The following is a 57,671-nucleotide window of genomic DNA, read 5'->3' as shown; positions in this document are numbered from 1 at the left end:
GCATTTAGAAATTAAAAAAGAGAATTTTTCTACAGTTGATTTATCTTCGGCTGTTTTGAAAATCTATTTTGGAAATGAGGCATTTACAACTGAAAAGCTCTTCTTTTTTAAGAAACCAAAAGATTTAAAATTATCAAAGCCAACACTCAGCATAAAGAAAATATCTCCAACCGAAATTGAGGTCTCAACGGATGTTCTGGCAAAAGACGTTTATCTAACCGGAGATGCGAATTTTAGTGATAACTTTTTTGATATGCTCCCCAAAACATCAAAAAAAATCAATATTTCCAGACCATTGGAAAAAGTTGAAGTAATGAGTCTCTGGGATGTAGTGGAGAACTAGTCATAATAAAAGAAAGCTACCTGTGAAGGTAGCTTTCGTCGATAGTGAGGAGAAAATTTAAACAATTGTTTTCATATCTTAGTTTTCAATCAGCCAGTTTTCTACGGCTTTTGAAAAATCAGCCAGATCAATCGGGTGTCTGCTTGTAATAAGATTTCCATCTGCTACAACCGGCACATCAGATACGATACCTCCTGCATTTTTCAAATCAATCTGAATATTCCAGTATCCGGTAAGTCTTTTACCCTTAATGATTTCAGCGTTGATCAATACAACGGTTGCATGACAAATTGCAGATACCAATTTACCTGAAGCACTGAATTCTTTCACAAATTTTACTACTTCTTTGTCGTGACGAAGGTTATCCGGATTCCATGCCCCTCCGGGAATGAAGATTGCATCATAATCTTCAACTTTGATTTGATCTATCGTACGGTCTACTTTTATCCAGCCTACAGGTTGCAGATATTGGATCGCCATTATGTGGGTTTTAGACATTTCTTCCGGCATACTCAATCCAAAGTTGGCGGGAGCTGGAGCATATTTAGGGGCAATGATATCAACCTGTGCTCCCAATTGACGGAAGTACCAGGCTGGCCCTGTTAATTCAATTTCTTCAAAACCATCCGATGAAATGATGGCAATTCTTTTTCCTTCAAGTGTTTTTTCTGTTACAGGTGTGAAAAAGAAGTCTCTTACCTTTTCATTTCCCGGCGCGTTCAAAAACTGAGCAAGAGGAAAACTTCCCACAGCCGTTTTTGATGATAATTGGCTTAATATTTCTAAATGATTTGCTACTGTTTGCGAATTTGCTCCTTGTTGAGCATTTACATTTGTTTCCATTTTTAAATTATTTAAATGTTAATTTGATTGTGTTGCATGATAAGTTTCCCAGTCAAGATATCCTTCCATTGTTAATCCGTAATGAAGTTCTCTTTTGGGAGGAGTAAGAGGCCAGTTGTTTTCCAGACGGCTGACAAGATCCGGGTTTGAGATAAACGCTTCACCAAAGGCGGCAATATCAATAATACCTTCATTGATCATTTTTTCAGATTTTTCTCTGTCCATTCCGCCGGCAAGGATGATCACACCGTTGTACCAGGTACGGAAACGCTTCATGAAGCCTTCAGGCAATGCAAAGCTTCCCCTGGATTTCTGATCCATGATGTGGATGTAGACAATATTTCTTTTGGAAAGTTCTTTTGCCAGATATTCGTATGTGGCTTCTATTTCATCATAATAAGGCATTTCATACAAGCCTCCGTAGGGAGTTAAACGAATAGCCACTTTATCGGCACCAATTGCTGCAATGACAGAATCCACGGTTTCCAGTAAAAAACGGGAACGGCTTTCGATGCTTCCGCCATATTCATCCAGGCGATTATTGACAAACGGGTTCAGGAACTGTTCAATAAGATAACCATTCGCTCCGTGAAGCTCAATTCCGTCAAATCCGGCTTTCACAGCATTTATAGCAGCCTGAGTAAAGTCCTGAATGATTTGTTTTACCTCTTCAGTTGCTAATGCTCTTGGTTTCGAGTTAATGACAAAACCCTCTTTTCCGTTCTCATCATATCCCCACGCGTGGGTTTCTCCTGCCTGAATGTCTGAAGAAGATACCGGAGCCTGTCCGTCCGGTTGATTGGTAACGTGAGAAACACGACCCACATGCCATAGTTGGGTGAAAATTTTGCTTCCTTTTTGATGAACGGCATCCGTAACCATTTTCCATCCTTCTACCTGCTCATCGGTATATAAACCGGGAATGTGAAGTACTCCTTTTGAGGTGGAGGAAATAGCGGTTCCTTCTGTAATGATAAGCCCCGTATCAGAACGTTGTGCATAATATTCTGCGTTAAAAGCTTTCGGAATTCCGTCTTCATTTCTTGCTCTGGTCATAGGAGCCATAGCGATTCTGTTTTTAAGGTTCAGAGAACCTATGCTTGCTTCTTTAAAAATATTAATATTCATAGTTTGAAATTTTATGTATTAAAAAAATAATATAAATACTATTGTTTTATAACTTTACAGATATGTTAGGTTCTGAATAATCTGTTGTTATTAATTAACGATACAAATTTCTGTTATAATTTTATATTATAAAAATTATTTAAAATATAGTTTATTATCATAAAAATAATAGTTATGAAATTTTCAGTAATAAGAAAAATTGTCAATTATTACATCAAGGAGGAAGCTCAAAGGATAGATATGAATGATTTTTAAACCTTATGAGTTCTACGTATTCAAGGAATTTGAATTCAATAATAATGAGAAGCATAGAAATTCTACTCAAAAAAAGATGAATTTTACCCTTTCAACCAAAAAATCAGCCGTAAATTTGCATCATATTCTTTTCAATTATGGTAAATTTTGTTTTGATCGTGGTATGCATTATTGCAGGAATGGTTTTCAAAGCAACAAAATCTATCCATCCCGATGCCCACAAGGGGATCAATACCTGGATTCTTTATCTTGCTCTGCCTGCAGTATCATTTAAATATCTGCCAAAAGTACACTGGACAACGGAAATGCTTTTTCCTATCGTCGCCACTTTTCTGGTCTCTGTGTTCTGCTTCTTTTACGTAATGTTTTACAGCAGAAGCAAAGGATATTCAAGACGTTCACGAAGTACTTTAGAACTGGCAAGTGGTTACAGCAATACTTCTTTCATTGGTTTTCCTTTGATCAGTGCATTTTATGGAGAAGGCCTTTTGAGTATTGCCATTATCTGTGATCAGACGATGTTTTTTGCCCTTTCTACATTAGGAATCATTGCTGCGGTAAAAGGAGGAAGCAGATCAGGGAAAGTGAGTGCAGCCTTTATTCTGAAACGACTGGTTACCTTTCCTCCGCTCATTGGCTGTATTTCTGCTTTGGTATTATCACAATTTATAGACTTTTCCCCTGCAGAGCCGTTCTTTGATAAATTAGCCGCTACGGTAAGCCCTTTAGCCTTATTTTCCGTGGGATTACAGCTTAAATTTAACGGCTGGAGAAAATTGATCCCGCAAATGTCGGCGTCAATGCTGTATAAACTGATTTTAGCACCTGCCATAGTGTTGGGACTTGCTTTACTTTTAGGAATAAAAGGTGATATAGCTAAAATTACAATTTTCGAAGCAGCAATGCCTACTTTGGTGACTTCCAGTATTATTGCGGAGCAGTTCAGGCTGAATACGAAACTGACGAACCTTATCATCGGGGTCAGTATTATTGTAGGATTTTTTACCTCGGCATTTTGGTATGAGATGACCCAGTTTTTCTTTTAAACAAGTGGAGTATAAAAGATTTACATAGCACCGAAACATGTACAAAAGTTGCAGTTCTCTGAAGAAACATCTAATTTTACATTTTAAATATTTCCCTTGCAGTACGCTCAAATTGTTTTACCATTAAAATTAAAAGGATCTTTCACTTACAGGGTTCCGGAAGAACTTGCCGCTGATATCCAGCCAGGAATGCGCGTTTTAGTTCCGTTCGGAGGCAAAAAGATTTATACAGGAATCGTTTTTGAACTTCATGACAATACTCCGGAAAATTTTGTGGCAAAAGAAGTGATCAGCCTTTTGGATGATAAACCTATTCTTCCCGAAGAACAGATCCGTTTCTGGAACTGGCTTTCAGGGTATTATTTATGTGGTCTGGGCGAAATTTACCGCTTTGCATTTCCTTCCTCTTTAAAACTGGAAAGTGAAACCTATTTAAAATTAAAACCTGGAGTAACGGTTGATTTTGAAAATCTGGATGTGAATGAAATGTACATGATTCAGGCCCTAGAAGTACGCCAGCTCATTAATTTGACGGATATTGAAGCGTTCATTCCGAAAAAAGATATTATTAAAACCATCAATTCACTGATTGATCTTCAGTATATAGAAATTGATGAAAAAATAGCTGAAAAGTACAAAGCAAAAGAGGTCGCTTACGCCAGAATCAATAATGATGTTTTAGGCAATCAAAATCTTACAGAGATCCTGTTGAAGCTTAACAAGGCACCGAAACAAAAAGACCTGTTCCTTGCTATTCTGGAGAAACAAACGGAAGATCCGGAAGGGCATATTAAAAAGTCTGACCTTTTTGAAGATGGCTATTTTGGAAGCTCACATTTCAAAGCACTGACAGATAAAGGCCTTGTGGAGGAGTATTACATGCAGAAAGACAGGATTGAAAGTTATGAAGGTGAAATAGAAGAACTGGAAGAACTTTCTGACAAACAGAAAGCAGCGAAGTCCGAGATTGATGAAGCTTTTAAGGAAGGTAAAAATGTGCTCCTTCACGGAGTGACCTCTTCAGGGAAAACTCATATTTATTTAGAGAAAATTGAAGATTGTATCAGAGAAGGTAAAAATGTACTGTTTTTACTTCCGGAAATTTCTTTAACAAAGCAGATCACCCAACGGTTAGAAAAAAAATATGGCAGGCAGCTCGGCTTCTATCATCAAAAACTGACCGATTTTGAAAGGGTCGAGTTGTGGAGAAGAATTAGGCAGGATGATATCCGGATTCTTATCGGAACACGGAATGCTTTGTTTCTACCTTTCCGGAGTTTAGGGTTAATCGTAGTGGATGAGGAGCATGATTCAGCGTACAGACCAAGAGAGGTTAGTCCTTATTTCAATGCTAAAGATGCAGCGTTGGTGCTGGGAAGTTCTTATGGTGCAGGAGTGATTCTGGGATCTGCAACTCCTTCTGTGGAAAGTTATTATCGGGCCAGAAAAGATAAAATGAAATATGTTTTCCTGAATGAAAGATTCGGAAATGTGAATCTGCCTGAATATGAGCTGATAAATTTTAAAGAAGCACAGGATTCTAAAAAAGTGTCCGGAAACTTTTCTTTGAGACTCATTGAAGAGATCAAAAAAACTCTGGGTGAAAAGAATCAGGCTATAGTTCTTCACAACAGACGCGGGTATGCCAATGTCATAGAATGCGAAAGCTGCGGATATGTGAATTATTGCTCGAATTGTGATGTGGTAATGACGTACCATAAAGCAGCCAATGAAATGAAGTGCCATTACTGTGGCCAACGCGCTTCAAAACCGAAGACCTGCCCGAAATGCTACTCTGAAAACCTGAACGAAAGAGGAGTAGGAGTAGAGCAGATCCATGAAGAGGTTACTAAATTGTTTCCCGATCATGAAGTGGATAGGATGGATGTAGACTCTATGCGTAAGAAATTCGCTTATGAAAAACTCTACGAAAAGATTGAAGAGGGAGAAACAGATATCGTCGTGGGGACCCAGATGATTTCCAAAGGGCTTGATTTTGATCATATTGAGCTGGTTGTCATTCCGAAAGCTGATTCTATGCTGTATGTACAGGATTTCAGAGCTGAGGAGAGAGCCTATCAACTGATTACACAGGTATCCGGGCGGGCGGGACGAGTTTCAGGAAAAGGAAAGATTCTGATACAGACCTTTAATCCTGATCATTCCGTTTTTCAGCTCATCAAGCTGAATAATCCGGCAAAAATCTATAAGTATATCCTTACCGAGCGTCAAAAATTTCATTATCCGCCGTTTACCAAGCTGATTATGATCGAACTGAAGCATATAAAAGATGATAAAGTAGACCGTGCCTCACAATTCTTAGGTTCTGTATTAAGAAAATACCTGCCGGAAGACTGTATTTTAGGCCCTGAAAGAGCACAGATTGCAAGGCTGAATAACTTATATCAATTCCAGATTCTGCTTAAATTACCTCGTGGAAAAAACTATGAGAAGTTCAAGAATATGGTTTTGTTAAGTTTGAAAGAATTTGACGAAATTACTGCTTATCAAAGCATTAAAAAAGATGTTTTTGTTGATTTTTAACAAAATTTAACAAATTTTACACTCTTTTATAAGAGCCCCATAACCCTTTTTCTCACAATAATTTCTACTTTTGGACGTTGATTAAGTGTTTGACCGTTATATTGAATGATTTAACTTATCGTTTTTTATAGCCTCAAACTATAGAACAAAAAAAGGATAGATGGTAAATTACAGAAAATATATTTCAAGTGCGGCGGTATTGGCTTCTGGTTTTTTCCTGGCTCAATCTACCGTTTCTACCGTTCTTTATTCTCAAAATTATGACAATCAGAAAAACAGTTTAAACCTCCCTTCACCCGTTAGCTCGGTAGCGGAGAGAGCTGTATTGTCGGCTAAAGAACTCGTAGATATTAATGTAAACACAATGATGGCGGATCCTGTGCTGAAAAATGCAACATGGGGATTTGTAGTGTATGATCCAAAAACGAAGAAAGTGATCTCTTCGTACAATGAAAGCACTCCGTTGGTGCCTGCTTCTACCACGAAGCTGCTTACCACAGAAACGGCGATGAATCTTTTAGGGGAAAACTACCGTTGGATCACCCAGCTGGAATATTCCGGTACAGTGGACGAAAACGGTACATTAAATGGAAATCTGTATGTTGTAGGCAGTGGAGACCCGTCTTTAGGAACCAATAAAGCAGGGGCATGGTCATACAGAGACATTATTTCAGATTTTATAGGAGGACTTTCGCGTGAAGGAATCAGAAAGGTAAATGGTGATATTATCATTCAGACAGCGCTTTTCAAAGGCAATATTTCAATGCTTCCGGAAAATGTTGTATGGTTGGAAAATAATAATTATTATCTGCCGGCAGGTACAACACAAGGAATCAATCCGGCCAACGAAAAACTGATCGTAAAAAAAGCAAGCTTCTCACCGGAAAAGAAATTCTTCTACGTTTCACCTTACGCCCATCAGATGGTGTACGCAGAGAAGTATGACGGTGAAGGTATTCTTACAACAAAACTTCCTGATGCTCCGGCTTATCTGGCCAATTCTTTCAGAACTACATTGGTGAAAAGCGGAATTCCCGTTACAGGAAAAGTAAGCCCGAAAATGACTGATGCGACTCCTGAGAACAGAAAAATGATTTCAGCATACAAGTCTCCTACTTTGGGTGATATTATATATTACACCAACCAGCATAGTGATAATTCACTGGCTGAAGCTCTGTTGAAAACGGTTGGGTTCCAGAAGTTGGGTGACCAGACTTCAGAATCAGGAAGAACAGTAGTAACAGGACATCTAAGAGAAGTTGGTTTTGATATGGATGGGTTGAATTATATGGATGGAAGCGGCCTTTCAAGAGGGAATAACGTGACACCGATTTCTCAGGTGAAGTTTTTAACTTCTTTGATGGATGAGAAATATTATAAGTCTTACCTTACGTCATTACCTGTTGGCGGACAATCGGGAACTTTAAAAAGAATGTTTAACGGAGAAGGAAACGGGCAGATTTTTGCTAAAACAGGAACTTTAAATAAAGTAAAGACTTTAGCAGGGTATCTTAAAACCAATTCCGGAAAAACGTTGGTCTTTTCCCTGATGGTAAATAATTATACCGGATCAGTAGATATGGTGAAGAAAAGAATGGAGAAAATTCTTGAACCTGCATTGAATCTTTAGAAATATTATTATTTTATATATTATAAGAGCCTTTTAATTATTGATTAAAAGGTTTTTTTTATATTTGAATTATAATTTTTAAAATGAAAAAAATATACTTTCTGATGTTGGGATGGCTAATGTTTCAACAGGCTTACGGACAGAAAAACGAGCTTAATATTGAAATGAAAGGGATACGGGAAAAAGAAATGAAGTCTTTTACGAATAAAATGGCAGCAGGCAATACCAATCCCAATACACTTACCTATGATTTGCAGTACCAGAGGATGGATGTCACATTGAATCCTGCTGTTAACAGTATTTCAGGATCAGTTACCTCACATTTTAAACCTAATCAGGCTATCGGAAGTATTTATTTTGACCTGAATAATACCCTGACGGTTTCTCAGGTACAATACCACGGAGGTAATCTTGCTTTTCAGCAGCTTGCGACAAAAGAGATTAAAATTGATTTTCCGTCATCTGTTCCTGCCAATATTTCAGATTCGCTGACAATCACGTATTCCGGAGTTCCGTCTCCAACCTACGGTGCTTTTTTAGCAGGAAATCAGGGGGGAACGCCTATCATTTCGACCTTAAGTGAACCTTATGGAGCCCAGGACTGGTTCCCGACCAAGCAAAGTTTGAATGATAAGATCGAAAAGTTTGATTTTAAAATTACAACCCCTCAGCAATATAGCGTGGCAGCCAATGGGAAATTGATGTCTGAAACCATTCAGAACGGGCAGAAACTTACTTTCTGGAGAACTATGTATCCTACACCGGCTTATCTGATCGCTTTAGCGGTTACTAATTTTGTGAAGTCCACCGATACCATTGGAAATCCTCCGTTTCCTTTTGTAAACTATATTTTCCCGTCTACCAATAATGATAATACGAGTCTGGCCAATATTCAATGGACCAAACAGATCATGAATACTTTTGAAAATTATTTTGGTGCGTATCCGTTCCGAAATGAAAAATATGGCCATATGGAATACATTAACGGGGGAGGAATGGAGCATCAGACGATGTCATCCATGGGAGGATGGAGTAAGACACTTATTGCCCATGAGCTTGCCCATCAGTGGTTTGGTGATAAGGTAACCTGTGGTGCCTGGAACGATATATGGCTGAATGAAGGTTTTGCTACCTTTGGAGAACATGTTGCCTATGAAAAACTAATCATGACCAATGCTGAATTTATGAGTTATTTAGCCGGTCAGATTGATTACATAACAGGTAGTGTCGGAGGAAGTACATATGTTCCTGATGCCAGTCTTACCAATGTCAACAGAATATTTGACAGCAGATTAAGCTATGCAAAAGGAGGCTATGTGTTGCGAATGATGAAATGGATATTGGGTGATGATGTTTTTTATCAGGCCCTTAAAGACTATCATGCCAGACCTGCGTTAGCCTATAATTATGTGCGGACTTCAGATTTAAATGCATCTTTTCTTCAATCTACAGGAAAAGATTTTACTGAATTTTTTAATGACTGGATTTATGGTCAGGGATATCCTACCTATACTATTAAATGGAAGCAGACAGGAAATCAGATTCTGCTAAATGTTTCCCAAACGCAAAGCCATTCATCGGTGAGCTTTTTTGAAATGCCTTTACCGGTAAAAGTGAATGGAACAGGAGGGCAAACCGCTTATTTGGTTTTAAATAATAATTCAAATAATCAAAATTTTGTAGAAGCTGTACCTTTCCCGATCGCGAGTGTTCAGTTCAATTATGACTATCAGCTGTTAGAAAAAAACTCTACCGTTACTCAGGATAATACGTTGAGTGTTTCTTCCGTACAGAAAGATGAATTTGCTTTATATCCGAATCCTGCGAAAAACGAATTATATCTGAAAGGAGTTAAAAAGGAGACGAAATTCTCTATTCATGCGATCGATGGGAGATTGGTGAGAGAAGGTATTTATCAGCCCGGAAAAACAATCGGAGTTTCAGATCTTGAGCCCGGAGCTTATGTCTTTACAATTAGAGAGAAAAATAGTAAATTTATTAAACAGTAAAAAAACAAAGAAGCTTTCAGATTTGAAAGCTTCTTTGTTTTTTTGAGGCTCTTGTTCCCCGTGATTTGGCTATTTTTATTTTATATTGAAACCATTTTTCTTTAAAAAGCCGACGCATTACCGTGTCAAAGTTTTTGGTGAATATCAGATTTTTAAAACCACGCCACTTTTCAATAAGTGCTGTGGGAAGTGCTCTGACTGATACCGAATATCCTTCTGTTTCATACTGTATATAATGCCACCATCCGGAGGGAATATAAAGTGTTTCACCGGGATGTAATACTGCCTCGTACCCATTTAAATAGAGCAATCCCGGAAATTCCCGGTAATCAGGATTTTTGATATTAGGTAAACTGTGGAAATTATAAGGCAGCTTATACATGAGATCAGACTGTTCCCAGGGAAAGAGCCAGACCCTTTTGATGCCCTTAAACTGAGTCATAAAAACATGGGACATGTCTATATCGATATGGTTCCTGGTAATTGAGCCCTGGCCGCCAAAAAACATGAAAGGAAGCCACTTTAAAATTTTACCGTTGGTAAGGTCATTATAAAGAATATCTTTCTTGAGTTCAGGTTTAATGGTAAGCAGGTTAAATAAAAATAACCTGTGTTCCGTGGGGGCCGTACTGATCTCATTCAAATAATCAGAAAAAGTTGTCTGTGCAATAGGATCACTGGCAACCCTGTCTATAGATTCCAGCTCGCTCCCGTAAATATTGACTTTATGATCTCCGGCTATCTTTTTGAAATAATCATAATTCCACTTTTCAAATGCCGGACTTTCCGAACTGACAAAGTCTTCAATAATAAGGGGAAGTCTTGGCTTCATATAATTGTTGATGAAATTTTTCGAATTCAACTTCTTTGCTTTTTGTACCGGCTCTAATCTCATGTTCTCAAATTTTAAACAAATATAATTATTATCCTACTATTTTTGTAGACTAATAATGTTAAAACTGAGTTTGAAATGACATTTTTAGAATTAAGCTTATAAAAGGTTTTATTTTACGGCCTTTTTAGTAAATTAGCACATCTAAAAAATTACTAAAAATGATCTCTGAAAAATATCTTCAACATTTACAGAATGAACTTCAAAATATTGAGAATGACGGACTTTACAAAAGAGAAAGAATCATCACTTCTCAGCAAAGCGCAGAAATTGAGGCGAACGGAAAAAAGCTTTTAAACTTCTGTGCCAATAATTACCTGGGATTATCAAACAATCCGGAAGTGATGAAAGCTTCTCAGGATATGATTGAATCTCACGGATACGGAATGTCTTCCGTACGTTTTATCTGTGGAACACAGGATATTCATAAAGAACTGGAGAAAAAAATTGCCGACTTCCTTGGTCTTGAAGATACAATCCTTTATGCTGCGGCTTTTGATGCCAACGGAGGAGTTTTTGAACCTTTATTTACCGAAGAGGATGCGATTATTTCAGATGAACTGAATCATGCTTCTATTATCGATGGCGTGCGTCTTTGTAAAGCGGCAAGATACAGATATAAAAACAATAATATGGCTGACCTGGAAGCTCAGTTAATTGCAGCTTCTGAAAAGAATCACCGTTTTAAAATTATTGTAACAGACGGAGTGTTCTCAATGGATGGTATTGTGGCAGACTTAAAAGGAGTTTGTGACCTTGCTGATAAATATGATGCTTTGGTAATGGTAGATGATTCTCATGCTACAGGTTTCATCGGGAAAACAGGTCGTGGAACTCATGAAGCGAATGAGGTGATGGGCAGAGTGGATATTATCACTTCTACATTAGGAAAAGCTCTGGGAGGTGCTTTAGGAGGGTTTACTTCCGGAAAGAAAGAGATCATCGATATGTTGAGACAGCGTTCGCGTCCTTATTTATTCTCTAATTCATTAGCTCCCGGAATTGTAGGGGCAGCTTTGAAAGTATTGGATATGATCTCGGATGATACTACACTTCGTGATAAAGTAATGGAGAATGCAGACTATTTCAGAACAGAAATGAAAGCAAAAGGTTTTGATATTCCTGATGGTGATGCTGCCATTGTTCCGGTGATGTTATATGATGCTCCGCTTTCCCAGAAAATGGCTGAAAAGCTGATGGATGAAGGAATCTATGTAATCGGATTCTTTTATCCGGTGGTGCCGAAAGGAAAAGCAAGAATCAGGGTACAGTTATCTGCTGCCCATACAAAAGAACATTTGGACAAGGCTATTGCTGCTTTTGAAAAAGTAGGGAAGGAACTTGGAGTGATCGCTTAGCAGTACGACCTGATCCGAACAATAAAAATATACTCTTCGGCTCGGCAGCTTCGCTGCCCGAGCCGAAGTATTTTTTATATAATTCTGTTTTACTTATATCTTCCTGATCAAAAGAAAATTATTTTTAACAATTACATAATAAGCTTATCTTTGCTTTTAATTTTTTCTGAATGCTTTATACAATAATCAAAGCGCTGCACATTATTTTTATGGTAAGCTATTTTGCGGGAATTTTTTATCTCGTGAGGATTTTCGTGTACTATAAAGATACCGATGAATTTCCGGAAGAAAAGAAGAAAATTCTCAGAGAGCAGTATACGTTTATGGCCAGAAGGTTGTGGAATATCATTACGGTTCCTGCAGGAGTTATTATGGCTGTATGTGGTGTTGTGATGATCTTTTTAAATCCGGGGCTTATGAAAATGGGATGGTTTCACTTAAAACTCACATTCCTGATCGGACTCGCTGCCTATCATTACTGGTGCTGGAAAAAAGTTCTTCAATTAAAAGAACTGAACGGGAATATCCTGGGAATCCCTAATATTAAACTGAGACAGGCTAATGAGATCGCCACCTTCATTTTATTTCTCGTCGTATTTACTGTCATCTTAAAATCAATGGTAATTGAATACTGGTGGCAATTAATTGCAGGATTTTTCGTTCTTGTATTTCTGATTATGATGACTGTTAAACTTGTTAATAAAAATAAAAAAAACAAATAATTGTGGAATAGGGGAATCTCTTAATATATTCGCCCCTTGACACGGTACTAAAAAAAACTATGATTGCAATTTTAAAGAAAGAACTTTGGAGTTACTTTGGAAACTGGAGCGCATGGGTGATTATTGCTGCTTTCAGTCTGATCGCAACCCTATTCCTGTTCTTTTTCGACAACGATTCTAATATTTTTGAGATCGGAATGGCTTCCCTGCAAAGCTATTTTGTATTGGTTCCATGGTTGCTGATGTTTATCATTCCGGCACTTTCAATGAAAACTTTTGCAGAAGAGCAGCAGACAGGAACGTTAAACTGGCTCTTTTCACAACCTTTAAAAGTTTCTGATCTTGTGACCGGAAAATTCCTTTCCGTATGGATTGTGGGTATTTTATGCCTTATCCCTTCACTCATTTATCTTTACACCGTTTACGTTTTAGGAGTTCCGGCAGGAAATATTGACCTGGGAATGACTTTCGGAAGCTATATCGGACTGATCCTGCTGATTGCAGCATTTGCCGGAGTTGGAATTCTGGCATCATCACTTTCTCAGAATCAGATCATGGCTTACCTGTTGGGTGTTTTTATGTGCTTTATCATGTATTTTGGAATCGAACAGCTGGCGAGCTATAAATTGTTGGGCGGAGCAGATTTTATTCTCCAGAATATTGGGTTCTACCAACATTTCTTAGGTTTCACCAGAGGTCTCATCGATTCTAAAGATATTGCTTATTTTATCCTGGTCATCGGTGCGTCATTAGTATTGTCCAATCATTTTATTAACAAAAAGAAGTAGAAGCATGAAGAAGATCAATGCTAAATCTCCACTGGGAATATTCTTATTTGTCATTATTCCTTTGGTTGTTATTCTTGTGTATTCCGGAATCAGATTAGACTTAACAAAAGAAAAAAGATACACCCTTTCTGACAATACAGTGAAAGTATTGGAATCCGTTAAAAAGCCATTGACCGTTGAGGTGTACCTTGAAGGAGATTTCCCGGCCAGCTTTAAGCAGCTTCAGAGTGAAACCAAGTTTATGCTCGAAGAATTCAGAAAGATAAATCCGAAGATTGATTTTAAATTCATCGATCCGATTAAAACCAAAATGTCTCAGGATACTCTGATGGCGATGGGAATGCAACCTTCCATTCTGCCGGATGTAAAAGACGGAAAGATTTCTCAGATTACCCTTTTTCCTTATGCTGTTATCAAATATGCAAATGACGGGGTTTCTATCCCTCTCGTTGTACAGCAGGCCGGTATTGATGCTGATCAGCAATTGACAAGATCAATCGAAGGCCTTGAATATAGCCTAGTTTCTAACATTAAAAATATAGCAGCTGCTAAGAAGAAAAAAATAGGTATCCTGGTCAATCACGATGAATTGAGCCCCGATGAATTTCAGGGATTCATGCATCTTGCACTCGAAAACTATGACGCCGGTCCTGTTATTCCTAAAAATCAGACAGAATTGAGCATTGCTGATGTCCCTCTCTTAAAGCAGATGAGTGCATTGGTTATAGCAAAACCTAGAAAAGCTTTTACCGATAATGAAAAAGTAATTCTCGATCAATACATCATGAATGGTGGGAAAACGCTTTGGATGATTGATGCGGTAAATGCTGAAATGGATACGCTGACAAGATCGAAAAAGGTAATGCCTTTCCCTATAGATGTGAATATGACCGATTTCTTTTTCAATTATGGATTAAGAATCAATCCGGCACTGGTAAAGGATCTTAAGAAATTTGCTTTATTAAGGCTGGTAACGGGAGAGGTAAGCGGCAACCCACAATATACGAGCTTGCCGTGGCCATATTATCCGCTCGGAATAGCTGAAGATAATAATCCTGTTACTAAAAATATCAATCCTGTAAAATTTGAATTCCCAACTTCTATTGATACCCTGGGAGGAAGAAAAAATATCAAAACAAAAGTTCTTTTCGAATCAAGTGAGAGAACATTGCTGAAGCAGGTTCCCAATTATGTGGATTTAAAAGAAATTGCAACGGTAGACAGCCTTGGTCAAATGGAAAAACCAAGTACCCCGAAGATATTTGCCGTGGCATTGGAAGGAAAGTTTAATTCCGCATATGCATCAAGGATAGAAAGAAAATCTTATCCGGGTTTCAAAGCCGTAAGTCCGGAAAATAAGATGATCGTGATTGCAGACGGGGATGTAGGCAGAAATAAGGTAATCAAAGGAAAACCTCTTCCTTTAGGAGTAGATTTACTCACCAACGAGCAGTTTGGAAACGAACAGTTTCTGAGAAATGCTTTAGACTATCTTTTGGACGACAGCAATTTGATGGAATTAAGAAACAGAAACATCGAAGAACGACTTCTGGACAGACAGAGAATTACCGAAGAAAAAACCAACTGGCAGTGGCTGAACTTATTGCTTCCACTGGCTATCATCGGTCTTATCGGAGGATTATTCTTCTGGCTGAGGAAAAAGAAGTTTGGATAAAAAATAGAAAAAGAGAAGCTGGAAGGCTTCTCTTTTTATTTCTAATCTCTAATAAACTTAGCTTAATTCCTTTTTTTATAATAATAAAGTTCGCGGTTTAACCTTTCAACGTTTATAATGATGACTTTTTCTAACCCGGGATTTCAAGTAATAAAAAAAGAGAAACGCGATGTTTCTCTTCTTATTTTTTTAAAGTATAAACTAGTTTTAATATCGGAATAAGATCTTTCCAATGTTTTGCGCATCCAACGCATTCTTTAAATCTCCGGGCAGCTGTTTCAAGGTGCACCGCGGTTTGAATAAGGGTGTGTAGCAGTCTGACTATGCGTGAGAAGCTTCTTTAGACAGTAAAATAGCTGTTTTGTAATAGCTCATGTCTGTTCCGATCTGATTTTGAAGATCCTCAAAGGTATCATAATCATAATGTGACCAGTTTTCCTCATTTTCAGGGTCGGACGTCTTGTCAATCGCTAGTTCAAGCTTTCCGTCTTCCTGATAGCTACATTCTATCGCCGCATACTTTTCACCATTTTTATCGGTGGTATACCAGCATTTGACTGTTTTTTCAAGTTGAGGTTCTCCGGTTTCATTATCAATAACCTGAGAACAGATGAAATTTTCCGGATCATCTATTTTGAAAACAGTTTTGGAAACGAGAGGGAGATCATCAACAGATAAAGAATACAGCTTGTTGGTAGAGATAATAAACCCGTCTGCCATTTCTTTCTTTTCAATGTCGAAGAAGTCAGATTTTTCCTTCAGATAATTCAAAACTTCATCCTCATTTTCTCCTTCACTAAGGAAATAGTTAATGTTATACACACTATCCTCGTTGATGAATTCAATTTCCTTAAGGAAGTTTGTTCCTTCCTCATAATAATGCAGATGATACTCGTCGAGTTTCACAGCATTACTTTTGGAGATAACTTCTCCAAAAATGTTTTTGTACACTTTTTTCATTTTTAGTCATGTTATTTAGTTTCATCTATTAGTTTAAGTGGGTAGGACAAATATAAGTTTCTTTTTTATCTTAATGAGACATTGAAATCAGTATTTATTTCATAATTATTTCATATGTCCTTTATAAAATCCTCATATTCGTAGTAAAAACGTTCGAATCCGTTCATTTTGTCTACAAAGAATTCAAAAATTTCTTGCCATGTATTTTTGTTAAAAATAGATACCCCACTTTTTTCTACCCAGATTCTGCTGATCACCTTTCCGTTTTCAAGGGTGTAATATTCCTCTTTATAGAACTCTCCAATCTCCTCTTTCAGCATGTCTTCCAGGGACCAGATCTTGTCGTAATAGGCATTCCGGAAGATTTCATCCTTCATCTCAATATCCAGAGATACTTCGGCTTTTTTATTATCTGCGCTGAATTTAAATGCCATATCCTTTACTTTAGTATCGTACAGGATCCATTTTCTTGGAAAAGATTTTCCAAAAGCTGTCCAAAATTCTTTTTTTAACTGCTGAGCTTCTTGTTTACTGAACATATGACAAACATAATGATTTAATGGCAAAAAGACAAGGTTGACAACGGGTAAAAGGGCAAAATAACCGGATAGGCAATTGGCCATTTTATTTTTCATTTAAACATTTGAAACAATTTTCTTATTTTTGTACTAATGCTTTCAAAAAAATCTCAATATGCGTTTAAGGCACTTTCATATCTTGTAGAAAAAAGGAATGAAGGCCCGGTTCTTATTTCCGAAATTGCGGAACACAAAAAGATTCCTTTAAAGTTTTTAGAAAATATACTGCTTGAACTTAAAAAAGCAGAAATCCTGGATAGTAAAAAAGGAAAAGGAGGAGGGTATTTTCTCAGAGAAAATCCTGAAGATGTAAAATTAGCCAAGATTATCCGTCTTGTGAATGGTCCTATTGCCATGCTTCCCTGTGTAAGTCTTAATTTTTATGAAAAGTGTGAAGACTGTAATGAAGATCACTGCGGACTTCACGATGTGCTGATCGAGGTTCGCGATGCCTCACTCAATATTCTTGAGAAGAAAACTTTAATGGATCTGGTCGACTAACCTGATCCTTTTTTTTGAATTATTAGTCTACTTCTTTGGTAGGATAATTATTTTGTCAGATATTTGCAGAACTTCAAATGAGCTCATAACTCAGGAGAAATGACAAATACACTGAAACAAGATATATGGTAATTTCAAGAAAGATTCAGATCAGACTTAATGTACTTTTTGTGACTCTGGCAGCCCTCGGAATTGTAGGTTTTTCTATGTACGAGCTTGGTTATATGGATGAACTCATTACGATTTTAGCGAAAGATAATTATATTTTTTACTGGATGCTTCTCGTAGGTGTATTTGCCGAGATCGTTGCCGGATCCATGGGAATGGGGTATGGAGTGATCTGTACAACAACGCTGATGTTCCTGAACATTCCGCCTCACATTGTAAGCGCAAGTATACATTCTGCAGAAAGCTTTACTACTGCTGCCGGAAGTATCAGTCATGTTAAACTGAAAAATGTAAGCAAAAGTCTGGTGAAGAAATTGGCAATTCCTGCAGTGATCGGAGCAATTATCGGAGCAATATGCCTCACTTATCTGGGGGAATATTACGCGAAGATCACCAAAACAATTATTGCCTTTTATACGCTTTATCTGGGTTTTCAGATCTTGTCCAATGCTTTTAAGGAAAAACAAAATAAAGCGATGAAAAGAAAAACCAATCTCACAAGATTAGGCGTGATAGGCGGCTTCATAGATTCTTTTGCCGGAGGTGGATGGGGCCCGTTGGTGACTGGAACATTGATAAAGAATGCTTTTACTCCCAGGTTTGCAGTAGGCAGCTCTACGGTAGCCAAGTTTATTCTGACAATTACTGCTGCCGTTACCTTTTTCTTTACACTCGGAATCCAGCACTGGAACATCATTTTAGGGCTTCTGATCGGCGGAATTATTACAGCTCCTTTTTCTGCAATGCTGACCGCAAAGCTTCCTGTGAAAAAAATGTTTTTTGTCATAGGATTATTGGTAATCATCATGAGCTCCATAACTATTTATAAATCAATATTAAATTAAAAAATACTGAAGTGAAGTGAAAATAAAGGCCCGAAAAAACACATTCGGTTTCGAAAATATTTTACTTTTACATCACTAAATAATAAAAAATGAATTTACATATCATTGCACTTTTTAAGTTTAATGAAAATTATCTGATGGATGCTGTAGAATTGTTCCAGAATCTTGTAAAGGAAACAAGAAAGGAAGAGGGTTGCCTGCAATACGATCTTATTGAAGATAAAGACAACAAAGGCACTTTTTTCCTGATCGAGTTATGGGAAAGTGTAGAGCACCACAACAGACATATCGGGCAGGATCATTTGTTGGATTTCAGAAGAGATGCTTCAAAAATGATGGAAAGCTCAACAGAAGTATATAAAGGTTTTAAAATATATTAAATACCTACATGTAAAAGGCGGTTCCATAAAATGAAACCGCCTTTTTATTAGAAAAAATAGAAAGTATTAAAATAAAAGTTTTATTTTACGATAAGCTTTTTCGTTTCCGAACTGCCACCGTATGTAATTTTCACCATATAATTTCCTGACGGAAGGTGTGATAGATTCATGTCTTGTTTGTAGAAACCTGCCTGATTGGTCAATTCTGCCGCATATACTTTTTTCCCCGTAAGGTCGTATACTTCTACATTACCCTTATTGCCAGATTTTTCTTTAATATCAAAGATAACCGTCACTTTTTTGTCAGCAGGAGCGGGATTGGGATAAATACCGAAAGAAGCTTTCTTGCCCACCTCTGTAATTCCAAGGGTTGCCGTTATTTTTTTATACTTAAAATACATATTTCCGGTACTTGCTCCTCCGTTGGTTACAAAATACATCCTGTAATAGTCGTTTCCTTTTTTAATATAATAAACGACATCAGGCTTAACGGTGCCGATACCTTTCCATGAATGGCCAACCGTGGTAATGTTTCCTGAAAAACTGTTACTAGCCGGAAGTGAATAAGCTGCAGTTTCCTGGCTTTCGGGCTGAACCATTGCTACTTTAATGTTGGGGCTCTGAATAGCCCCGGAAAGCGGGTACATCTGAACACCCATATAGAATGTATAATATTTTGTAAATACCAGATCCCATGCAGATCTTGACGGTTCCAGATCAGGAACTTTTTCTCCTGTATCAAAAGAGAAATAATTGAAGAAGGCATCATCATTTCCGTTTGCTATCGTTTTGGTTTCAGTAGGGCTCCATGAGCTTCCATTCCACTTGGAGTATTTAAAAGTGTATCCTGCAAAAGCATCCAGAATGGCAAATTTCATATAAGTACCATTCGCATATTTTAAAACAAAAATGGCCTTTCCTTCAATATGGTGGGTTACCCCGTTGTAAAGCCCCCATCCCGTAGAAGGAAGATTAGGATTGGGTGATGTAATCGGACCCTGTTCAAAAGCTCCCTGGCTCAGGTCAGTGGTCTGATCCGGGTTGTAAAGAGGTTCTCCCCACGATCCTTCATTGCTGATATTGATAGTATCCCAGTCTGTTAAATTGGTGGAAGCTGTGTACACCTCAATATCTTTAGCATCATTGATTCTTGTTCCTACCTGATAAGCAGAATTTCTGTAGAATGCAACATCCCAGCTTGTGGCAGGCTGAGAAATCATATTACCGTCTGCCAGGTTGACGAATACACGGTTCTGATATCCTGCTCCCATTGTCATATTTACCTGTGTGTATCCTAATGCATCTGTTTGCGCAATAACTGCCTGTTGAACAGTAAGGGCAAGCATCGACGCCAATAATAGTTTTGTTTTCATAAATTATTTTTTAGATCCTTATTTAGAATTGTTCTACAAAAGTATATAATTATTTTTAATGATTCTAAATAAAAACATGATTTTTATCGTGTTTGTCATTTAAAATAGTGGGCAATATCAACAAAAAAGCCGGTAGGATAGGACCCTACCGGCTTTTAATATAAATAACAGTCTGATGAATCTTATTTTTTAATAAATTTCGATTGAACAGTTTTACCATCTGCTGTTTCAATGTTCAAATAATAAACTCCGGTTTGTAAATGACTGATGTCAAATTGTTTTCCGTTTAATTTACCTTCAGAGACTTTTTGTCCTGAAGCAGAGTAAACCAGTATCTTTTTAGGATCTTTCCCTGTAATAAATTCCAGTATTGTATTGCTTGGATTAACAGCGAATCTGATCTCGTTTTCAGATTTTGTTTTTTCAATAACAGCCAGAGTGGCACTATCATACACCACATCATCCATCTGGATAGCGGTATGCATGGCGCTTCCGATCATTTTAAAGGCTATATACTGGTTAGCTGAAGCCGGTACCTGCAAAGAATACTGAGTATTTGCAGGATTTAAATTGATCACACTTCCTATTGGGGTAAATGATGACATATCAGAAGTACTGTTAACCAACCCAACCTCTAAAGTTCCGGTGGCCCCTGATGCAGACCCCGAAGTAAGAGCAGCAGTAAATGAAACTGTCTTGGTTCCGTCCGGAGCTACAATCTGTGGCGAGATGAGATATCCTGCTGTATTGGCAGAACTGAAGCTATAATACTGAATGGTCTTATTAGCTCCCCCTGCTGCATATACCCACGGGCCGTCCGTTGCATTTTGAACTCTATTCCAGTTTTTTTGTGGCCACGCTGCTGCAGGACCCGCCGGACCGGCAACGAATGTATCAAAATTTTCATTGATAGAAGTGAGTTGGGCGTTAGCTGTAACAGCTGTTAGCAATAAAGTTCCTAAGAGTAGTTTTAGCTTCATAATATTTATTTTTATTTAGAATTGTTATACAAAAATATATATTTATTTTTAACTATTCTAAATAAAGCTTTATATTTGTCGAAAATTTTTTGCCTTTATGAAGAAGAAAGTACTTTCCATACTGTCACTGTCATCCATTTTCCTGGTGAATGCGCAGCAACAGGATTCTCTTAAACATAAAAAAATAGAAGAAGTTGTCGTTACCGGACAATATACTCAGCAGTCTATTAATAAATCCATATATAAGGTTGAAGTTATTAATGCTGAACAAATTAAGAATATGGCGGCTACCAGTGTGGCAGATGTTCTTAACCAAAGTTTGAATGTGCTGATTATCTCAGATCGCAGATCAGGAAATTCTACAGCCAACCTGATGGGACTGGGTGGAGAATATACGAAAGTACTGATCGATAATATTCCCGTTGTGGGAGACATAGGCCTTGGAAATAATATAGATCTTACCAAGCTGAATATCAATAATGTTGAAAGAATAGAAGTGGTAAGAGGCTCTATGGGGGTTGATTACGGTAGCAACGCAGTTGCGGGAGTCATCAATATTATTACCAGAAAAAACAGTCAGAAAGCATTGACTCTTAATGCTTCTGTGCAGGAAGAAACAGTAGGAAAAGAGTATGATTTTAAGAAAAAAGGGGAAGGACGGCATATTCAGACTTTGAATGTAGGATACAACATCAACGAAAACTGGTATGTAGGGGCTAATATTAATCGGAATGACTTCCAGGGATTCAAAGGAACGCAGGAAGGATATAAATATTTTGAACAGGACGGAAAAAGAGGATATCTTTGGCAGCCTAAAGATGTCCTGAATGTCGACGGAGTTCTGAGATACAGTAAAAATAAGACATCCATCTTCTATAAATTTGGCTTTGTCAACGAAAAACTCAATTACTATAATCCGACCGTAGGAGAACATTTTTATAGTGTAACCGACAGAACCTACTTTTCAAATGACAGAGATTATCAGACAACACGATATCTACACCAGCTTAATGTACAGACTACACTGGGGGCTGTAAACTATACCGGAGATTTCTCTTATCAGACTCAGGACAGAAAATTCAGAGATTTTAAATACGATATTCCTAATCGAAAAGTAATTGGAAATAAAGATGACTACCAATCTTATAATAAAGCAGATGTCTTCTATTCAAGAGGAGTATTCAGCAACTTTTTAGACAGTAAGAAAATTGATTTCCAGTTAGGGTATGAATTGGATCATACCTCAGGATATGCCGGCAATATAGCAGGCACTTTCAAGGGGACGGATAATGTGAAAAGAAAGATATTTAATTATGCCAATTTTATGTCCATCGAGTGGAATGCCACGGATTGGTTATCACTGCGTCCCGGATATCGTCTTGCTTTGAGCGATAAGTTTGATGCCCAGCATAATTATTCATTGACTGCCAGAGTGAAAGCTACGGAAAATGATAACCTTAGATTAGTAGTAGGAAGCGCCAACCGTTTCCCGAATTTTGATGAACTATATACCTACATGGTAGACAGTAATCACGATATCAGAGGAAATGAAGACCTGACTCCCGAAAAAGGAATGACCGTTTCTGTAAACGGAGAAAAAAGAATCAGTACAGATTCCGGATGGAACCTGGGACTGGGAGCAAGCGCTACTTATCTTCATGTAAAAGACAGAATAGAATCGGTAACTGTTAGCAGACAGCCTTTGAAATATCAGTATCTCAATCTGAATAAATATGAATCCTTCTTATTTGAAGCCAATTTCAAAGCACAGAAAAAACAGCTTGCTTTAGCGGCTAACGTTGCATATTACGGAATTTCCAAAAAATTAAAAGACGGAGACGCCGTTTCTCCCAATGATTTCTTCTTTACGCTGGAGGCTAATGCTGTGGTGAATTACACCATTCCGAATGTCAATACCACACTTTCTCTATTCTACAAATATACCGGGAAAACCCAGGAGTTCGTATTATCAGGTGACCTCAAAAAGCCGGAATACAGAATCGGAGAACGGGATGATTTTCATATGATGAACTTCATTGTAACGCAACCTTTCTTTAACAACCATCTGGAGCTAAGTCTCGGTATTAAAAATATCTTCGATGTTTCTTCAATAAGAGATACCACACTTCCGGGAAATGCCCATGAAGCAGCAGATCCGAAAATTAACCTTTTCTATGGCAGAAGTTATTTAGCCAGATTAAGCTACAATTTTTAAAATTCTAAAAATGAAAAAAATACTATTTTATCTTTTGCTGGGAGTGTCGTTTGTATCACAATCCTGCGTCAATGATAATGAAGACCCGGTACCCGTAGCTCCTTCCGAAGGAGTATCCGTAAAACCGGATGTAAGAGGTTCAGCACAACCGAATCAGGTGTGGATTGATTTTAGTGATGTAGATCAGAATGGCCAACCAAGGCAAACGGTTAACGTCCGAACAGATTGGGATCTTGCCTTTTATTCCGGGGCTGAATTTAAGGTAGTCCTGAATTCATCTATCATGATGGCAGCCACTAAAATTCCTGGTATTACCAATATAGAAGCTGTAAAAGAATCCGACGTTGCTACTCTGAAAGAAGTGGTACAGGTGGCCAACTTTGATACGGAAAATACCATATATATTGATGATGTAAAAGGAAATTATCCTTCCGGGTATACCGCAATTGGAGAAATCAAAGCCAACGAAGCCGACAATGGAGTATATCTTGTCAATTTAGGTAAAGAACTTTACAAAGGGAGTATTGCCGTGGGATCTACCATCACAGGAGGAGACGAAAGAGGTTGGATAAAAATACAGGTGACAAGACAGGCAGATGGTTACAAAGTACGATACGGCGATATTAATGCCGTTGGAAATGCTATTAAAGAAGTCGTAATCAAGAAAAATAATGCCTACAACTTTGTTTTCTTCAATTCTAAAACAGGAAAAGAAGTACTTGTACAACCTGAGAAGAATAAATGGGATATCAGTTTCTCCGTATTTACCAATATTGTGATGGGAGCGGGAAGCTATGTGAACGCAGACTTCGTCACCATCAACAATATCGCTAATGTGGGGGCTTATGAAGTGAAAATAACCTCGGGATCTGCTGTAGAAGCTTATAATAAGTTTAAAAGAGCAGATGTAAATGATTCAAAACTGGTTTATAATGAACAAAGAGTAATCGGAGGGAACTGGAGAGAAGTAGGACCTTCAGGATCTAAAGTAAAAGGAGATGTTTTCTATATCATTAAAGACTCTTCCGGAGCGTATTACAAGCTAAGATTTGTACAGCTTACCGATGATAAAGGAGAAAGAGGACATCCGATGTTCCAGTATAAAGCATTATAAAAAATCGAATAACCCCATCTTATGAGATCACCCCACGACCGTATATGAGTGCAGTGATTTTCATCAGATCTAAAAATAAATCTGTACTTATGAAAAAATTCATCCTTGCAGCGTCTGTTCTCGCAGCAGTATATTCTTGTAAAAAAGCAGAAGGCTCAACAAAAGAAAATACAACGGAAGCAACTTCCGAAGCTCCTAAGAGCAATAATAAAATCGTAACACTAAATGGTGGTATTACAGAGATTGTAAGTGCCCTGGGCCACGAAAAAGAAATCGTAGGAACTGATGTTACCAGTACATATCCCGCATCCTTAAAAGCTACTGCCAAAGATTTAGGACATGTAAGATCGATCACTATAGAACCGATTATGGCCGTTAATCCTACTTTGATCCTTGCCTCTGATAAAGATATCAATCCTGAATTAATGGGTAAAATTAAATCTTCAGGCATTAAAGCTGAAGTCTTCAAACAAGAGTTTACTGTCGATGGTACTAAGAAGCTTATTGCTGATGTAGCAAAAGCTGTAGGAAACACCGATTATCAGAAGTTAAACGATAAAATCGATGCAGACCTAAAACAGATACAGCCAATGGCTAAAAAGCCTAAAGTATTATTCATCTATGCAAGAGGAAATATGTTGATGGTTTCCGGTAAAAATACTCCGATGGCTTCCCTTATTGAGCTTGCAGGTGGAGAAAATGCCGTTAATGATTTCGAAGATTTCAAACCATTGACTCCCGAAGCGGTTGTGAAGGCTAATCCTGATGTATTGTTCTTCTTTGAAACAGGATTGCAGGGAGCGGGAGGAAATGAAGGTGCCCTTAAAATGCCGGGAGTTTCCCAGACCAATGCCGGGAAAAATAAGAAGATCATCGCAATGGATGGAGGATTAGTGTCAGGTTTCGGACCGAGACTGGGAGAAGCAGCAGTTGGATTAAACAAACTTTTAATTGAAAACACAAAGTAAACTATACTTTTATCTTATTGTAAGTGCAGTGCTGCTTGTTATCATAGCAGTACTGTCACTTAATACAGGAGTTTATGACTTCGGCGCAAACTCTGCTTTTAAAGTATTATGGCAATTTATAAAAGGAGATCCCAATTTATCTTTAAGTGATAAATATGTGGTCTGGGACGTTCGGGCAGCCAGAATTATAATGGCTGTTTTAATAGGAAGTATGCTAGCGGTTTCAGGAACGAGCCTTCAGGGATTGTTCAAGAATCCTTTGGCAACGGGAGATTTAATTGGACTTACCTCGGGAGCAACATTATTGGCAGCAATTGCAATTGTTTTAGGAGGATATTTCAAAGAGTATCTTCCTGAAGCTGTGCAGTTTTCACTGGTAGGAATCTCCGCTTTTATAGGATCTCTTTTATCAATGATGCTGGTGTACAGAATTTCTACAAGCGGAGGAAAAACCAATGTAGTCATGATGCTTCTGACAGGGGTGGCCATTACTGCCGTTGGATTCTCCATCACAGGATTTCTGATCTACATTTCAAAAGATGAGCAACTCAGAGACCTCACCTTTTGGAATTTAGGGAGTCTTGCTGCAGCTACCTGGACGAAGAATATCATTTTAGGAGTTATTTTAATCCTTGCATACATCATTCTGCTTCCGAAAGGAAAGGCTTTCAATGCCATGATGTTAGGCGAAAAAGATGCCCAGCATTTAGGAATCAATGTGGAAAGACTGAAAAAACAGATTATCATTATCGTAGCCTTGATGGTGGGAAGCTGCGTTGCATTTTCCGGAACAATTGGCTTTGTAGGACTTATTGTACCTTATATATTAAGGCTTTTATTCAAATCCAATTATACATTCATTCTGCCACTTTCAGCGGTATGCGGAAGCATATTACTGTTAACGGCAGATACCTTCAGCAGAAGTATTGTAGCACCATCAGAACTGCCGATAGGAATTCTTACCGCATTAATGGGAGGACCTATTTTTATCGCTATATTAGTTAAATTTAAAAAAGCATTGTAATGATCAAGGCACACCAGATTAATTATAAGCATAAAGATTTTCATATTCTGGATGGAGTAGATGTTGCTCTGGAATATGGTGAGTTCCTGGCAATCGTAGGACCGAATGGAGCCGGGAAATCAAGTCTGCTGAGTGTTTTGGCAGATGAGGTGAGAACCGGAAAACAAAAAGTCCTGTTTAAAAACAAACCCATTGCCGAATGGAATGTAAAAGAACTCTCCAGACATAAAGCCAAATTTTCCCAGCACAACAGCAACGATATTCCTCTGGAAGTAAAAGATGTGGTGATGATGGGAAGATATCCTTATTTTGACTCCCAGCCTGCAAAAGAAGACCTTGAAGCGATGAATAATATGATGTATGAAACAGATGTTTTTCACCTTAAAGACAGAGAATACAATACCCTTTCAGGAGGAGAAAAGCAAAGGGTACACCTTTCCCGTGTGATGGCTCAGCTGCAGAATGATATTGCCCATAAACTGATGTTTCTCGATGAACCCCTCAATAATCTTGATATAAAACATCAATACAAAGCATTGGATATCATCAAAAAATTCACGCTGAAAGCCAATAGTGCGATTGTTGTTTTACATGACCTGAATCTTGCGGCACAGTTTGCCGATAAAATTTTATTGATGAAATCAGGGAAAGTTTCAGCTTACGGTACACCACAGGAAGTATTTACAGCAGAAAATATTACTAATGCCTATAACTTCCCTTGTACCATCTGCGATCATCCTATTACCAATAACCCAATGATCATTTTCGGATAACTATGGAAAAAAAAGAATTAAAGATCCTTGCCCAAAACCTTGCTCATCCTCAGGGTGAAAAAGGGATAGAAATCGGTGAAATGATGAATGCCACCAACATCGGAATGACGCTGGAAAGCATCAAAGCACTTATTATAGAAGACAACGAGACAATCCTCGAAATAGGACATGGAAATGGCGGTCATGTAAAAAGTATTTTCAGTCTGGCAAAAAACCTGAAATATACAGGAATTGATATTTCTGAAACCATGTACCATGAAGCCCGGAAATTGAATAAAGATTTTGAAAATCAGGCCAATTTTGTCTTATACGACGGAAATAAGCTTCCCTTTGAAAACAATGTTTTTGATAAAATTTTTACCGTCAACACCGTGTATTTCTGGGAAAATCCGATTGAATTTCTAAATGAAATCTACAGGGTTCTGAAGGATGACGGAATATTTGTCCTCACATTCGGACAAAGAGATTTTATGGAGAAATTACCATTCACAGCCTATAATTTTACCCTCTACAACAATGATGAGATGGAAGAATTAGTATCAAAAAGCCACTTCACAAGGATGAAAACTTCTGAAAAAGAAGAAGAAATAAAAAGCAAAACAGGAGAAGAAACAATACAAAGAATTTATACAGTTTTAACCATTAAAAAGTAAATAATGAGCACATTAGTTAACGATCTAAAAGAAAAATGGGAAGCTTTGAAAGCTGAAAATCCACATCTAAGAATAAGAAATGCAGCAGCGCAATTAGAGGTAAGTGAGGCAGAATTATTGGCTACAAGCCTAGGAGAAGGAGTAACGATTCTGAATCCGGATTTTCCCGCCATCCTTACTGAAGCAGAGCAATTAGGAAAAGTAATGGCGCTTACCCGTAATGATGAATGTGTTCATGAAAGAAAAGGAACTTACCTTAACGGTGATTTCAGCAGCCCGCATGCACAGCTTTTTGTAGGGGAAGATATTGATTTGAGAATTTTCCTGAACCACTGGAAATTTGCTTTTGCTGTCGTGGAAGGTGATAAAAAAAGTCTTCAGTTCTTCGGTAAAGACGGTTTGGCTCTTCATAAAATCTATCTGACTAAAAACAGTACCGAGGAAGCTTTCGATGCTATTGTCGAAAAATTCAAGGCTGAAGATCAGAATCAGATCTTAACATTTGAAGCTGTAGCGCCAAAGCAGCCGGAAAAAGCAGATTCAGAAATCGATGTGGAAGGTTTCAAAAAAGCATGGACAGAACTGAAAGATACTCATGATTTCTTCATGATGACCAGAAAATACGGAGTGAGCAGAACGCAGGCGCTAAGATTGGCTCCGGAAGGGTTTACCCAAAAAATTGATAATGCTAAAGTGGTGAATGTTTTGGAGGAAGCTTCAGAAAAAAATACACCTATTATGGCATTTGTAGGAAACAGAGGAATCATTCAGATTCACACCGGAAATGTAAAGAAGACACTTTGGCACCAGCAATGGTTCAATGTAATGGATCCTGACTTTAACCTTCACCTGGATGTTACCAAGATTGCTGAAGCATGGATCGTTAAAAAACCTACAGAAGACGGGGAAGTGACAGCAATTGAAGTATTCAATGCAGACGGAGACTTTATCGTTCAGTTTTTCGGAAAAAGAAAGCCCGGAATCCCTGAACTTCAGGAATGGAAAGATTTGGTGGCAAGCCTGGAAAAATAATAATTAGATGATTTGAATAAGACCGTTTTGTTTATAAGATTCAAAGCGGTCTTTTTTATGGTGGATAAACCTTGTGATCATGAGGTTATTGTAATATATTTAAATGATGAAAATATAAAATGTACTAAATAATAGTAAAAACAAAAATGAAAAATATTCTCATAGGAATGCTTTTGACGGGATTTTGTACTTTACAGGCGCAGAATTTTAAAGCATATCAGTTTTATGATAAAAAAGGGAAGGAGGTAAATACCGATAAGATCGTTAAAGAATTAGCAGACTATGATGTTGTTTTCTTTGGTGAAAATCACAACAGTTCTGTCAACCACTGGCTTCAGTTAAAGATTACTGAAGCCTTGTATGAAAAGAAAAAAGGACAGCTGATTTTGGGAGCTGAAATGTTTGAAAGAGATAACCAGCCTCAGCTGAATCAGTATTTAAAAGGGAAGTTTGATGCTAAGACCTTCAAAGATTCTGCCCGTTTATGGAATAACTATGCCACTGATTATAAACCGTTGGTCGATTTTGCTAAAAATAAAAAACTGAATTTTATTGCGACCAATATTCCAAGGAAATATGCTTCCCAAACAGCAAAAGAAGGATTGGAATCATTAAATAAATTAAGTGATAAAGAGAAAGCTTATATTGCTCAGTTACCCATTAACGTAACCCTGGATACACCGGGCTATCCTGAAATGAAAGCCATGATGGGAGATCATGCTGAAGGTACAAAAGTGATGAACTTTATTTCTGCACAGGCCACAAAAGATGCGACAATGGCAGAATCAATCGTGAAAAATTTTCAGGCCGGAAAGACATTTATCCATTACAACGGAAACTATCACAGCAAGGAGTTTGGTGGAATCTACTGGTATATCAAACAGAAGAATCCCAATATGAAAATGGCGGTAATCTCTGTTTTCGAATCTGAAGATCCTGAGCTGAAAATTCCGTCAAAAGATTATATTCCGACTGATTTTAATCTGATAATTCCGGGAGATATGACCAAGACTTTTTAAAACAAAACATGTTCAGATCAATAGAAACGGGCTCTAGCCCGTTTTTTTTATACAAAAAATACAATGGCTTTAGCCAAAACATAATGACATTATTTACCTTTGTACAACATTCAATTACTATGAAAAAAATATCCATTCTGTTTATCTTTTATATCGGTCTGTTCAATGCGCAAAATTTTACTTCCCATGAACTTTCAATAATCAATCAGGGAGATGTGCATTCTGCGCTGCCTATTTACCAGACAACAGATGCCAATCAGCATAAAACACTGTTGAATTTTTCCTCTGAAGCCAATCCTACAGACGCAAACACGGTTGTTTTGGTGAAAAGAATGAAAGAATCACTGCTGTCCACAGATGGGGGAGTAGGTATTGCAGCTCCGCAGGTAGGTATCAACAGAAAAGTAATCTGGGTGCAGCGATTTGACAAAGAAGGAGCTCCGTTAGAATATTTTATCAATCCTGTGATTGTGTGGAAATCTGATTTACAAAACCTGGGACCGGAAGGAGATCTTTCCATTCCTGATTTCAGAGACCAGTTCTACAGGAGTAAAGTCATTCAGCTTGAATATGTAGATTTAAAAGGGCAAAAATATTCAGAAATAGTAGAAGGTTTTACAGCAGTTATTTTTCAGCACGAGATAGACCATCTTTTTGGAATACTCATTTCCGATAAAAAAGAAAAAGAGAAAAACAATTCCTATAAGAAAGTCGATGCTTACCAGAAGAGTGATCTCAACAAAAGATAAAACAGAGACAACCAGTAAGTACCAAGTAATACATCAGCGAAGCAGTATGAATAGAGATCCATCCAATAGATATATCGATTAAATTCTTAGCGCTCTTTTTCCAGTCTAAATCTTTTTTTTTTGGGTTTCGTTTAAGAACATAAGCCTTGAACTTATACATAATCATCTGTAAAATCCTTGGTTAAAAAAATAAAAAAGGAGCTGTTTTCAATCTGAAAACAGCTCCTTCCATTATAACTATGCTTAAAAAAATTGGATTAATCGTTGTTGGTTACTGAAAGCTTCACCTCAATATTATTTCTTGTAGCATTAGAATACGGGCAGATCTGATGTGCTTTTTCCGTTAACGACTGCGCCTCTTCAATAGAAACTCCGGGTATATTAACGTCCAGCTCTGCTGCCAGTCCAAAACCTCCGTTTTCCAATTGACCAATGCTAATCTGTGCCATTACTGTGGTTTCACCGGTCTTTATTTTTGACAGACTGATCACACGGTTCAGAGCACTATCAAAACATGCAGAATATCCTGCTGCGAAAAGCATTTCGGGGTTGGTAAAATCATCATTTGCTCCACCAAGAGCTTTAGGCATTTTTACTTCAAGATCAAGAACATTGTTTTCACTTTTTACATGACCGTTTCTTCCGCCGGTAGCGGTTACTTTTGTGGTATATAAGGTTTTCATTATTTTTCTATTTTGTTTAATATTTTGAGTACTGTGTCCTTAAGATGCAACAATTCCTCAGGTTGTATATCGAGTTTTTCCTGGATTTTTCCCGGAATTTCACAGGCTTTTTTCTGAAGTTGTCTTCCGGATTCTGCTAAAAATACTTCAACCACTCTTTCGTCCTCCTTTTTTCTTTTTCTGACGATAAATCCTTTTGCTTCCAGCCTTTTGAGAAGTGGAGTCAGAGTACCACTGTCCAGAAACAACTTATCTCCGATATGACTTACCGCAAGTCCATCATTTTCCCATAATATCATCATGACAAGATATTGGGGATAAGTGATGTCTAGCTCATCGAGGAAAGGACGGTAAAGTCCTGTAATCTCTTTGGCGATCACATACAGAGGAAAGCAGATCTGGTTTTCCAGTTTAGGTGTTTTCGGAGTTTCCATAAGTTTAAATACGAAAGATTCGATGAAGGTATTACTTTTTTATGATAAATTCATCCATAGGAACACGGACTTTTTTCATGCCGGAAAGCCAGTCATTAGCTTCGTCACGGTATCCCAGGTACAGAAGACTTACACTTTTTAAGCCCAATTCTTTCAATCCCAACACTTCATCCACCACTTCATTACTGAAACCTTCTGCCGGAGTGCTGTCGATTTTAAGTTCTGCAGCCTGTGCCAAAGCAATTCCTAACGCAATATATGTCTGGCGGGCTGTGTGGGCAAAATGTTGTTCAGGAGTCTGTGCTCCGTATATTTCTTTGATTTTATCCGTATAGCTTCCGAAACGACCTCTTGGAAGATCTCTTACATCGGTGTGATAATCATATACTTTGTCAATTTTCTCATTAGAATAGCTGTCCCATGCTGCAAAAACCAATACATGAGATGAGTCTCTCATAACTTCAGGGTTTAAAGCGCCAGCCACCATTTTTTCTTTGAGGTCCTGATTTTCTACAACGATAACCCGGAAAGGTTGCAATCCTGATGAAGTAGGTGCCAGTCTTGTAGCTTCTAAAATAGTTTGTAAATCTGCTTCTGAAACTTTTTTGGACGGATCATATGCTTTTACGGCATGTCGCCAGTTTAAATCTTCTAGTAATGACATTTTTCTTTTTGTTTTTAAATTAAACTATCTGGTGTTTATTTCTTATAAATTAACTATGCAAATATAAAACCAATTAAATTGTGTACAATTTAATTTTGATAAATTTTATTGATAACGATTATTTATGAAAAGAAAAATGTTTACCAATTGAAAAGCTGGCAGATAAATTCATTGTTCTTGTTTTGCTCCTGTTATCACGATTTTCCCATGATTTGGATTTTTTATTTTTTTAATTATTCTAATATTTGCAAAAGAACATTAAACTAAAAACAATGCAAAAATTTAAAAACAAGACGGCTTTAATCACTGGAGGAACGAATGGGATGGGATTGGCAACAGCTCAGCAATTTATTGAACAGGGGGGAACAGTAATTATTACCGGGAGAAGTAAAGAAACCATCAACAGAGCTTTAAACCAACTAGGAGAAAGGGCTCATGGAATTGTTTCCAATGCCGGAAATATGAGTGACATAATGAATTTACAGACTGAGGTAAAGAAATATACAGAACAGATTGATCTGCTCTTTCCTAATGCAGGGTATGGAAAACCAGCTCCAATTGAATTTGTGGAGGAAAGCCAGTTTGATGAAATATTCAATATGCTGGTTAAAGGAACTTTTTTCACGGTACAACAGATATTACCATTAATGAAAAAAGGAAGTACTATTGTTTTAAATACTTCAGTAGCTACGGAAATTGCTATGAAAAATTTTTCAATTTATACTGCTGCAAAAGCAGCTGTACAGTCTTTTATTAAAACATTTGCTTTAGAACTTACAGACCGCGGAATCAGAGTCAACGGGATCAGTCCCGGGCACATCAATACCAATATCTTTAATAATACCGGGCTCACTGCTGAACAAATAGACAATGCCGTGCACCATATCATTCCTACGATACCGTTCAAAAGACAGGGAGAACCTGAAGAAATAGCGAATGTCGTTCTTTTTCTTGCCTCCGATGAAGCATCCTATATTCATGGAGCAGAGATAAGAGTAGATGCAGGAATTTCTGTGATAAGATAAAATAGGGGTAGAAATTACTTCACCTCATTGATTTCTTTCACCATATTGGTTTTACTATCAACGCCGATATTGTAGGTTTTACCTTTTTTAAAGCTAAGATTAGCCTTTTCGATCAAGGTTTTATAATTGGAAGATTTCTTGGAAATATAAAATACCTGAGCACTTATTCCGATGGCTACCCGTACAACTTCCTCCGGTTTATCAGGATCTTCAAGGATATTGTTGATGCTGGCATTATTGTACCAGGTTAGTTTCTGAGACTCTGAGCTAGAAGAACAGGATGTGATCATGATAAATACTAATAATAAATACGTCCAGGCTTTCATAAATAATACATTATTGAGTAAAAAGCTCCTGCAATATACTATTATTTGCAGGAGCTCTATAAAAAGTTAGTTAGAATCCGCAATGTGCAGTACTTGGTACCGGAGCTGAACAACCTGACAGCGCTGAAAATGCTGTTAATGTACAGTTGGTATTTACCAGGTTATTATCATACAATAAAGAGCCTGCAGGATTTCTGTAATAGACATTCCCTGCAGTATTAGCATAAGAGGATACCGAAGTTGATCCACAAGTAGAGTTTGTACATAAAGCTCTCCATGCAGTATCGGTGATGGGACCTGTAGAGTTTAAAGAAGGGTCAATAATTCTTTTTTCAACAACTCCGGAAGCATTTTTAAAGCTTACGAGCACAGCCACGTGATATACCCATGATACACAGCATGTACCGGTAGATGCTCTCAGATTGCCATATACAAATTGTTTTTCACATTCATATCCGGCATTGTTTAATATTTGTCTCATTTTATGGGCCCTTGCATAGCATCCGTCTACAGGATATCTGAACGTGATGCAAGGAGAAGATGCGGTGGAAGTTCCACAAGATTGATTTTTGATTTGCGTAAATAAGCTGTTTAAGGTAGCCAGATTAGGGATAACACTAGCTAGTTTGCTTGTCGTTGCATCTGATTTTACCTCTTTGGTTAAGATAGATTTAAAATACCGAACATCTGCTTCGGTAGCTTTTTCCACTTTCGCAATTTCATTCGTGTTTGCTTTAGTAAAGACATGAATGGGTGACTCGCTTTTTACTGCCTGACTGATCATGGCGATAAAGTTTTCATTTTCTTTAGTATCCTTTATTGAAAAAGGTTGTGCACTAATCATGAAGGCGACCCTGTAGCTGTCATTCTCTTTTTGTATTCCTACCGGAACGGTTTTTCCAAAGTCTTTTACGACAACGTTTTTAGATTCATTAGATGTGAGGTTAGCTTCTTGAGCTGCATTTGAATCTGAGCAGGCATTGAATGACATTATAGTCACAAATGCCATCATGGATAGCAGAAATTTTTTCATAATTCTCATAAATTTGGTGGTTAAATGATTTTTTAGTGAATTAGTTCACTGTTTTGTGAGATTAAAAGTAAAAAAAAATAGAATACCTGCAAATGTTTTTTGTAAAAATTTCAAATTAAACAAATAATTTTACTTTTTAAATTGTGTTTTTAATGTGAAAAATAGTGGTTTTGTTGATTATTATTGCGTGTTTTATAATTTTAATGACAGAAAAAAAAGGGGTAAAAAAACCAGTTTCAATTTTTGAAACTGGTTTAAATATATTTTCCTACACCTATTTGTACATCAATTCTGCCTGGAATACATCTGCAAAATGCTTTCTGATTTTGGCCTTGATATCTTCCATTTCCTCAGGAGTCAATTCTCTTTCAAGCTCTCTTTTTAAAGAAGTCACCTGTTTGTCTTTGATTCCGCACGGAATGATATATTCGAAGTAACGCATATCTGTATTGACATTTAAAGCAAAACCATGCAGTGTGACCCATCTTGAAGCTTTTACACCCATCGCACAGATCTTTCGTGCATAGGGTTTCCCAACATCCAGCCAAACTCCTGTTTCTCCCGGAGAACGTTCTCCTTTAAGGCCATACTCACCGATCGTTCTGATAATAACTTCTTCCAGATTTCTCATATATAAATGAATATCCGTGAAAAAGTTTTCAAGATCCAGTACCGGATATCCTACGATCTGTCCGTAACCATGATAAGTGATGTCACCACCACGATTGGTCTTTACATAGGTAGCCTCCAGTTCTTTTAATTGATCAATACCGGCCAGCATATTTTCTTCATGCCCGCTTTTCCCTAAAGTATACACATGAGGGTGTTCTACTAAAAGAAGATGGTTCGGGGTGGTGATATGTTGCTCTGCCGGAAGATCTCTGTTTTTTATCTTGGTCTCAATAATATCTTTCATCAGTTTTTCCTGATAATCCCAGGCGGGCTGATATTCTTTGATGCCTAAATCTTCAAACTCTATTACTTTATTCTGATTTGTATTCATTTCAATTTTTGATATACAAATTTAGTGAATTTTACCCTTTTATGGAATGGATAAAATCTATGGCACTTTTCTTCCAATCTTTATCCTGTAGTAAAATATTCACAAAAGCCGTTCCTATGATACCTCCGTCTGCTCTTTCCGTTACATTTTCAAAATCCTCTTTGGATTTGATGCCGAAACCGATCATCACAGGATTTTTTAATGGGAGAGCAGCCAGTCTCGAAAGATAGTCTTCATTTTTCAATACAGCCTGATCATTTCCTGTGGTAGAAGATGAGCTTACCGCATACAGGAAACCTGAACTTAAAGAATCAAGGTACTGAATCCTTACATCCGATGTTTCAGGCGTAACCAAAAAGGTAAAGTTGAGGTTATATTTTTGCAATATCTGCTGATAGTTTTTTTCAAATTCGATGGGAGGAAGATCAGGAAGAATTAATCCTGAAACCCCGCTTTCTGCACATGCTTCACAGAATTTTTCAAATCCGAAACTCAAAACAGGATTGATATATCCCATCAGTATTAGAGGAATTTTTACCTCATTCTTAATTGTCTTTAACTGAGATAACAGTTTTTCTATAGTCATACCGTTTTGTAAAGCCAGCTCATGGGCCTTTTGAATGACAGGTCCGTCTGCTACCGGATCAGAGTAGGGCATTCCGATTTCAATCATATCAGCCCCTGAATCCTGGATAAGTCGTATAATATCAGCGGTGTCTTCCAGTCGGGGAATTCCTGCCGTGAAGTATATATTTAGTTTTTTCATTTTTTTATTGTATTGATGTATTCATGTAGAATGTGTTTATAACCAGGTTTTTATCTCTTAGAATCATTGTACATGCGTACTTTTTACATTTTACAAATTTTTAAGATACGTTTCCATATCTTTATCTCCACGGCCGCTCAGACAGATCACTACAATGTCATTTTCATTGAATTTCTTTTTGTCTAAAACCGCCAATGCATGGGAGCTTTCCAAGGCCGGAATAATCCCTTCCAGCTTTGTGAGTTCAAACGCAGATTGTAATGCTTCATCATCATTAATACTGAAAAATTCTGCCCGTTTTTCTTTGAACAGGTGGGCATGGAAAGGGCCGATCCCCGGATAATCCAATCCTGCAGAAATGGAGTGAGGCTCGATAACCTGTCCGTCTGTCGTTTGCATGACAAGACTCTTACTTCCATGAAGAACTCCCAAGGTGCCGAGGAATGTTGTGGCTGCAGATTTTCCGGAATCAACACCTAACCCTCCTGCTTCGGCAGCAATAATTTTCACGTCATTTTCTTCTACAAAATGGTAAAAAGTTCCTGCTGCATTGCTTCCTCCGCCAACACATGCAATGACATAGTCGGGGTTTTCTCTTCCGATTTTTTCTTTAAGCTGTTCCTTAATCTCTTTTGAAATAACACTTTGAAATCTTGCCACAAGATCAGGAAAAGGATGAGGTCCCACCACACTTCCAATCACATAATGCGTGGTTACAGGATTGTTGATCCAGTCTCTTAAAGCTTCATTCACTGCGTCTTTAAGCGTTTTTGAGCCTGAAGTAGCCGCCACCACTTCTGCACCCAGCATTTTCATTCTGGCCACATTCGGAGCCTGTCTCTGAATATCGATTTCGCCCATGTACACGATGCACTGAAGACCCAGCAATGCGCAAGCTGTGGCCGTGGCCACACCATGTTGTCCCGCACCTGTTTCTGCGATGATTCTTGTTTTTCCCAGGCGTCTGGCAAGCAGAACCTGCCCCAAGGCATTGTTAATTTTATGAGCTCCCGTATGATTAAGGTCTTCTCTCTTTAAGTAAATCTTTGTGTCGTATTTCTTACTTAAATTTTTCGCAAAATATAATGGCGTAGCACGACCTACATAATGGGTAAGCAGGTCCTGGTATTCATTTTGAAAATCTTCAGATTCAATGATCTCCAGGTAGTTTTTTTGTAATTCTTCTACATTCGGATACAGCATTTCGGGGATGAAAGCTCCTCCAAAATCTCCGTAATATCCGTTTTCATCGGGGTTTTTATAATTCATTTTTTTATTCTTTAGTCATTAAATAAGCATGATTCTGAGCACTGAGCCCATTAAGTAATTTTTTCCTTTCATCAGATAGATGGAAGATTAAGATATCATCATCGTCAGAGTTGACCCATTCGGAATTAATATTCTCTTTGATTGATTTTGCTTTATCATATAAAATCTCAATATTACATTTTTCATAAAACGGACGGAGGTCTGTATGACAAAATCCAATGGTTTCCATATTTCTTTCCCTAAGATTCTCTGTAAAATACTCAACCAATCTGGCTCCATATCCTTTTTTCTTCTGAGCAGCGACCAATCCGACTGCCTCGGCCAATGAGATTTCCTCTCCTGAAATATTTAGCGTAAAATCAAAATTTACCCGCAATACCGCTAAAATGGCCTCTCCAGCATCTACCAGGAAATGAAACTCGGAATCTTTAAAAAAAGATTGAAAATAAGCTGCTTTCATCGTGTTCCAGGCTGAAATATCCCAAAGCCGGAGGATATGTTCTATTTCCTGTTCTGTTAATTCGGTTGTTTTTTTGATCTGATATTTCATGATTTTTAATTGTGGTTAAATTTAATAAAGAGTTCCGAAAGGACGATTTACCCGGCAAAGCAGATAAACTCTTTGTCACTTAACGAAAATACTCCATAACAACCTCTTAAAAGAAATTTTCATATGTCTTACCTTTTGTTTTCATCCATTTGGATGGATGTGCTTTTATTTCCCGAACCAATTTCATTGATGAAATCATTTCTGTACTTCATACTGAATACAATGTGTGGACTTATCCAATCCCGGTTTAAATCGTACCGTTGGGGCTTTTTTGAATGGTTTGGCTGAATTTTTTTATTCGTTCAATATCTTTATTACCGGGTGATGTTTCAAATTTTGAATTGATATCCAGGGCAAACGGTTTATGATTCAGGGTTTCAATATGACCGATATTTTCTTCTGAGATGCCACCACTCAGGAAATAGGGCAGAGGGATGTTCAGCTCATTTAATATTGACCAGTCAAACTGTTTTCCGGTTCCGCCGAATGCTTTACTGTCAGTATCAAACAGATAATAGGAAACCGGGAGCTCAGGGGTTAAGATATTTATAATTTGTTTTATTTTGTTTTTATTTTCAGCCGTGTTATCGCCAATTCGTATCACCTTGATAATTCCGGTTTCCGGGTGTAATTTTTTCTTTAATTCAATCATAAAATCATCACTTTCATCGCCATGAAGCTGGATGAAGTTTAATCCTGCTTTTTGGGTTATTTCAACAATTTTATCAACCTCTTCATTAACGAATACTCCAACTTTTCCGGGATAGTCAATCAGGGATATTTCTTCCAATGTCAGATGATTCAGAACATATCGTGGGGATTTTTCATAAAAGATGAAGCCCAGAAAATCCGCATTCATGGCAATCAATTCCTGAATCTGATCACGTTTTGTTAACCCGCAAACTTTGAGGGAAGGATAAAAATGATGGGCTGACGAATGATGTTTCATATCTTTTGTAGCAGGTTATTTTGAAATTTGCACACTGAAATCTTCAAATGCTTTGGCGGGATCAGGATTTCTCATAAAATATTCTCCCATCAGGAATCCTTCAAAACCTTTCTCTTTTAAATACATAAAATCCTCAAGGTTATAAATACCACTTTCCGCCACCGATACGACATCTTTCGGGAGAAGATTCTTCAGCTGAACAGAATGTTGTAAATCGACTTTAAAATCTTTCAAATTCCTGTTGTTGATTCCTACAAGATCAATATTTGAGTTAAAATGCTTCAGTTCTTCTTCCGTATGAATTTCCAGCAGAACCTCCATGTTGAGTTCATGGGCAAGGTCTGTAAATTCCTGCACCTGAGCAGGGGAAAGACAGGAGGCGATCAGTAAAATAACATCTGCCCCGATACTTTTTGCTTCGTAAAACTGATATTCATCGATCATGAAATCTTTTCGTAAGAGGGGAATATGGAGATGATTTCTTACTTTAAGAACATCTTCAGAACTTCCTCCGAAAAAATCTGTATCTGTAAGAATAGAAACACCGCTGGCTCCGTAGGTTTCATACGCTGAAGTCACTTCCAATGGTGAAACACTGTTGTTGATAATACCTTTTGAAGGAGATTGTCTTTTAAATTCGGCGATAATGCCGCTCTTATTTTTTACAGATTCTTTCAACGACAGGGTTTTCCTTTCAAAAAACTCCGTACTTTTTAATTGTTCCACAGGAATATGGGATTTTGCTGTTGCAACTTCCGCTTTTTTCCTTTCAATAATTTTATCGAGTATGCTCATTTTTAAATATTAGAAGATGGAAAAATTGTTAATTTATTCATCAATTTAACTTTCAATTTACCAAAAGTTCAAAGCTTTTTAATGCTTTTCCGCTTTCCAGGCTCTCCTGGGCTAAAAGAAGACAATCGTTATAAGTTCCGAATTTATTCGTGTGATATAATGCGACTGATGCATTGGCTAGAATCACTGAATTTTGCTGCTCTGTACCATTACCTTCAAGAATATTCATAAAGATTTTTGCTGTTTCCTGGATGGTTTCTCCGGCTTTAATATCTTCCAGGGTAACCGGATTGAATCCCAGATCTTCCGCCGAGTAGATTTCTTCTCCCCGTTTTGTAATTATCTTACTGTCATGGGTTAAACTTATTTCATCATAACCGTCCAGACCGTGAACAAGAACAAAGTCCTGAGCTTCTTTCTGCAGAAGATATTGATAAATTCTTGCAATTTCAAGGTTGTAGACTCCAATTACAGAATATTGCGGTTTTGCAGGATTAACTAATGGCCCCAAAAGATTGAAAAAAGTTCTTAGTCCCAATGATCTTCTCAACGCCCCAACTGATTGCAGCGCAGGATGAAAGTAAGGTGCATGCAAAAAACAGATATTTGCTTTGTCAAGATCTTCATTCAGCTGATCAGAATTGTTTTTGAACTGATATCCAAGTTCTTCCAGTACATTCGACGAACCTGTAGTGGTAGAAGCCCCGTAATTTCCATGTTTTGTAACCTTCTGTCCGGCTCCGGCCACTACAAAGCTGGCCAGGGTTGATATATTGATTGTGTTTTTTCCGTCACCTCCTGTCCCTACAATATCTATAGCATCACTGGCATCGATATGTACAGGAACAGCCATTTGCAGTAGAGCTTCTCTGAAGCCTTCCAGCTCTTTCAGGGTAATATTACGCATCAGAAAAACACTGATAAAAGCAGTGACCTCTGCTGTATTGAATTTATTTTGTGCAATTTCGATCATTGTTGCTTTTGCCTCAGACTTCGATAAGGTATGATGATTGAAAAGGTATTGCAGGATTTCTTTCATTTGATGAGTTTTTATTGTTGAGGGGATTTCTGTTGTATTCACGATAAAAGAAAATTTTTGATAATGGTTTCTCCGTCAGGAGTTAAAATACTTTCAGGATGGAATTGTACCCCGTGTACATCATAGGTTTTATGTTGTAAGGCCATGATCATTCCGTCTTTGTCTACAGCTGTGATTTCCAGTTCTTCCGGGAAACCTTCGGGATTCACTGCCCAGCTGTGGTATCTTCCGACTTCAATTCCGGAAGGCACTTCTCTGAATAATTTTGTATTTTCTTTGACCAGTTCAGTAGTAGTGGCCACACCATGAAATATTTCAGAAAGATTGATAAGGCTTCCACCAAATGCTTCCGCAATGGCTTGTTGGCCAAGACAAACTCCCAAAATACTTTTTGTAGGAGCATATTCTTTTATTAAGTCTAATAAAATTCCGGCTTCTTCAGGAATCCCGGGGCCCGGTGAAAGGATGATTTTATCGTAAGCATTAATTTCTTCCAGGGTAATCTTATCATTTCTTACCACGTCCACTTTTTGATTCAGAATTCTTTCAATGATCTGGACAAGGTTATAAGTAAAGCTGTCATAGTTATCAAAAACGAGAACTTTAAGCTGTGGTTGTTGAGTGTTTATCGTGTTGTTCATCTCTTTTTATTATTGTAAATTAGTTTTATAGTTAACTGAATAGTTGTCGGTTTTCAATTTTCAACGCTCAATTTTCCACTATTTTTTCCGCTTTCTCAACTGCTTTTTTCAATGCATTAAGCTTATTGTTTACTTCCTGTAATTCATTTTCAGGGACAGATTTCGCCACAAGGCCGGCTCCCGCCTGATAATAAAGTGTATTGTTTTTGCTCAGGAAAGTTCTGATCATAATGGCCTGGTTGCAGGTTCCGTTTAAGCCGATCATACCAATGCAGCCTCCGTAATAGCCCCGGGAATCTTTTTCATATTGATTAATAAGCTGAAGGGCTTTGTGCTTCGGGGCCCCGCTTAATGTTCCTTGCGGGAAGGTGGCAGAGACCATTTCAAGAGGATTGATATCATTCTCAACATCGGCTGTCACTTCGCTTACCATATGGATAACATGTGAAAAGAGCTGAATCTCTTTGAGCTTGGTTACCGTTACATTTTTTCCGAGTTTTCCTAAATCGTTTCTTGCAAGGTCTACCAGCATGGTGTGTTCTGCATTTTCTTTAGGATCAGCTTTCAAAACTTCAATCGCTTCAAGGTCAGCTTCGAAATTTCCTGTTCTTTTGGAAGTTCCGGCGATAGGGTGAATGATCGCTTTGTTGTTTTTAATAATCAACTGGCTTTCCGGGCTGGAGCCGAATAATTTGTAATTTCCGTAATCAAAATAAAACAGATAAGGCGAAGGGTTGATGTTTCTCAACGCTCGATATACATTAAACTCGTCTCCTTTGAATTTCTGTTCAAATCTTCTGCTCAGCACCAATTGGAAGACGTCACCTCTCATACAATGCCTTTGAGCGGTTTTCACCAATTCGATATAGTCTTCACTGGTAATATTTGAGGTTTCCTCGCCGTTTTTTTCAAAAGGATAAACGGGTGTATTTTGATTTTTGATGAGTGTTTCTAAAAGATGAAGCTCAGATTTTACCCCGTCGATCTGGTTTTCAATAATGTACATTTCATCATTAAAATGGTTAATGGCAATGACATATTGGTAAAGTCTGTATCTTAGAATAGGAATTTCCACTTCAGGGCTCTGAGCTTTAAGACTGATATTTTCAAAGAACTGAACGGCTTCAAAGCTGGTGTATCCAAAAAGGCTCTGTGCAGTTTCTTCAATAGGATCATTGGTCTTTTTACAGTCAAAAATCTTACGAAATTCTTCAAAAATATCAGTGATATTGCGCTCCATGATAAACTGTTTTACCGGCGGAGTGGTAGGCAGTTTAATTTCAAATTCGTTCAGGTTTTTTACTTCAATTCCTGCAATGGCATTTACTGCAATAAAAGAAAAGTTGTTATCAATACTTTTTGAATCTGAACTTTCCAGAAGGATGGTATCCCTGAATTTATCTCTGATTTTAAGGTAGATATTCATGGGAGTATGAAGGTCTCCCAGTGTTTTTTTCGAAACGGTTTTTATGTTAATTCTATCAGTAAGCATCTGTAGTTTTGTTTTTAATGAAGGTAAGGAATAAAAAAAGGCTTTAACGTTTCCGTCAAAGCCTATATATTGTTTGTTTGATTATTTCTATTGTATAATTAACAACATGACAATACCTCCAGACCCGACGAAGAGTTTGAAAGCCACCACCAATTATTGTTGTTTATTTTTAACATGTGACAAATGTAGAAAATTTTTTAATACAAAAAATAAAAAATATCAAAAAATAAAAAAACTTAATATCAAAATGTACTTATTTCAATCGTTTACGTTCTTCTTTCAATTCTTTGAGTTTTGACTGGTATCCTTCTTCATCATAGTACTTTACATAGTTTTCCAGTGCAGAAATATACTCATCAATGAATTCTTTATTGGTTCTGTCTGCTTCATATTTGATCCTTGCAGAATTCACCGGAGCAAGCTTTGAATATTTGTCTGCCATTTTTCCTTCTTCGGATTGTCCGTAAAGAATGACAATGTTTTTTTCATATCCGGGAATGTATTTCACGGGAAAAGAAACTTCCATCTGGGGAATTCTAATGGCATTTTCAATAGGATAAATGGCTGCAGTGGTGGTAGAAAAAAAAGTTGAAATATATTTTCCGTTCTGCAACTTGACAATGGCTTCATAATCATGAATATACATTTCGTTTAATGTGGAGTTTGTTTCCACATCAGAAGTTATAATTGCGGTACTTTCCACTCCGTATTTGTTCAAAAACCATGCATTTATAAATTGACCTGCCGCTCCGTTTAAGATCGCCAGAGGAATGATGGGAACCAGAAACCATCCTTTCTTTGTCAAAGCAGAGAGCCCGCCAAAGAATACCAAAAGCAGTATCACAGTATAAAAACCATGATGACTGGCAAAAAACAAAATTTTTGAAATCAAAACCATGTTTAAAGATAAGATTATCTTCTTACATATCGTTATAATAAACGCTAAGTTCACAAACGGTCATTATTAAAGATTTTAAAATAGGTTTGTGGCCTTAGCGTTAAATAATAAATTAATGTACAGGTTCTGAAAGTGGCAGGTCAGGAGACCCGCTGTAAAAAACAATCAGAGTGGCTCCCTTATCTCCCGTTTTGCCGCGGTGGGCCATGTTAACCATTTCAGGAAGTACTTGCCCTTGCTTTATCCATTGGGTTTTGCCGGTTTCCTTCACTTCGATCTGGATTTCTCCTTTTTCTACGTATGCCGCATTGATGACAGGATGCTTATGCCAATCCAATGCTTTGTTGGGAGGGACGGATATCTTAAGAACTGATATCTCAGGTTGCCCCGTCGGATAAACAGGGTAGAGGGTACCTTCCCAGGATTTGGAAGTCTTCAATAACGTTACCGATTCAATTTTATCAGAATATTCAGATTTCTGATCATCAGATGAAGAATTGTCACAAGACAGAATGAGGGTAGAAAGTACAGCAAGCATTGATGTACTGAATAAATTTCTTTTAGTCATAGTTATAAATTATGAGTTGATGAACCTTTATGATCCGTTTCACAAAAATAATAACCAGATTTAATTTTCCCTAGTAAATGAATTATTTTTTGCTTTTTTTACATAAAAACTACCTCTGAAAAAATATTCTTCAAAGAAAACATTTGTCATAAGTTTAAAAGTTTATTTTTTATATTTTTGCTACCAAATTAGAAAACAATGAAAAAAGTATTAGCAATCGCATTTATCGGAGGTTTATTATTAGCTAGCTGCTCTAAAAAAGTAGATCATTCATTACAAGACAGCAATACCATGCTTGAAGAGCCTGCAGCAACTACTGTTGTAGATTCTACAGCTAAACCTGCCGCTGCTCCTGCTGCAACTCCTACTGCTCCTGAAGCTGCTAAAACAGATTCTACTGCGAAGAAATAATGAAAAAAATATTTTTGGCAGGAATTGTAGGTCTTCTGACCATTTCCTGTTCTAAAAAAGAAAATACAGCTGAAGTGGCGACTTCTTCTGAAACACCAGCTGTTTCAGAAGCTGCAAAATCTAATCTTTCCGGTGATCAGATCATCGAAACATTAGATTGTTCAGGATGCCATTCGGCTACCGAGAGAATGATAGGACCTTCTTATCAGGAAATCGCCAACAAGTATTCTGAAAAGGATATTGAACTGCTGGCTTCCAAAATTATAGAAGGCGGAAGTGGTGTTTGGGGAGGTGTCCCTATGGCTGCCCATCCACAGGTATCTAAAGACGATGCCAAAAAGATGGTAGAATATATTTTAAGTCAGAAAAAATAAATGTCTACTGAAAAATCCAGTCTGCACACAAGAAATCTGCATCGCGATCCATACGATTTTGAGCAGCTTATTTCTTGTGTGCCGGAACTGAAGCATTATGTATTTGTCAATGCTTATCAGACAACAACGATTAATTTTAGCATTCCTAAAGCGGTAAAGTTGTTGAATAAGGCATTGTTGGAGCATTTTTATCATGTTAAAAACTGGGATATTCCCGATACCAATTTATGTCCTCCCATTCCCGGCAGGGCAGATTACTTGCACTATATTGCAGATCTGTTAGCAGAATCATCCGGTGAAATTCCGGCAGGAGTTGCTGTAAAAGGTCTGGATATAGGAACCGGAGCGAATCTTGTATATCCTTTAATTGCTCACCGGTCTTACGGCTGGCAGATGCTGGGAACTGATATCAGTGATTCTCTTAAAAATGCACAGGAGATTTTAGACCAGAATCTGGATCTTCTTCCGGTAATTCAATTACAACAACAGCCGGATCCAAAGCATATCTTTAAAAATATTCTGAAATCTGATGACCGGTTCACATTTTCGATGTGTAATCCCCCCTTCCATGATTCCGAAGAAGCTGCGATGAAGGGAAATATCAGGAAAACGAAAAATATTAACAGATCAAAGAAACAAAAACCTTTACTCAATTTCAGCGGCCAACAGTCCGAATTATGGTGTGAAGGTGGTGAACTGGCTTTTATCAGCACAATGATTCGGGAAAGTGCAGAATTGGCATCGCAGGTTCTCTGGTTTACCTGTCTGGTTTCTAAAAAAGATAACTTACCCAAACTCTTGGAACTTTTAAAGAAAGTAAAGACTGCAGATTTCAAAATCATTGATATGGCTCAGGGACAGAAAGTAAGCAGAATGCTGGCCTGGACATTTATTCCTCAACAGAAGCAGAAATACTGGTTTACGTAAAATAGACCATGTCATTGTTTTGAACGTTAACATGATCTATTTTTAAATTTCTGAAAAAATCAATTTGATGGTCAAGGCAAAAATGCCTAAATTTGTACGCTTTTAGAAAAATAAGAAATGCAATTATCAGAACAAGAAATCATTAGAAGAGAAAAGCTGAATAAGCTTACTGAAATGGGGATTAACGCATTCCCTGCGGATGAGTATACGATTACAGATACTACAGAATCTATAAAACAGGACTTTTCTGAAAGTAAACAGGTGAAGATCGCTGGTAGATTAATGTCCCGCAGAATTCAGGGGAAGGCTTCTTTCGCGGAATTGCAGGATTCTAAAGGAAAAATTCAGGTTTACTTCAACAGAGACGAAATCTGTCCGGGTGAAGATAAAGAACTATATAATGAAGTGTACAAACACCTTTTGGATATCGGTGATATTATCGGTATTGAAGGAGAATTGTTCACGACTCAGGTAGGGGAGAAGACGGTTTTAGTAAAAAACTTTACGCTTTTAACCAAAGCTTTACGTCCGCTTCCTCAGGCAAAAACGGATGAAAACGGGGTAGTACATGACGGATTTACAGATCCTGAATTGAGATACAGACAACGTTATGTGGATTTAACGGTAAACCCTCAGGTAAAAGAAATTTTCGTGAAGAGGACAAAATTGTTCAATGCGATGAGAACTTTCTTTAACGATGCAGGATATTTTGAAGTGGAAACTCCGATCTTGCAGTCGATTCCCGGTGGAGCAGCGGCAAAGCCTTTTATCACGCATCACAATGCTTTAGATATTCCATTATATTTAAGAATTGCCAATGAATTGTACCTGAAAAGATTGATCGTAGGTGGTTTTGACGGAGTATATGAGTTCTCTAAAAACTTCAGAAACGAAGGGATGGACAGAACCCACAACCCGGAGTTTACTGCTATGGAAATTTACGTAGCATATAAAGACTACAACTGGATGATGGATTTCACTGAGAAGTTATTGGAATTCTGTGCCATTCAGGTAAACGGAACTACGACTGCTACATTTGGAGAACATCATGTAGACTTTAAAGCTCCGTATCCAAGAGTTTCCATGACAGAAGCTATCCTGAAATTTACAGGTTTTGATATCACAGGAAAAACAGAGAAGGAATTGTATGATTTTGCAAAATCTATCGGTATTGAAGTGAATGAAACAATGGGGAAAGGGAAATTAATTGATGAGATCTTCGGTGAAAAATGTGAAGGAAACTTTATTCAGCCGACTTTCATTACGGATTATCCTGTTGAAATGTCTCCATTGACTAAAAAACACAGAAGCAAAGAAGGTTTAACAGAGCGTTTCGAATTGATGGTATGTGGTAAGGAAATTGCCAATGCTTATTCAGAGCTTAATGACCCGATTGATCAGAGAGAACGTTTTGAGGCTCAGATGGCCCTTTCTGAAAGAGGTGATGATGAGGCTATGTTTATTGATCAGGATTTCTTAAGAGCTCTTGAATACGGTATGCCACCAACCTCAGGATTAGGAATCGGAATGGACAGGCTGATCATGTTCTTAACGAACAATGCATCGATCCAGGAAGTATTATTCTTCCCTCAGATGAGACCTGAAAAAGCCGTTCCGCAAATTGAACTGGGAGAGGATGAGAAAGTAATCCTAGAAATCCTAAATTCTCAGGAAGAACCGATGACTTTAGCTGAAGTAAAGGAAAGAAGCCAGTTATCAGGTAAAAAATGGGACAAAGCTTCCAAAACTTTGACAAAGAACAATATTGTGAAAGTAGAGAAAATTGACGAAGTTCTTTTGATGAAGCTTGTATAGTTTTATTAAAACAGATATAAAAAAAAACCGGTACAGATTTAGTGTGTACCGGTTTCTTTTTTCCATTTCCGGAGCTGCGTCCTGAAGTTTTTAAATGGGGCCACGGTATTGATATGAATCCATTTCCAAACCGGCCATTTTGCAGGTGTAGTGGCCCATTTTCTTTGTTCAGGAACAAATAAGGTTTCATGATCAAGGCTTTCAATCCAGTCAATAATTTCGTTTACCTGACTTTGTAACAGTTCTCTTTGCTGTTGCAGGCTGTAAGAGCAATATTGTTCGTAGAAAGACTGATATAATCCTTTTAAATTATTCCATTTGTAATCAGGGGTCGGTGTTTTTACTTCGATTCCTTTTCTTTCGTCAGCTTCCCATTGCAAGAGTAAATGGCTCCAGCCGAGTTGATAAGCTATGTTTTGTGAAGGCGTTTTGTCGACTCCATGTTTATATAAACTTTTTTCGATTTCTTTTATATCATCAAACTCCTTATCATACAATTCATATCTTTTTCTAAGCTCATCGATGAGTTCTTTTTTATCCTTATATGTTTGCATAAGTTTTACTTTCTCAGTTTGCTGAATGAAGCCATCAGATAAAACAAAAACGGTAGAATAAATAATGATCCCAGCATTAAAGCCCATCCTAAAGCAGAGATTGTTTTTTCAGGCGCCATATGTTCTAAAAGTGAAAGATGCTGCCCATTTCCCAACAGGATAATATTCGGGTTATGCTGATAAGTGGCAGCCACAAGGATCATTACCATCTGGAACCCTGCCAATGCACGTACAGGAAGCAATTTCTGGCGGTTCAATGCCCGAAGTATCAATAGCAATGCAATGGTTGCAAAAGCAATAGCCATAATTCCCAAAGGTTTTGAAAATACCCACATCAAAAGGGGAATATCTGAAATATAAGCAGTAGCAAAGACGAGAATTCCCGTAATCACTACAAAAATCATGGTTTGTTTTGATTTTCTGATCATCAATAGCAGTTCCTGTTTATCTCTGGTTTCTCTTAAAGAAAAAATAGAGGCCAGATAAGCACAAAGAGCTACCGTAAATAGACCAACCGAGACCCCAAACCAGTTGAGCCAGCTAAAAATATACAGATCCGGAAACGTGGTTGCATCAGGATTGATGGAATGCGAAACCGTTGCCGCTGCAATGAGCCCCAGGAAAAACGGGGTCAAAAGACTCGCATAATAAAATATCTGTGTATATAAAACCTGCCAGTTATCTTTTACTGCATCATAATGTCTGAAGGTAAACGCTGTTCCTCTCGCAATAATCCCAACAAGCATGAGCACTAAGGGAATGTGGAGATACGTAGACATGGTCGTATAGATCTCAGGAAAGCCTACAAAAAGAATAACAATGGCAATAATAAGCCACATATGATTGGCTTCCCAGACAGGAGCAATAGATTCGTACATGATCTCATGGGTTTTATGCCGGGCTTTTTTATTGGTAAAAAGTTCAACAATACCTGCCCCAAAGTCAGCGCCACCCAAAATAATATAAAGACAGATGGAAAGCCATAGAAAGCCTATAACAATATAGATCATGATTTTTTATTTTTATCGTTAAACTGTGGGTCTGTTGGGTCATAAAGTTTTGGTACCATTTGTACCTGTCTTCTTAATAGGAATATCAGAATCAATGACAATGATATAAAGATCGCAGTGAAGAAGTAGAATGAATATTGTATTCCAGGCATGGGCGTTACCGCATCCACTGTTCTCATGATACCATAGATAATCCATGGTTGTCTTCCGACTTCTGTGACAGTCCATCCTGCTTCAAGCGCAATGTACCCGAAAGGAGTCGCAATTAAAAAGGTTTTTAATAACCAGTGTCTGGATAACCATTCCTTTTTAAAGAAGAACGCATACAGGTAAACCGCCCCGATACAAATCATAATAACTCCAAAGAAAATCATGATCTGAAAAGCGTAATGAACTACCGCAACCGGAGGCCATTCGTCCCTCGGGAAATCTTTAAGTCCCTTTACTTCCGCATTAAAATCATTACTTACCAGAAAGCTGAGAACCTTTGGAATTTTAACGGCATATTTAATTTCACCTTTTTCTTCATCAGGAATTCCCCCAATGACAAATGCTGCCCCTTTTTCTGTTTCAAAATGAGCCTCCATGGCGGCCAGTTTAATGGGTTGTCTTTCAGCTACGGACTTCGCAGCTACATCACCGCTTAAAGGCGCACCAAATGCTCCGATAAGGGCGAAACCGACAGCAATTCTGAAAGCTTTGGTATGAAACTCAACATTCTTTTTTCGCATGATCATAAAGGCATGAACTCCGGCTACTGCAAATCCCGTGGCACAAAAAGCGGCCACTGTCATATGGAGAGCCTGTGGAAACCAGGCTTCATTGAACATCGCTTTGATAGGATCTATATTGAGATATTGCCCGTTGATATAATCGAAGCCGGCCGGAGAGTTCATCCATGCGTTGGCGGCTACAACCAGAATTCCTGAAGCTAATCCGCTTACTCCTACCAGGAAACCACAAAACCAGTGAAACCATTTGTTGAACCTTTCCCAACCATACAAGAAAAATCCGATGGCAATAGCCTCAATGAAGAATGCTGTTCCCTCAAGAGAAAATGGCATCCCGAAAATAGGACCGGCATGTTTCATAAATCCAGGCCACAAAAGCCCCAGTTCAAAAGAAAGCATAGTTCCTGAAACGGCTCCGGTGGCAAAAAGGATAGCGACTCCCTTGCTCCAGGCTTTGGTAAGACCTTTATAAACTTCATTGTTTGTTTTAAGATACTTCCAGTGGGCAAAAGCCATTAAGAAAGGCATCACCATACCCACACAGGAAAATATAATATGAAAGCCCAGAGAAAGCGCCATCTGGGCACGGGCAGCAATAAAATCATCCATAATATCAACTTTTCAGTAAATAAATTTACGCATAAATTATGGATGTGGAATATGATTTACAACAGTATGAATTAAACATAACAGTTTTAACTTTGATCCTTTATTTTTGTAGGAAAATGGTCGTTCTGAAAAGCGGGAGCCATTTTTCAGGTGCATACCATATAATATGATGCAGAGTTTTATCATTTTTAAAAAAGATAAAAAATTGATTCTGAAATGGTAATGATTGACCTAAATTACTCTAAAAATAACGATGCTGTTTAGCATTCTTTTTTTATGCTGATAACAATACTTTTTTGACACTTTTTAACTTTCATACGTCGAAAAAAATCACGATATTTGTAAGTCTTTGCATAGAGCAGGATTTTTAATATTTAATATGAGTCAAAAACAATATACAGCTAGTAGTATTCAGGCATTGGAAGGAATGGAGCACGTTCGTATGCGTCCTTCAATGTACATTGGTGATGTAGGAACAAGAGGACTTCACCACTTGGTTTATGAAGTAGTAGATAACTCTATTGACGAGGCATTGGCAGGATACTGCGACACAATCTTCGTAAGCATCAAGGAAGGAAACGGAATTGAGGTTATTGATAATGGTAGAGGTATCCCGGTTGATTTCCACGAAAAAGAGCAGAAATCAGCCCTTGAAGTTGTAATGACAAAAATTGGAGCCGGAGGTAAGTTTGATAAAGATTCTTACAAGGTTTCAGGAGGTCTTCACGGAGTTGGAGTTTCGTGTGTGAATGCACTTTCCAACGAAATGGTAACTACTGTTTACAGAGACGGAAATATTTACCAGCAGATATATTCTAAAGGAAAAGCGCAAACTCAGGTTGAGGAAATCGGGCATAGCGAGAAAAAAGGAACCAAGCAGTTTTTCCAACCGGATGATACAATCTTTACGGAACTGGTATATAATTATGATACATTAGCAAGCCGTTTAAGAGAACTTTCTTATCTGAATAAGGGAATTACAATTACCCTTACCGATGAAAGAGAAAAATTAGAAGATGGATCTTTCCGTTCAGAAGTTTTTCATTCTGAAGGAGGTTTGAAAGAATTCGTTGCCTACATTGACGGAAACCGTGAATCTATTATGGAGCACGTGATTTTCATGGAAGGTGAAAGGGATGATATTCCGGTAGAAGTAGCTATGCGTTACAATACTTCTTTCAACGAGAATCTTCACTCGTATGTAAATAACATCAATACTCATGAAGGAGGTACTCACCTTGCAGGTTTCAGAAGAGCTTTAACAAGAACTCTTAAGAAATATGCCGATGAGTTGGGATTGCCTGCAAAAGAGAAAGTTGAAATTACAGGTGATGACTTCCGTGAAGGATTAACCGCTGTAGTCTCTGTAAAGGTAATGGAACCTCAGTTTGAAGGACAGACGAAAACTAAATTAGGTAACTCTGAAGTTTCCGGTGCTGTAGATAAAATTGTAGGGGAAATGCTTACTAACTTCTTAGAAGAAAATCCTAATGAAGCTAAACTGATCGTTCAAAAGGTTGTTTTGGCGGCTAAAGCAAGACAGGCTGCTAAAAAAGCACGTGAAATGGTTCAGAGAAAATCTCCGATGGGAGGTTCCGGTCTTCCGGGAAAACTATCTGACTGTTCTTCAAAGGATCCGGCAGAGTCTGAAATATTCCTTGTAGAGGGAGATTCCGCAGGTGGAACGGCTAAACAAGGGCGTGACAGACACTTCCAGGCTATCCTTCCACTAAGAGGTAAGATTCTCAACGTAGAAAAATCTATGCTTCATAAAGTATATGATAACGAGGAGATCAGAAATATTTATACGGCTCTTGGAGTTTCAGTAGGTACGGAGGAAGACAGCAAAGCATTGAATATGGCTAAACTGAGATACCATAAGATCGTAATCATGACCGATGCCGATATTGACGGTTCTCACATTTCTACGCTTATCCTTACTTTCTTCTTCAGATATATGAAAGAATTGATTGAGAACGGATATATCTATATCGCTCAGCCACCTTTATATCTATTGAAAAAAGGAAATAAAAAAGTGTATGCTTATAACGAAAAAGAACGTGAAGAGTTTACCTTAGATATGTCTCCGGACGGTAGAGGAGTGGAAGTACAACGTTACAAAGGTCTTGGAGAGATGAATCCTGAGCAGCTTTGGGAAACAACGCTTAATCCGGAACATAGAATTCTGAAGCAGGTGACAATCGACAATGCCGTTGAAGCAGATAGTATTTTCTCAATGCTGATGGGAGATGAGGTTCCACCAAGAAGAGAGTTTATCGAGAAAAATGCAAAATATGCAAAAATTGATGCCTAAGCATTTGTAAAATATACCCTAAAAAGCTTCTAATTATTTAGAAGCTTTTTTTATATTTGGAGTAACCAAAAAAAACAAATAAATATGTTAACTCTTTTACAAACAGACCCTTATAATGGGATGGATGCAGCTAGCGGTGCAGCTGCTGCAGGATTTGGTATAGGAACGATGATCATGAGCTTATTGTTCTATGTTTTCTATGGATATTGCATGTACAAAATCTTTCAAAAAGCCGGAAGGCAAGATGCATGGGCTGCTTTTATTCCTATTTACAACACGATTGTACTTTTAGAGATTGTTAAAAAACCCATATGGTGGATTATCTTATTCTGTATCCCTTTGGTAAATATCTATGCCATCTGGGTTACCTATGATAGATTAGCTAAAGGTTTTGCAAAAGAAACTCCTTTGTATACAATCCTGTTACTCTTCCTCGGGTTTATTTTTATTCCTGTTCTTGGGCTGGGGAGTGATACTTATGATAGCAAAAGAATTCCAAATGATTAAAAAATCGGAAAAAGACTTCAGAAACGAAGTCTTTTTTATTTTATAAAAGTCTTTTTAATGGAAATTTTTAACAGTTGTTAAGATTTCATTATTTTTGCCTACTTTTAATAACTATGATGAAAATATTATTTCTAGCGGCCATATCTACGGCTCCATTCTATTATGCGCAGACATATGCGGTTTCTGCAATTCCTGAACATTTAAAGAAAAATGCGAATGTTGTCATCAGAAAAGAAGATCAAGTTATAGAAATTAATAAGATTGATGATATTCAGTATAAAAAAACATCTGTAATTACAGTTCTCAATAATGATGGAGTTTCATATTCTATTCCGAGAATAGGCTATAGCAAGGGAGGGAATATATCAGGGATAAAAGTTATAATTTATGATGAAAAGGGAGTGAAAGTTAAAACGTACTCAAAGAGTGATTTTGTTGATATTGCAGCCAATCCTCAAGGATCATTTTACTCTGACAATAGGATGCTTATTCTTCCTTACAATTATTCACAATTTCCTTATACGCTAGAATTCACTTATGAACTTAAGGATGAAACTACGGTTTTTATTCCAGATTTTATTCCTTTTTATACTTATAATATTTCATTACAAGAAAGTAAGTTAAATGTTATTAATAAATCAAACATTAATCTGCGGTCAAAAGTCTATGATTCTCAGTTCTCTTATGGCCAAGTAGAGGTAAAGACTGACAAGATTGCCTCATCATACTTTTTTAAGGATATACCGGCTATCGATAATGGTAAAATGGTGCCTAGTCCTCAAACAATATTACCAAAGGTTAGTTTCTCTCTGGATCAGTTTAATCTTGTGGGTAAAAGGGGGAGTATCACTTCGTGGCAAGACTTTGGAAAATGGTATTACGAAAATCTGCTTTATCCTGTTTCTATTTCTACTCCGAATATTAAATCTGAAATTGCTTCATTAAATCTGACAGGAACAATAGAAGAGAAGGTAAAAAGAATATATCAATATATGCAGAGTAAAACCCGATATGTATTTGTTGCTCTCGGAATAGGTGGCTGGCAACCCATGCTGCCAGATGAAGTACAAAAAAAAGGATACGGGGATTGTAAAGGTTTAACTAACTATATGAAAATACTTCTTGATGAAGCTGGAATTCAGTCTAACTACTGTATTATTAATTCTGATTATTCTCCTGTAAGTTTTGATAAAGATTTTCCAAAAATGTCTGGAAATCATGTTATACTCATGATACCTACAGAAAAAGGAAATATCTGGCTGGAAAATACCTCTCAGGAGATAGCATTTAATCATTTAAGTTTCAGTACAACAGATAGAAATACTTTGGCCGTAAAATCGGATGGAATAGAAATTATACAAACTCCCAGTTATACTGCGGAGCAGAGTGGAGATAATCAGACTGTTGAAATCCAATTAACAGCAGGTAGCTCTGTTTCGGGGAAGGCTAGATTTTCATATCGGGGAAGCCAATATGATTATCATCTAATGTATGTTATGCTTTCTGAAAAGGAAAGAAAAGATCGATTGGTAAAAAAGTTATCAACTTTAGATTTTGAAAATCTAGATATAACGAAAATTACCAATGATAAGGATAAAGCGATGATAGATTTGGACATTGATTTTAAGGCCGCTAATTACACTAAGATGCTGGGAAATGATTATGTTTTTAGAGCCGTTCCTCTGTATGATGATATTTTCCATACCGATGAGAAAGATAGGGCATTACCTTTTGAAAATAAATTCTCTTTTCAGGATAACTATACTATAGATTATAAACTTCCTTCCGGTTATTATATAAAAGCTATTCCCGAAGATGTAACCCTTAATTCGGAATTTGGTATTTATAGTATTGCCTTTTCAAAAATAGCAGATAAACTTATTGTAAAAAGAACTCTTAAAATTATAAAAGGAATATACCCCAAAGACAAGTATAAAGATTATATAAATTTTAGAAAGAAAATACGTAATGCTGATAATGCTAAAGTTTTGATGTCCATTAGAGAAAATATTTAGAATGAATTATATATTTTGATTTAAGTATAACACTTATTATATTAATTAATAACCATAATAAAAAGCTATGAAATTTAAGAATGTAGCCTTAAATGTACTCCTTATTACATCTTCTAATTTGATGTGGTCACAAACCCATAAATTTCTTTCGTTTCCCATTTTCAATGAAACTGATGTAAAAAAAACGAGCTCCTTAATTGAAAAGGATGCCCCTGCAGAAATATTATATAATATTGTAAGGTTTAATATCCTTCCAAAGCAATCATTAGAAAAAGAATATTATTCTAAAATTAAAATTTATGATAAAAATAAAGCTGAAGAATGGCTAAATCTTGAAATTCCTATGCAAACTGGAGAAAGATTATTAGAATTCGAAGCTACAGTATATAATCTGGCAGGAGACAAGGTAGAAAAAGTTACTGTCGATAAAAAAGATCAGTTAAAGGAAAATTTTATAAAGGGCCTTAAATTTTATAAAATTGCTTTTCCCAATATTCTAAATGGTTCTGTGATTGAATATAGATATAAAGTAGGAGATGCTAATTTTTTCAATCTTAGCCATGTGCTTGAACATAATATTCCGGTTGTATATCAGGAGTTTAATCTGGAATATCCTGAAACTTTGGCTTATACCTTTAACAACCCTGGAAATATGCTTGTTCCAAAATATAATATTTCAATTACGGAGAATAGGAGTAATCTTTTATATAATATTTACAGATTTGGTTATGAAAATGTAAAACCAGTTAAAAATGAATTATTTGTGAAAGATTTAAGCAGGCATAAAGCAAAATTAAAAGCTCAATTAGCTTATCTATTAACGCGATATCGATCCAGAGAATATACTTATGATAAATCTAAAGATTGGAACAATGTTGCAGAATTATTATCAGAAGATGATAAATTTGGAGGATTTTTAAAAAGTGATGTTAAAGGAATTTTACCCGAAGAAATTAAAAATTATTATGAGGCTAATGAAAGGGCTAATAAGGTATTTAATTTTGTTAAAACAAATTATAAATGGAATAAACAAAGTAGTATCATACCAAGTCAAAATATTAAACAGTTATTAAAATCAAAGACAGGAAACAGTGCAGATCTCAATTTATTTCTTGTCATGTTACTTAGAAATTCAGGTATTGAAGCTAACCCTTTTCTAATTTCAACTGTGGATAACGGAATTTTTAATATTGCTTCGATTGATCTTAACAGTATGAATTATGCATTGGCGTCAGCTAAAATTAATGGTAAGATTAACCTTTATGACGCAACTTCATATAATGCAAAGGCAAATTTGATGCGTCAGAGGAACTGGAATGACTTTGGGATTTTATTTGAAAAGGACAAAGGGACTGAGATGACTTTTGTAAATAGTCATTCCTTAAAATAAATACAACGATTTGATATTCAATATTTTATTATCAAATTTCGCTTAAAAATGTTGTATAAAATTGCAGAAAATCGTATTTTTAGGGTATAAAAAGTGGCAAAATGTTAGGAAAAATAAAACAGGATTTACAGCAAAATTTATTCAGGACCAGACTTACCGAGCTTATTAATATGGATCATCCACTTGTAAAATTAGCGCATGAGATTTCTTGGGATAAAATAGAAGCTGAGTTCGAGGGTTTATTTTCAAAAGAAGGAAGACCCTCTATTGCGGTTCGCAAAATAGCAGGAATGCTTTTGCTCAAGGAAATGTTT

Annotated in this window: 56 protein-coding genes and 1 pseudogene (1 of these 57 running past the window's edge); 31 read left to right on the top strand and 26 right to left on the bottom strand. The window is 37.2% G+C overall.

Features of this window, described 5'->3' with window-relative positions; genetic code table 11:
* Positions 1 to 343, top strand: partial view of a beta-mannosidase gene (locus tag M030_RS0108535; protein ID WP_027373131.1) — the 3' end only. It extends 2,129 nt beyond the left edge of the window; 343 of the gene's 2,472 nt are visible here — the last part of the coding sequence; its start codon lies beyond the left edge, outside the window; the stop codon is at positions 341 to 343.
* A 78-nt stretch (positions 344 to 421) separates the two neighbouring features.
* Here the strand turns inward: M030_RS0108535 and M030_RS23880 are convergent, their stop codons facing one another.
* Both M030_RS23880 and M030_RS0108525 read right to left on the bottom strand, forming a co-directional pair.
* Positions 422 to 1,186 (bottom strand): DJ-1/PfpI/YhbO family deglycase/protease, encoded by a 765-nt coding sequence (locus M030_RS23880; RefSeq protein ID WP_051584950.1) that lies wholly within the window; start codon positions 1,184 to 1,186, stop codon positions 422 to 424.
* Positions 1,187 to 1,204: 18 nt separating this feature from the next.
* Positions 1,205 to 2,314: an alkene reductase gene (locus tag M030_RS0108525; protein ID WP_027373130.1), complete on the bottom strand. Its 1,110-nt coding sequence runs from the start codon at positions 2,312 to 2,314 to the stop codon at positions 1,205 to 1,207.
* Between the two features lie 392 nt (positions 2,315 to 2,706).
* Between M030_RS0108525 and M030_RS0108520 the strand changes: the two genes are divergently transcribed.
* The 4 genes from M030_RS0108520 (at position 2,707) to M030_RS0108505 (ending at position 9,798) form a co-directional block, all read left to right on the top strand.
* Positions 2,707 to 3,615 carry an AEC family transporter gene (locus M030_RS0108520; protein ID WP_027373129.1) on the top strand — a complete coding sequence of 303 codons (909 nt, stop codon included), beginning with the start codon at positions 2,707 to 2,709 and terminating at the stop codon, positions 3,613 to 3,615.
* Between the two features lie 96 nt (positions 3,616 to 3,711).
* Positions 3,712 to 6,159 carry a primosomal protein N' gene (gene priA / locus M030_RS0108515; RefSeq protein WP_027373128.1) on the top strand — a complete coding sequence of 816 codons (2,448 nt, stop codon included), beginning with the start codon at positions 3,712 to 3,714 and terminating at the stop codon, positions 6,157 to 6,159.
* Positions 6,160 to 6,319: 160 nt separating this feature from the next.
* Complete coding sequence (gene dacB, locus M030_RS0108510; protein ID WP_027373127.1) at positions 6,320 to 7,789, top strand: D-alanyl-D-alanine carboxypeptidase/D-alanyl-D-alanine-endopeptidase; 1,470 nt, start codon at positions 6,320 to 6,322, stop codon at positions 7,787 to 7,789.
* Positions 7,790 to 7,872: 83 nt separating this feature from the next.
* On the top strand, positions 7,873 to 9,798 hold the full coding sequence (locus M030_RS0108505) for a M1 family aminopeptidase (RefSeq protein ID WP_027373126.1): 1,926 nt from the start codon (positions 7,873 to 7,875) through the stop codon (positions 9,796 to 9,798).
* Between the two features lie 16 nt (positions 9,799 to 9,814).
* On the opposite strand, the gene M030_RS0108500 is transcribed toward M030_RS0108505, so the two are convergent.
* Positions 9,815 to 10,693, bottom strand: a complete 879-nt coding sequence (locus tag M030_RS0108500; RefSeq protein WP_027373125.1) for a cupin-like domain-containing protein — start codon at positions 10,691 to 10,693, stop codon at positions 9,815 to 9,817.
* Between the two features lie 158 nt (positions 10,694 to 10,851).
* Between M030_RS0108500 and kbl the strand changes: the two genes are divergently transcribed.
* The 4 genes from kbl (at position 10,852) to gldG (ending at position 15,233) form a co-directional block, all read left to right on the top strand.
* Positions 10,852 to 12,048, top strand: a complete 1,197-nt coding sequence (gene kbl / locus M030_RS0108495) for a glycine C-acetyltransferase (protein ID WP_027373124.1) — start codon at positions 10,852 to 10,854, stop codon at positions 12,046 to 12,048.
* Between the two features lie 170 nt (positions 12,049 to 12,218).
* Positions 12,219 to 12,770 (top strand): CopD family protein, encoded by a 552-nt coding sequence (locus M030_RS0108490; RefSeq protein ID WP_027373123.1) that lies wholly within the window; start codon positions 12,219 to 12,221, stop codon positions 12,768 to 12,770.
* Positions 12,771 to 12,829: 59 nt separating this feature from the next.
* Positions 12,830 to 13,558, top strand: a complete 729-nt coding sequence (locus M030_RS0108485) for an ABC transporter permease (RefSeq protein WP_027373122.1) — start codon at positions 12,830 to 12,832, stop codon at positions 13,556 to 13,558.
* Between the two features lie 4 nt (positions 13,559 to 13,562).
* A complete protein-coding gene (gene gldG, locus M030_RS0108480) occupies positions 13,563 to 15,233 on the top strand; it encodes a gliding motility-associated ABC transporter substrate-binding protein GldG (protein ID WP_027373121.1) in 1,671 nt (556 codons plus the stop codon).
* Positions 15,234 to 15,554: 321 nt separating this feature from the next.
* Here the strand turns inward: gldG and M030_RS0108475 are convergent, their stop codons facing one another.
* Both M030_RS0108475 and M030_RS0108470 read right to left on the bottom strand, forming a co-directional pair.
* Positions 15,555 to 16,193: a hypothetical protein gene (locus tag M030_RS0108475; RefSeq protein ID WP_027373120.1), complete on the bottom strand. Its 639-nt coding sequence runs from the start codon at positions 16,191 to 16,193 to the stop codon at positions 15,555 to 15,557.
* 110 nt (positions 16,194 to 16,303) lie between these two features.
* Positions 16,304 to 16,732, bottom strand: coding sequence for a DUF4268 domain-containing protein (locus M030_RS0108470; protein ID WP_027373119.1), 429 nt, complete (start codon positions 16,730 to 16,732; stop codon positions 16,304 to 16,306).
* A 132-nt stretch (positions 16,733 to 16,864) separates the two neighbouring features.
* Between M030_RS0108470 and M030_RS0108465 the strand changes: the two genes are divergently transcribed.
* The 3 genes from M030_RS0108465 to M030_RS0108455 all read left to right on the top strand — a co-directional run bounded on the left by M030_RS0108465 (position 16,865) and on the right by M030_RS0108455 (position 18,665).
* Positions 16,865 to 17,272 (top strand): RrF2 family transcriptional regulator, encoded by a 408-nt coding sequence (locus M030_RS0108465; protein ID WP_027373118.1) that lies wholly within the window; start codon positions 16,865 to 16,867, stop codon positions 17,270 to 17,272.
* 125 nt (positions 17,273 to 17,397) lie between these two features.
* The gene (locus M030_RS0108460) at positions 17,398 to 18,285 is read left to right on the top strand and encodes a sulfite exporter TauE/SafE family protein (protein WP_027373117.1); all 888 of its coding nucleotides are present in this window, start codon (positions 17,398 to 17,400) and stop codon (positions 18,283 to 18,285) included.
* An 89-nt stretch (positions 18,286 to 18,374) separates the two neighbouring features.
* Positions 18,375 to 18,665: a putative quinol monooxygenase gene (locus tag M030_RS0108455; protein WP_027373116.1), complete on the top strand. Its 291-nt coding sequence runs from the start codon at positions 18,375 to 18,377 to the stop codon at positions 18,663 to 18,665.
* An 80-nt stretch (positions 18,666 to 18,745) separates the two neighbouring features.
* On the opposite strand, the gene M030_RS0108450 is transcribed toward M030_RS0108455, so the two are convergent.
* A complete protein-coding gene (locus tag M030_RS0108450) occupies positions 18,746 to 20,038 on the bottom strand; it encodes a T9SS type A sorting domain-containing protein (RefSeq protein WP_027373115.1) in 1,293 nt (430 codons plus the stop codon).
* 182 nt (positions 20,039 to 20,220) lie between these two features.
* The gene (locus tag M030_RS0108445) at positions 20,221 to 21,018 is read right to left on the bottom strand and encodes a T9SS type A sorting domain-containing protein (RefSeq protein WP_027373114.1); all 798 of its coding nucleotides are present in this window, start codon (positions 21,016 to 21,018) and stop codon (positions 20,221 to 20,223) included.
* 97 nt (positions 21,019 to 21,115) lie between these two features.
* Between M030_RS0108445 and M030_RS0108440 the strand changes: the two genes are divergently transcribed.
* The 9 genes from M030_RS0108440 to M030_RS0108400 all read left to right on the top strand — a co-directional run bounded on the left by M030_RS0108440 (position 21,116) and on the right by M030_RS0108400 (position 30,565).
* Entirely contained in the window at positions 21,116 to 23,233 is a 2,118-nt protein-coding gene (locus tag M030_RS0108440; RefSeq protein ID WP_027373113.1) for a TonB-dependent receptor plug domain-containing protein, read from the top strand.
* 10 nt (positions 23,234 to 23,243) lie between these two features.
* Positions 23,244 to 24,347 (top strand): HmuY family protein, encoded by a 1,104-nt coding sequence (locus M030_RS0108435; RefSeq protein WP_027373112.1) that lies wholly within the window; start codon positions 23,244 to 23,246, stop codon positions 24,345 to 24,347.
* Positions 24,348 to 24,436: 89 nt separating this feature from the next.
* Complete coding sequence (locus M030_RS0108430) at positions 24,437 to 25,315, top strand: hemin ABC transporter substrate-binding protein (RefSeq protein WP_027373111.1); 879 nt, start codon at positions 24,437 to 24,439, stop codon at positions 25,313 to 25,315.
* Positions 25,299 to 26,339 carry a FecCD family ABC transporter permease gene (locus tag M030_RS0108425; RefSeq protein WP_027373110.1) on the top strand — a complete coding sequence of 347 codons (1,041 nt, stop codon included), beginning with the start codon at positions 25,299 to 25,301 and terminating at the stop codon, positions 26,337 to 26,339. The genes M030_RS0108430 and M030_RS0108425 overlap by 17 nt, the downstream gene beginning before the upstream one ends.
* Entirely contained in the window at positions 26,339 to 27,112 is a 774-nt protein-coding gene (locus M030_RS0108420) for a heme ABC transporter ATP-binding protein (RefSeq protein ID WP_027373109.1), read from the top strand. Before M030_RS0108425 ends, M030_RS0108420 begins: the two co-directional genes overlap by 1 nt.
* A 2-nt stretch (positions 27,113 to 27,114) precedes the next feature.
* On the top strand, positions 27,115 to 27,765 hold the full coding sequence (locus tag M030_RS0108415) for a class I SAM-dependent methyltransferase (protein WP_027373108.1): 651 nt from the start codon (positions 27,115 to 27,117) through the stop codon (positions 27,763 to 27,765).
* 3 nt (positions 27,766 to 27,768) lie between these two features.
* The gene (locus tag M030_RS0108410) at positions 27,769 to 28,797 is read left to right on the top strand and encodes a hemin-degrading factor (RefSeq protein ID WP_027373107.1); all 1,029 of its coding nucleotides are present in this window, start codon (positions 27,769 to 27,771) and stop codon (positions 28,795 to 28,797) included.
* 146 nt (positions 28,798 to 28,943) lie between these two features.
* Complete coding sequence (locus M030_RS0108405; protein WP_027373106.1) at positions 28,944 to 29,816, top strand: ChaN family lipoprotein; 873 nt, start codon at positions 28,944 to 28,946, stop codon at positions 29,814 to 29,816.
* Positions 29,817 to 29,935: 119 nt separating this feature from the next.
* Positions 29,936 to 30,565, top strand: a complete 630-nt coding sequence (locus tag M030_RS0108400; protein ID WP_027373105.1) for a peptide deformylase — start codon at positions 29,936 to 29,938, stop codon at positions 30,563 to 30,565.
* A 257-nt stretch (positions 30,566 to 30,822) separates the two neighbouring features.
* Here M030_RS0108400 and M030_RS0108390 read toward each other — a convergent pair whose 3' ends face one another.
* The 3 genes from M030_RS0108390 to M030_RS0108380 are packed head-to-tail and all read right to left on the bottom strand — an operon-like array spanning position 30,823 to position 32,346.
* Positions 30,823 to 31,248, bottom strand: coding sequence for an organic hydroperoxide resistance protein (locus M030_RS0108390; protein ID WP_027373104.1), 426 nt, complete (start codon positions 31,246 to 31,248; stop codon positions 30,823 to 30,825).
* On the bottom strand, positions 31,248 to 31,682 hold the full coding sequence (locus tag M030_RS0108385) for a MarR family winged helix-turn-helix transcriptional regulator (RefSeq protein WP_027373103.1): 435 nt from the start codon (positions 31,680 to 31,682) through the stop codon (positions 31,248 to 31,250). The genes M030_RS0108390 and M030_RS0108385 overlap by 1 nt, the downstream gene beginning before the upstream one ends.
* Before the next feature lie 31 nt (positions 31,683 to 31,713).
* Complete coding sequence (locus M030_RS0108380) at positions 31,714 to 32,346, bottom strand: NAD(P)H-dependent oxidoreductase (RefSeq protein WP_027373102.1); 633 nt, start codon at positions 32,344 to 32,346, stop codon at positions 31,714 to 31,716.
* Positions 32,347 to 32,618: 272 nt separating this feature from the next.
* Between M030_RS0108380 and M030_RS0108375 the strand changes: the two genes are divergently transcribed.
* Positions 32,619 to 33,371 (top strand): SDR family oxidoreductase, encoded by a 753-nt coding sequence (locus M030_RS0108375; protein WP_027373101.1) that lies wholly within the window; start codon positions 32,619 to 32,621, stop codon positions 33,369 to 33,371.
* Between the two features lie 14 nt (positions 33,372 to 33,385).
* On the opposite strand, the gene M030_RS0108370 is transcribed toward M030_RS0108375, so the two are convergent.
* From M030_RS0108370 to M030_RS0108305, 13 genes are all read right to left on the bottom strand, one after another.
* Positions 33,386 to 33,697 carry a hypothetical protein gene (locus M030_RS0108370; protein ID WP_027373100.1) on the bottom strand — a complete coding sequence of 104 codons (312 nt, stop codon included), beginning with the start codon at positions 33,695 to 33,697 and terminating at the stop codon, positions 33,386 to 33,388.
* A 70-nt stretch (positions 33,698 to 33,767) separates the two neighbouring features.
* Positions 33,768 to 34,730 (bottom strand): protein-glutamine glutaminase, encoded by a 963-nt coding sequence (locus tag M030_RS0108365; RefSeq protein WP_130868125.1) that lies wholly within the window; start codon positions 34,728 to 34,730, stop codon positions 33,768 to 33,770.
* A gap of 274 nt (positions 34,731 to 35,004) precedes the next feature.
* Positions 35,005 to 35,733 carry a lipoyl(octanoyl) transferase LipB gene (gene lipB / locus M030_RS0108360; protein WP_027373098.1) on the bottom strand — a complete coding sequence of 243 codons (729 nt, stop codon included), beginning with the start codon at positions 35,731 to 35,733 and terminating at the stop codon, positions 35,005 to 35,007.
* A 31-nt stretch (positions 35,734 to 35,764) separates the two neighbouring features.
* Positions 35,765 to 36,499 (bottom strand): tryptophan synthase subunit alpha, encoded by a 735-nt coding sequence (gene trpA / locus M030_RS0108355; RefSeq protein ID WP_027373097.1) that lies wholly within the window; start codon positions 36,497 to 36,499, stop codon positions 35,765 to 35,767.
* Between the two features lie 90 nt (positions 36,500 to 36,589).
* Positions 36,590 to 37,768: a tryptophan synthase subunit beta gene (gene trpB / locus M030_RS0108350; RefSeq protein WP_027373096.1), complete on the bottom strand. Its 1,179-nt coding sequence runs from the start codon at positions 37,766 to 37,768 to the stop codon at positions 36,590 to 36,592.
* Positions 37,769 to 37,772: 4 nt separating this feature from the next.
* Positions 37,773 to 38,318, bottom strand: coding sequence for a GNAT family N-acetyltransferase (locus tag M030_RS0108345; protein ID WP_027373095.1), 546 nt, complete (start codon positions 38,316 to 38,318; stop codon positions 37,773 to 37,775).
* Between the two features lie 247 nt (positions 38,319 to 38,565).
* On the bottom strand, positions 38,566 to 39,267 hold the full coding sequence (locus tag M030_RS0108335) for a phosphoribosylanthranilate isomerase (protein ID WP_027373094.1): 702 nt from the start codon (positions 39,265 to 39,267) through the stop codon (positions 38,566 to 38,568).
* 15 nt (positions 39,268 to 39,282) lie between these two features.
* Complete coding sequence (gene trpC / locus M030_RS0108330) at positions 39,283 to 40,062, bottom strand: indole-3-glycerol phosphate synthase TrpC (RefSeq protein WP_027373093.1); 780 nt, start codon at positions 40,060 to 40,062, stop codon at positions 39,283 to 39,285.
* 52 nt (positions 40,063 to 40,114) lie between these two features.
* Positions 40,115 to 41,101, bottom strand: coding sequence for an anthranilate phosphoribosyltransferase (gene trpD, locus M030_RS0108325; RefSeq protein WP_027373092.1), 987 nt, complete (start codon positions 41,099 to 41,101; stop codon positions 40,115 to 40,117).
* Positions 41,102 to 41,139: 38 nt separating this feature from the next.
* Positions 41,140 to 41,742, bottom strand: a complete 603-nt coding sequence (locus tag M030_RS0108320; RefSeq protein ID WP_027373091.1) for an anthranilate synthase component II — start codon at positions 41,740 to 41,742, stop codon at positions 41,140 to 41,142.
* 67 nt (positions 41,743 to 41,809) lie between these two features.
* Complete coding sequence (locus M030_RS0108315) at positions 41,810 to 43,234, bottom strand: anthranilate synthase component I family protein (protein ID WP_027373090.1); 1,425 nt, start codon at positions 43,232 to 43,234, stop codon at positions 41,810 to 41,812.
* Between the two features lie 253 nt (positions 43,235 to 43,487).
* Positions 43,488 to 44,132, bottom strand: coding sequence for a hypothetical protein (locus tag M030_RS0108310; RefSeq protein ID WP_027373089.1), 645 nt, complete (start codon positions 44,130 to 44,132; stop codon positions 43,488 to 43,490).
* Between the two features lie 112 nt (positions 44,133 to 44,244).
* On the bottom strand, positions 44,245 to 44,700 hold the full coding sequence (locus M030_RS0108305; RefSeq protein ID WP_027373088.1) for a cupin domain-containing protein: 456 nt from the start codon (positions 44,698 to 44,700) through the stop codon (positions 44,245 to 44,247).
* A gap of 198 nt (positions 44,701 to 44,898) precedes the next feature.
* Here M030_RS0108305 and M030_RS0108300 point away from each other — a divergent pair, with 198 nt between their 5' ends.
* From M030_RS0108300 to lysS, 4 genes are all read left to right on the top strand, one after another.
* On the top strand, positions 44,899 to 45,111 hold the full coding sequence (locus M030_RS0108300) for a hypothetical protein (protein ID WP_027373087.1): 213 nt from the start codon (positions 44,899 to 44,901) through the stop codon (positions 45,109 to 45,111).
* Positions 45,111 to 45,485: a c-type cytochrome gene (locus M030_RS0108295; protein ID WP_027373086.1), complete on the top strand. Its 375-nt coding sequence runs from the start codon at positions 45,111 to 45,113 to the stop codon at positions 45,483 to 45,485. Before M030_RS0108300 ends, M030_RS0108295 begins: the two co-directional genes overlap by 1 nt.
* Positions 45,486 to 46,412, top strand: coding sequence for a 23S rRNA (adenine(1618)-N(6))-methyltransferase RlmF (gene rlmF / locus M030_RS0108290; protein ID WP_027373085.1), 927 nt, complete (start codon positions 45,486 to 45,488; stop codon positions 46,410 to 46,412).
* Positions 46,413 to 46,529: 117 nt separating this feature from the next.
* A complete protein-coding gene (gene lysS, locus M030_RS0108285; protein WP_027373084.1) occupies positions 46,530 to 48,227 on the top strand; it encodes a lysine--tRNA ligase in 1,698 nt (565 codons plus the stop codon).
* A 38-nt stretch (positions 48,228 to 48,265) separates the two neighbouring features.
* On the opposite strand, the gene M030_RS0108280 is transcribed toward lysS, so the two are convergent.
* From M030_RS0108280 to M030_RS0108270, 3 genes are read right to left on the bottom strand one after another with little or no spacing between them, the layout of a single operon-like run.
* Complete coding sequence (locus M030_RS0108280; protein ID WP_027373083.1) at positions 48,266 to 48,781, bottom strand: ClbS/DfsB family four-helix bundle protein; 516 nt, start codon at positions 48,779 to 48,781, stop codon at positions 48,266 to 48,268.
* Between the two features lie 5 nt (positions 48,782 to 48,786).
* The gene (locus tag M030_RS0108275) at positions 48,787 to 49,791 is read right to left on the bottom strand and encodes a cytochrome d ubiquinol oxidase subunit II (protein ID WP_027373082.1); all 1,005 of its coding nucleotides are present in this window, start codon (positions 49,789 to 49,791) and stop codon (positions 48,787 to 48,789) included.
* Entirely contained in the window at positions 49,788 to 51,131 is a 1,344-nt protein-coding gene (locus M030_RS0108270; RefSeq protein WP_027373081.1) for a cytochrome ubiquinol oxidase subunit I, read from the bottom strand. The genes M030_RS0108275 and M030_RS0108270 overlap by 4 nt, the downstream gene beginning before the upstream one ends.
* 379 nt (positions 51,132 to 51,510) lie before the next feature.
* Between M030_RS0108270 and gyrB the strand changes: the two genes are divergently transcribed.
* The 5 genes and pseudogenes from gyrB to M030_RS0108245 all read left to right on the top strand — a co-directional run.
* Positions 51,511 to 53,445, top strand: a complete 1,935-nt coding sequence (gyrB, locus tag M030_RS0108265) for a DNA topoisomerase (ATP-hydrolyzing) subunit B (RefSeq protein ID WP_027373080.1) — start codon at positions 51,511 to 51,513, stop codon at positions 53,443 to 53,445.
* An 84-nt stretch (positions 53,446 to 53,529) separates the two neighbouring features.
* A complete protein-coding gene (locus M030_RS0108260) occupies positions 53,530 to 53,952 on the top strand; it encodes a DUF5684 domain-containing protein (protein WP_027373079.1) in 423 nt (140 codons plus the stop codon).
* A 113-nt stretch (positions 53,953 to 54,065) separates the two neighbouring features.
* Positions 54,066 to 55,967: a DUF3857 domain-containing protein gene (locus M030_RS0108255; protein ID WP_027373078.1), complete on the top strand. Its 1,902-nt coding sequence runs from the start codon at positions 54,066 to 54,068 to the stop codon at positions 55,965 to 55,967.
* Between the two features lie 67 nt (positions 55,968 to 56,034).
* Entirely contained in the window at positions 56,035 to 57,357 is a 1,323-nt protein-coding gene (locus M030_RS23875; protein ID WP_051584948.1) for a DUF3857 domain-containing protein, read from the top strand.
* A 101-nt stretch (positions 57,358 to 57,458) separates the two neighbouring features.
* Positions 57,459 to 57,671: pseudogene (locus M030_RS0108245) on the top strand (IS5/IS1182 family transposase); the annotation flags it as partial.

Source organism: Chryseobacterium sp. UNC8MFCol (genome assembly GCF_000482305.1).
GTDB classification, from domain to species: Bacteria; Bacteroidota; Bacteroidia; order Flavobacteriales; family Weeksellaceae; genus Chryseobacterium; species Chryseobacterium indologenes.
The sequence above is the reverse complement of the archived record's forward strand: the minus strand, read 5'-3'. Positions and strand labels throughout refer to the sequence as shown.

Coding starts and splice junctions, on each gene's coding strand:
- trpB (WP_027373096.1), bottom strand. CDS start 37,768: ATGAATTATAAAAACCCCGATGAAAACGGATATTACGGAGATTTTGGA.
- M030_RS0108440 (WP_027373113.1), top strand. CDS start 21,116: ATGAAGAAGAAAGTACTTTCCATACTGTCACTGTCATCCATTTTCCTG.
- M030_RS0108435 (WP_027373112.1), top strand. CDS start 23,244: ATGAAAAAAATACTATTTTATCTTTTGCTGGGAGTGTCGTTTGTATCA.
- M030_RS0108470 (WP_027373119.1), bottom strand. CDS start 16,732: ATGTTCAGTAAACAAGAAGCTCAGCAGTTAAAAAAAGAATTTTGGACA.
- M030_RS0108450 (WP_027373115.1), bottom strand. CDS start 20,038: ATGAAAACAAAACTATTATTGGCGTCGATGCTTGCCCTTACTGTTCAA.
- M030_RS0108410 (WP_027373107.1), top strand. CDS start 27,769: ATGAGCACATTAGTTAACGATCTAAAAGAAAAATGGGAAGCTTTGAAA.
- M030_RS0108400 (WP_027373105.1), top strand. CDS start 29,936: ATGAAAAAAATATCCATTCTGTTTATCTTTTATATCGGTCTGTTCAAT.
- M030_RS0108405 (WP_027373106.1), top strand. CDS start 28,944: ATGAAAAATATTCTCATAGGAATGCTTTTGACGGGATTTTGTACTTTA.
- lysS (WP_027373084.1), top strand. CDS start 46,530: ATGCAATTATCAGAACAAGAAATCATTAGAAGAGAAAAGCTGAATAAG.
- M030_RS0108445 (WP_027373114.1), bottom strand. CDS start 21,018: ATGAAGCTAAAACTACTCTTAGGAACTTTATTGCTAACAGCTGTTACA.
- M030_RS0108315 (WP_027373090.1), bottom strand. CDS start 43,234: ATGCTTACTGATAGAATTAACATAAAAACCGTTTCGAAAAAAACACTG.
- M030_RS0108455 (WP_027373116.1), top strand. CDS start 18,375: ATGAATTTACATATCATTGCACTTTTTAAGTTTAATGAAAATTATCTG.
- M030_RS0108525 (WP_027373130.1), bottom strand. CDS start 2,314: ATGAATATTAATATTTTTAAAGAAGCAAGCATAGGTTCTCTGAACCTT.
- M030_RS0108485 (WP_027373122.1), top strand. CDS start 12,830: ATGATTGCAATTTTAAAGAAAGAACTTTGGAGTTACTTTGGAAACTGG.
- M030_RS0108270 (WP_027373081.1), bottom strand. CDS start 51,131: ATGGATGATTTTATTGCTGCCCGTGCCCAGATGGCGCTTTCTCTGGGC.
- rlmF (WP_027373085.1), top strand. CDS start 45,486: ATGTCTACTGAAAAATCCAGTCTGCACACAAGAAATCTGCATCGCGAT.
- M030_RS0108460 (WP_027373117.1), top strand. CDS start 17,398: ATGGTAATTTCAAGAAAGATTCAGATCAGACTTAATGTACTTTTTGTG.
- kbl (WP_027373124.1), top strand. CDS start 10,852: ATGATCTCTGAAAAATATCTTCAACATTTACAGAATGAACTTCAAAAT.
- M030_RS0108260 (WP_027373079.1), top strand. CDS start 53,530: ATGTTAACTCTTTTACAAACAGACCCTTATAATGGGATGGATGCAGCT.
- M030_RS0108320 (WP_027373091.1), bottom strand. CDS start 41,742: ATGAACAACACGATAAACACTCAACAACCACAGCTTAAAGTTCTCGTT.
- M030_RS0108365 (WP_130868125.1), bottom strand. CDS start 34,730: ATGAAAAAATTTCTGCTATCCATGATGGCATTTGTGACTATAATGTCA.
- M030_RS0108255 (WP_027373078.1), top strand. CDS start 54,066: ATGATGAAAATATTATTTCTAGCGGCCATATCTACGGCTCCATTCTAT.
- M030_RS0108335 (WP_027373094.1), bottom strand. CDS start 39,267: ATGAAACATCATTCGTCAGCCCATCATTTTTATCCTTCCCTCAAAGTT.
- M030_RS0108520 (WP_027373129.1), top strand. CDS start 2,707: ATGGTAAATTTTGTTTTGATCGTGGTATGCATTATTGCAGGAATGGTT.
- M030_RS0108385 (WP_027373103.1), bottom strand. CDS start 31,682: ATGGAAACTCCGAAAACACCTAAACTGGAAAACCAGATCTGCTTTCCT.
- M030_RS0108305 (WP_027373088.1), bottom strand. CDS start 44,700: ATGACTAAAAGAAATTTATTCAGTACATCAATGCTTGCTGTACTTTCT.
- M030_RS0108430 (WP_027373111.1), top strand. CDS start 24,437: ATGAAAAAATTCATCCTTGCAGCGTCTGTTCTCGCAGCAGTATATTCT.
- M030_RS0108500 (WP_027373125.1), bottom strand. CDS start 10,693: ATGAGATTAGAGCCGGTACAAAAAGCAAAGAAGTTGAATTCGAAAAAT.
- M030_RS0108375 (WP_027373101.1), top strand. CDS start 32,619: ATGCAAAAATTTAAAAACAAGACGGCTTTAATCACTGGAGGAACGAAT.
- trpA (WP_027373097.1), bottom strand. CDS start 36,499: ATGAAAAAACTAAATATATACTTCACGGCAGGAATTCCCCGACTGGAA.
- M030_RS0108295 (WP_027373086.1), top strand. CDS start 45,111: ATGAAAAAAATATTTTTGGCAGGAATTGTAGGTCTTCTGACCATTTCC.
- M030_RS0108465 (WP_027373118.1), top strand. CDS start 16,865: ATGCTTTCAAAAAAATCTCAATATGCGTTTAAGGCACTTTCATATCTT.
- trpD (WP_027373092.1), bottom strand. CDS start 41,101: ATGAAAGAAATCCTGCAATACCTTTTCAATCATCATACCTTATCGAAG.
- M030_RS0108475 (WP_027373120.1), bottom strand. CDS start 16,193: ATGAAAAAAGTGTACAAAAACATTTTTGGAGAAGTTATCTCCAAAAGT.
- M030_RS0108415 (WP_027373108.1), top strand. CDS start 27,115: ATGGAAAAAAAAGAATTAAAGATCCTTGCCCAAAACCTTGCTCATCCT.
- M030_RS23880 (WP_051584950.1), bottom strand. CDS start 1,186: ATGGAAACAAATGTAAATGCTCAACAAGGAGCAAATTCGCAAACAGTA.
- gldG (WP_027373121.1), top strand. CDS start 13,563: ATGAAGAAGATCAATGCTAAATCTCCACTGGGAATATTCTTATTTGTC.
- M030_RS0108490 (WP_027373123.1), top strand. CDS start 12,219: ATGCTTTATACAATAATCAAAGCGCTGCACATTATTTTTATGGTAAGC.
- M030_RS0108370 (WP_027373100.1), bottom strand. CDS start 33,697: ATGAAAGCCTGGACGTATTTATTATTAGTATTTATCATGATCACATCC.
- M030_RS0108275 (WP_027373082.1), bottom strand. CDS start 49,791: ATGATCTATATTGTTATAGGCTTTCTATGGCTTTCCATCTGTCTTTAT.
- M030_RS0108390 (WP_027373104.1), bottom strand. CDS start 31,248: ATGAAAACCTTATATACCACAAAAGTAACCGCTACCGGCGGAAGAAAC.
- lipB (WP_027373098.1), bottom strand. CDS start 35,733: ATGAATACAAATCAGAATAAAGTAATAGAGTTTGAAGATTTAGGCATC.
- M030_RS0108380 (WP_027373102.1), bottom strand. CDS start 32,346: ATGTCATTACTAGAAGATTTAAACTGGCGACATGCCGTAAAAGCATAT.
- dacB (WP_027373127.1), top strand. CDS start 6,320: ATGGTAAATTACAGAAAATATATTTCAAGTGCGGCGGTATTGGCTTCT.
- M030_RS23875 (WP_051584948.1), top strand. CDS start 56,035: ATGAAATTTAAGAATGTAGCCTTAAATGTACTCCTTATTACATCTTCT.
- M030_RS0108505 (WP_027373126.1), top strand. CDS start 7,873: ATGAAAAAAATATACTTTCTGATGTTGGGATGGCTAATGTTTCAACAG.
- M030_RS0108280 (WP_027373083.1), bottom strand. CDS start 48,781: ATGCAAACATATAAGGATAAAAAAGAACTCATCGATGAGCTTAGAAAA.
- gyrB (WP_027373080.1), top strand. CDS start 51,511: ATGAGTCAAAAACAATATACAGCTAGTAGTATTCAGGCATTGGAAGGA.
- M030_RS0108300 (WP_027373087.1), top strand. CDS start 44,899: ATGAAAAAAGTATTAGCAATCGCATTTATCGGAGGTTTATTATTAGCT.
- M030_RS0108345 (WP_027373095.1), bottom strand. CDS start 38,318: ATGAAATATCAGATCAAAAAAACAACCGAATTAACAGAACAGGAAATA.
- M030_RS0108420 (WP_027373109.1), top strand. CDS start 26,339: ATGATCAAGGCACACCAGATTAATTATAAGCATAAAGATTTTCATATT.
- M030_RS0108310 (WP_027373089.1), bottom strand. CDS start 44,132: ATGGTTTTGATTTCAAAAATTTTGTTTTTTGCCAGTCATCATGGTTTT.
- trpC (WP_027373093.1), bottom strand. CDS start 40,062: ATGAGCATACTCGATAAAATTATTGAAAGGAAAAAAGCGGAAGTTGCA.